Origin of the sequence: Agrobacterium sp. 22117 (assembly GCF_052045735.1) — a bacterium.
GTDB lineage: Bacteria > Pseudomonadota > Alphaproteobacteria > Rhizobiales > Rhizobiaceae > Agrobacterium > Agrobacterium cavarae.
Genome location: NZ_JBQEPP010000002.1, coordinates 445594 through 503264 on the forward strand (window position 1 = coordinate 445594; position 57671 = coordinate 503264).

Sequence of the window (57671 nt, forward strand, 5' to 3'; positions counted from 1 at the left end):
CCTCCGATTCCTACGCCGACGATCTGCCCTATTGGGTCAAGGGTTCGAAGAACGATCCGTTCCTGATCATCCCCTATACGCTTGAAACCAACGACATGCGCTTTGCCACGCCGCAGGGCTTCAATTCCGGCGATCAGTTCTACACCTATCTGAAGGATGCCTTTGACGTGCTCTATCAGGAGGGCGTGGAAGGCTCCGCCAAGATGATGAGCGTCGGGCTTCATTGCCGTCTGGTCGGTCGTCCGGGACGTGCGGCAGCGCTTCGCCGTTTCATCGAATATGTGCTCGGCCACGAGAAGGTCTGGATACCGCAGCGCATCGACATCGCGCGCCACTGGCATGAGCATCACAAGCCGGAGGCGCTTTGATGCTAGAGCGCGACGATTTCATCAGCCGTTTCGGCGGCGTCTTCGAGCATTCGCCCTTCATTGCCGAACGCGCCTATGGTGCAGGTCTGGTGGTGGAGCCGCTGACGGCGAAAGGTGTTCACGGGGCATTGTGCGTTCCGTTTCGTGCCGCCTCTTATGAGGAGCGTCTCGGCGTCTTGCGGGCGCATCCCGATCTTGCCGGTAAGCTCGCTATTGCCGGCGGGCTGACAGAGGACAGCAAAAAGGAGCAGGCCGGTGCCGGGCTCGATCGGCTGACGCCGGAAGAGCATGCGCGCTTCACCGCGCTCAATACGGCCTATGTCGAGAAGAACGGTTTTCCGTTCATCATCGCAGTGAAGGGGCTCAACAAGGACGATATTCTGCGTGCCTTCGAAGAGCGCATTCACAATGATGCCGAACAGGAGTTTGCCACGGCAACCGCACAGGTGGAGAAGATCGCTTACTTGCGCCTTTCCGCGCTGTTGCCTGAGGCTGCTGCCTGAGGCGGCGGCTTTCCATGCGGCCTTTTGCGCCCTATATTCCCCGCCAGCAAAGGATTTAGGCGATGAGACCGTCGGACGTGCTGGAGCAGAATCGAGAGGCGATCCGCGAAGCGACCAAGCGCTTCAATGCGGCCAACCCGCGCGTCTTCGGTTCGGTGGCGCGCGGCGAGGACCGGCCGGACAGCGATCTCGATATTCTAGTCGATGCCTTGCCAGGGACGACGCTCTTCGATCTCGGCGGGTTGCTGGAGGAGCTTTCGGACATGATGAGAGGGACTAATGTCCATCTTCTCACGGCGGGCGATCTTCCTGAGCGCATTCGCTTTCGGGTCGTAGAAGAAGCAAGGCCGATATGAGATCGGACAGCCTGCTTCAGCATATCGAGACGATCGAGACGATCGCGTCGAGAGTTCAGAGCTTCGTGCGGGATATGGACGAAGCGTCGTTCCGCTCCGACACGCGGACCCAGATGGCGGTGATGCTATGCTTGTTTCTCATCGGCGAAGCCATGATCAAGATTGACGGTGAGGCACCGGAATTCTTGCCGCAGCATCCCAATGTGCCTTGGGCACCGATCAGAGATATGCGAGACCTCATTCTGCTTGACTATGTCCAGGTCGAGCTGCCTGCCATCTGGCGGGCGGTCACTGAAATCATCCCCGATCTGCAAGAGGGTGTTGCCACCATCCGGAACTGGCGCGCGCAAGGTGAATAAGCATTGAGTGAATTTCTGGAAATCCGCCCTTTGGAGCGCGAAGCCTTTCGTGCCTTTGGCGATGTCATCGAAGCCGATCCGTCGACGATGCGCCTCATCAATGGCGGCAATACCGAGCGGTATCATGCGCTCGCTCAAGCCGATGTGGTCGGTGAGGGCGCGCGCGTGGTGATCAACCTCTTTCGCGGCACGCCCCGACACTTTCCCCATGCCATTGATATGATGGAGCGGCATCCGTTTGGCAGCCAGAGCTTTTCGCCGCTCTCAGCGCGACCGTTTCTGGTGGTGGTCGCGGAGGATGAGGGTGGCAAGCCCGGTCGGCCCCAGGCTTATCTCGCAGCGCCCGGCCAAGGAGTGAACTATCATCGCAATGTCTGGCACCATCCGCTGATGACAATTGGTGAGACGAGCGACTTTCTGGTGGTGGACCGCGATGGTCCAGGCATCAATCTGGAAGAGTATTTTTACGAGCAACCCTTTTTCATAGCGGAGCCACGTCCATGACCGGCCTGACGACCCATGTTCTCGATGCTGCCCACGGTACGCCTGCGCAAGGACTGAAAATCGATCTCTACCGGCTGGATGGTGAGCGTCGCGAGAAGCTGAAGAGCGTGGAAACCAATAGCGATGGCCGGGTGGATGGCGGGCCGCTGCTGGTGGGTGAGGATTTCCGCGCGGGGCAATATGAGCTGGTCTTCCATGCCGGCGATTATCTGCGCCAGAAAGGCCTTGTGCTGCCGGAACCGGCTTTCCTCGATATCATTCCGATCCGCTTCGGCATCGCCGATGAGGCCGGGCATTACCACGTGCCGCTGCTGCTTTCGCCCTTCAGCTACTCCACTTATCGCGGGAGCTGATCGTCATGATCTTTGCTGCGATTGCCGACGTCCACGGAAACCATGCAGCACTTGAAGCGGTGCTGGCCGATATTGAAAAGCTTGGCATCACCGACATCGTCAATCTCGGCGATTGTTTCAGCGGTCCGCTGGAAGCGGGGCGCACCGCGAGATTGCTGATCGATCGAGGCATTCCGACGGTGCGGGGCAATCATGACCGCGCCTTGATCGAGGAGCAGCCCGATGAGATGGGGTCGTGGGAAAAGACGATCTACCCGCAGCTTTCTCCATCGGATCTCGAATGGCTGAAAGCGCTGCCATTCGACATGGTGTTCAAGGACGTGGCCTATTGCTGCCATGGTTCACCGGCTGGCGATCTGGACTATTGGCTGGAGCGTATCCTGCCGGAAGGTGTGCTGCATCTGCGTGCCCGCGCCGAGATCGAAGCGCTCGCCCGCAGCATCGATCAGCCGATCATGCTTTGCGGCCACACCCATCTTGCCCGCACCTTGCAGCTTTCCGACGGTCGCCTGATCGTCAATCCGGGTAGTGTGGGTTGTCCCGGCTGGAAGGATGACGAGCCGGTCTATCATCAGGTCGATGTCGGCCATGGCCTGGCGTCATATGCGGTTCTCGAAGACACCGCACATGGCTTTCAGGTGACCCATCGCAATATCCGCTATGACGTAGCGCCCATGGCAGCATTGGCTCGCGAGAATGGCATGGACCGCGTCGGCAACGCGATCGAGAGCGGCTGGTTGGACTGAACTGGCCTGATCTGGGCGGAGCTCTGCTGTCAGAGCTCAGCCGTTGCTGGTCATGACCACGCAGGAATAGGAGCGTGCCTTCAGATCCTTGCAGGCCGAAAGCGCCTCTGCCTGAGTGTCGAAGCCGGTGAAGCGGGCGCGGTAGAGTGTTGCGCCGCCGGTTCTGACCGCTTCGGTATAGGGTGCTACACCGGCATGGCCGGAGGATAGCGAATCCTTGGCAGATTTCAGCATGGAGAGGGCGGCGGCTTCCGAGTCGGTTGCGGCGATCTGCACTTCCCAGCGGCTTCTGCCTGGAGGAACGGCGGATGGGGCTGCGACGGAAGTCTGCATTATATCGGCCATCATGCCATCTGCCGCCGCAATCTGATTGGCGATCGGGTCATGGCGCTCGGCAAACATCGGCAGAGGTACCACGGAGGGTGGCGTGTCGAAGGTGCGGCTGGTGCTGGCGCTGGCGACCAATTGTTCGGTGTCGCGCGAACGCGATGCTTTCGGAAGGGTACGGTCAAGCAGCGCGACGACCTGATTGTCGCGTCGTTGGGCGCTCTGTCCACCCAAGACCACGGCGACGACGCTGCGGCCATTGTGATTGACGGCGCTGACGATGTTGAAGCCGGAGGCGTTGGTGTAGCCGGTCTTGATGCCGTCGACGCCCTTGTAGCGCGTTAGCAGGCGGTTATGGCCACGGATCGTCTTGCCGCGAAAGGTGAAGGATGTGGAGCTGAACATCTTGTATTCGCGGGGGAAATCCCGCTGCAATGCGAGGCCGAGTTTCGCCATGTCGCGTGCGGTGGTGACTTGCGATTTGTTCGGCAGACCCGATGCATTGCGGAACACGGTTTTCGTCATGCCAAGCTGGCGCGCCTTGCGCGTCATCATGTCGGCAAAGCGGGCTTCGGAGCCGCCAAGATAATCGCCCATGCCTTCGGCGAGATCATTGGCGGATTTGACGATCATGCCATAGACGGCTTCGCGTACCGTGAAGGTCGTGCCGGCGCGGACATAAAGCTTGGAGGGAATGGTCGCCGCGCCATTCTTCGACATGGTGATGCGCTGATCCCAGGTGATGCGGCCCTTATGCAGCGCCTCGAACGTCAGATAGAGGGTCATCATCTTGGTTAGCGATGCGGGATATTTCAGCTGATCGGCATTCTGCGAATCCAGCACCTTTCCAGAATTCGCATCGATGACGATATGCGCATAGCGTGCCTGCGCTGGTGCTGCCCCGAAAGTGAGGATCGCGCAGAAAAATGCCAAAGCGAAAAGCCACGCTTCAGCCGTTCCCCGTCTGATCTTACCCGACATGAAATTCCCCTTACTGCCCATCGAATGTGGGTTCGTCCCGAAGCTGCCCGTTCCGCATAAGGTAACGCCGCTTTCGGGCAACAAAACCGTTCAAAGTTTAAAGACTGCCTTCATGCTTAATTAAGTATGAAAATCGACCCCCACTGGTGGCGGGTCAGATTTGGGGCTTGGCGGGTGGATGAAGGGTTTCTGCAGTGCTTCGGACGGCTGTGTCAGGGGGCTCGGCACGATAGCAATCACGCGGAAGGGCCATCTAGGAGTGCTGAGTTTCCGGGGTTTTTTAGGTGCTCACCACACAAGGCGGGTCGTCCACACGGCAGGTGGCAGAAGCGCTCGGCAGATCAACCGGCGTCCATCTTGAGAGCCGCCTACAGGCATGTCGCCCTCACGTCATTGTGAGGGCGCCGGAACGTCGGATCGGTGCGGTGGTGCGATGATCAGGCGTTCTGAACGAGGATGCTGCGATCGATATCGGTGATCAGACGCTTGCCGCAGAGCGCCATGGTGATGTCCATTTCCTTGCGGATGATCTCGAGCGCCGTCGTCACGCCAAGCTTTCCGTTTGCGCCGAGACCGTAGAGGAAGGGGCGGCCGATATAGGTGCCCTTGGCGCCGAGCGCGATGGCTTTCAGCACGTCCTGACCAGAACGGATGCCGCCATCCATATGGACTTCGATCCTGTCACCCACGGCATCGACGATCTTCGGCAGCATGGCGATGGAGGAGAGTGCGCCATCCAACTGACGACCGCCATGGTTGGAGACGATGATGGCATCCGCACCCGTGTCAGCCGCAGCACGGGCATCTTCCTCATCGAGAATGCCCTTGAGGATCAGCTTGCCGCCCCAGCGTTCCTTGATCCATTCCACATCCTTCCAGGAGAGGCGCGGGTCGAACTGCTCTGCCGTCCAGGAAGAGAGGGAGGAAAGATCGGACACATTCTTGGCATGGCCGACAATGTTGCCGAAGCTGCGACGCTTGGTCTGCAGCATGTCGAGGCACCATTTCGGCCGCGTCGCCATCTGCCAGATGTGCTTGGGCGTGAATTTCGGCGGGGCAGAGAGACCGTTGCGCAGATCCTTGTGGCGCTGGCCGAGGATCTGAAGGTCGAGCGTCAGCACCAGCGCCGAGCACTTGGCGGCCTTCGCCCGGTCGATCAGGTTGTTGATGAAATCGCGGTCCTTCATCACGTAAAGCTGGAACCAGAAGGGGCGCGAGGTGACGGAGGCGACATCCTCGATCGAGCAGATGCTCATGGTCGAGAGGGTGAAGGGAACGCCGAACTCTTCGGCGGCTTTGGCCGCCAGCATCTCACCATCGGCATGCTGCATGCCGGTGAGGCCCGTTGGAGAGAGTGCGACCGGCATCGAGACCTTCTCGCCAATCATCTCCGTTTCCAGCGAACGATTGGTCATGTCCACCAGCACGCGCTGACGCAGCTTTATCTTTTGAAAATCGTCCTCATTGGCGCGGTAAGTGCCTTCGGTCCACGCGCCGCTATCGGCATAGTCGAAGAACATTTTCGGCACGCGGCGTTGCGCCTGTTTCTTCAGGTCCGCGATGGTGAGGATTTTGCTCATGGATAAAGCCTTCAAATTTGAATGACAGTTGGCCATAGCACGGATTTCGGCACCATGTCACCGGAATCGTTGCGCAAGCGGGCAGGAAAGGGTGCTCACCTCGCGTGTTACGCCGCAAGGGCAAAGCAGCATTCATCCGTTCGCGGAATGAAGCTCCAGTTCGACTGCCTTGCCTGCCAGCCGCGCAATTTCCAGCAGGCGCGCGAGGCTCACTCCGTTGCGCGCCATGGCGGAAAGGCCGGCCATGCTTGAGCAGACGAAGTCGGCCAGCCGATCCGCCTTGTCGGGAAATTTCTGGGCGATGTGAGACCGGATGACCTGGCCTGCCGCCGCATAGAACGCCCTTGCGGCGTTTCGGGCTTCCTCATCGTCGCAGCGGGTGCTTTCGATGACCAAGCAGCCCCTGGCCTCAGGATCTGCCGCATATCGCCGCGCGGCATCCTCCATCACCGCCGTCAGGCTTTCGCTGATGGGCCTATCCGGCTGCAACAGATCTGGCAGCGGAATGGCGTCCGTCCTGTTGTACTGATCGAGGACCCGCCGGTAGAGACCGAGCTTGCTGCCAAAAGCGGCATAAAAGCTTGGCGGATTGATTCCGAGTGCCGCCGTAATCTCCGCGACCCCCAGCGCATCGAAGCCGCGCGCGTGGAAGAGATGCTTTGCCGTAGCAACGGCCTCGTCAGGATCGAAGCGGCGCGGGCGGCCTCGGGGCTTGGAGATTTTTGTATCGTTCATTACATAATGCCTTGACCAAGGTACTCTTTGGGTATTTATGTATCGATCATTACGTTAATCTTCAAGGAAGCACAGACCATGTTCGAAGGAAAATCCATTCTGGTGCTCGGCGCCAGCCGGGGCATCGGCGCTGCCATCGTGCGCCGTTTCGCAGCCGATGGCGCGAAGGTCACATTCACCTATGGCGCCTCGAAAGATGCGGCGGAGAGCCTGGCGAGCGAAACGGGAAGCACCGCGATCCAGGCCGATAGCGCTAACAGAGATGCGGTTATCAAGGTCGTGCGCGAGAGCGGCCCTCTTGATATCCTGGTCGTCAATTCCGGCATCGCCATCTTCGGGGATGCCCTCGAACAGGACCCGGATGCAATCGATCGTCTTTTCCAGATCAACATCCAGACGCCCTATCACGCATCGGTCGAGGCCGCGCGGCAGATGCCGGACGGCGGGCGCATCATCGTCATTGGCTCGGTAAATGGCGACCGGATGCCGGTGCCTGGCATGGCGTCCTATGCGGTCAGCAAGTCTGCGCTGCAGGGACTGGCAAGAGGACTTGCGCGTGACTTCGGACCCCGGGGCATCAACATCAATGTCGTGCAGCCTGGCCCGATCGATACCGACGCCAATCCTGAAAGCGGGCCGATGAAGGATCTGATGCACAGCTTCATGGCGATCAAGCGCCATGGCCGCCCGGAGGAAGTGGCCGGCATGGTGGTCTGGCTTTCCGGCCCGGAAGCGGGCTTCGTGACCGGTGCGATGCACACCATCGACGGCGCCTTTGGTGCCTGATGTGAACAGGGCGGAGGGAGCCGGTTGGCTTCCTTAGCCTTTCCAATAGATAGAGCTGGCATTCGGCTTATACGCTCGGCTGGAATTTCACCACGTCGATAAAGGCGCGCAGCGGTGGCGGAACCGATCGATGGCCGGGATAATAGAGCGCCATTCTCTCAGGCGGATGCATCCAGGAGGTCAACACCGGTTTCAATTGGCCGGCGGCGATCGCGGGTTCGGCAATCCAGCTGACGACATAGGCGATCCCCAGACCACTTGCGGCAGCCTCGATCATCAGATCCTCGTCATCCAGGACCACGGTTCCGCCAGTCTCGACGGTCAGTTCCTGCCCAGCGCGCTCGAACTCCCATTTGTAAAGCTTGCCGCTCGGCAGGCGGTGGCCGATGCAGCGATGTTGAGTGAGATCGTGCGGCGTGAACGGTTCTCCGGCGCGCTCGAGATAGGCGGGTGAGGCGACGCAGAGAAAGTGCACGGGCTTGCCGAAAGGGACGGCGACCATGTCCTTCGGGATTGCCTCCATCAGGCGAACACCGGCGTCGAAGCCGGCGGACACGATATCGATCAACCGGCCATCTGCCACGAGATCGACCTCGACATCCGGATACCGCTCCGTCATCAGCGGCAGGATTTCCCGCACAAGATAGGCAATGGTGACACGCGGCGCGTTGATCCTTACTCGCCCCGCCACATTGCCGCGAAAGGCAGCCGTGGCATCGAGCGCCTCATCCAATGAATTCATCACATTGTGCAGCCGATTGAGCAGTGAAAGTCCCGCTTCCGTGGGCGAGACGCTGCGGGTCGTCCGGTTCAGCAACCGCACGCCAAGGCGTTCCTCAAGCGCGCGCACAGTGTGGCTCAATGTGGACGGCGCCGTTCCAAGCTCGTCCGCCGCACGCCGGAAGCTGCGATGGGTGGCGACGGCCATGAAGGCGGTGAGTTCGGTCAAGGATGGGCGCATGATTGATGGGAATTTTGCATGAGCGCATCTCAACTTCAACGTCTAATCGCATCAATGCGTCATTGCTATCTCTCCACCAGCCGAGGTGAACGATCCCGGCCGATTAAAGAAGGAGAAGCACATGACAAAATCAGAAGCAATTTTCCCGGCCCGCCGTCAGGCACTTTACGACATGCACCGCTATTCCGCCGCCATCCGATCCGGCGATCTTTTGTTCATTTCCGGACAGGTTGGCGCGCGCGAGGATGGATCGCCCGAGCCGGATTTTGGACAGCAGGTTGAATTGGCCTTCGACAATCTGAAAGCGGTATTGGAGGCCGCTGGCGGCACGTTTGAGGACATCATTGACGTGACGACCTTTCATACCGATCCGGAGCAGCAGTTCGGTGCAGTGCTTGCGGTCAAGGACAAGATCTTTGCGGAGGCACCCTATCCGAACTGGACTGCGGTCGGCGTAAACTGGCTTGCCGGTTTCGACTTCGAAATCAAGGTGATCGCGCGTCTTCCTTGAGTCTCAGTTGGGCCTCAATAGCAGTCTTGTCGATCACGGACCAGACAGAGACGATCCGCATATCGCGGAACTCATAGAAGACGTTTTCGGCGAAGGAAATGCGCCGTCCGTCGATGGGAAGTCCGAGGAACATGGCTTTTGGCGCACAGTCGAATTCCAGCCTGGCCGCGATGAAGGGCGGATCGCAAGCGAGGAGTCCGATCTTGAAGGAAAGATCCGGAATCGTCTCGAAATCGTTGATCAGCATGCGCCTGTAGCCATCGAGCCCGAAGCTCCGGCCATTATGCGTCACGTCGGAGGCAACGAATGTCCCGAGATCATCCCAGCGTTGGTCGTTGAGGCAGGCAATGTAGGCGCGATAGTGATCGGCGAGCTGTGTCATTCAAATCGGTCCCTGCTGTTGAAACGGAAGTGTCCCCTCTTTTGAAGTCGGCTTCGCTACAGGAGTTCCGATTATCGCTAAATTAGAAATTCAAAATCGATAAACTCCGGACTTCAAGCGAAGGATATCCCCGATCCCGATAGAGCTGCCGTCAAGACGATCAAGGTGGCAAAAAGCAGAACAGGCGGCTCGAGGCCGCCTGTTCGCATGTGTTTCGCTGGAGAGTGCTTGTCTTAAAACTCTTCCCAGCTAGCGGAAGCGGCTGTTGCGGCTGCCGCAGCAGCACCACCGCCAAACGCGCTGGCGATCTTGCGACCAAGGGCATGGGCAGGCGAAGCGGCAGGCTTGGAGGCGCTTGTGGCGGCTTTCGGTGTGCCTGCAACGGGTGCTGCCGTATTGCGGCTCCGGCCATCCGTTTCGCCGAGATTGAAGCGAGACAGCAGCTGGTTCAGCGATGCCGCTTCCTTGGCAAGGCTGTGGCTGGCCGCGGTGGATTGCTCGACCATCGCCGCATTCTGCTGCGTTCCCTGGTCCATCGAGTTGACGGCCGTGTTGATCTCCTGGAGTCCGGTTGACTGTTCGCGCGAGGATTCGACGATCGCATTGACGTGACGATTGATCTCCTGCACCTCGCTCACAATGACTTCGAGCGCGCGGCCGGTTTCATCGACAAGTTCCACGCCTGAGCGAACATGCGTTCCGGAATTGGTGATGAGTTCCTTGATTTCCTTAGCGGCCTTTGCCGAGCGCTGCGCCAGTTCACGCACTTCCTGTGCAACGACCGCGAAGCCCTTGCCGGCTTCACCCGCGCGTGCCGCCTCGACGCCTGCATTCAGCGCCAGAAGGTTGGTCTGGAAGGCGATCTCGTCAATGACGGAGATGATGTTGGTAATCTCTCCCGACGAGCGTTCGATCTCCTGCATCGCGGTGACGGCCTTGCGGACGACATCGCCGGATCTTTCCGCGCCGTGACGCGCCTTATCCACCAGCTTGCCGACTTCTTCCGCACGTCTGCTGGAGTCTTTCACCGTTGTGGTGATTTCTTCCAAAGCGGCGGCGGTCTCTTCGACGGAAGCTGCCTGCTGTTCGGTACGCTTGGAAAGATCGTCTGCCGCGGCACGGATTTCATTGGCACCGGCATCAATGCCCCTGGCGTTTTGTCCGACGGCCCGCAGCGCATCGTTCAGGTTGCCGACAGAACTGTTGAAGTTGGTGCGCAGCGCATCGAGATGAGAGACGAACGGCGTATCGATCCGGTTGGCAACGTCGCCTGCTGCCAGCTTGTTCAGCGCGGTTGCCAGTTGATCGACGGCGAACTGAATGTCTGCCACGTCTTTGGCCTTCTGCGCCTCACGCTCTGCGCGTTCCTTTTCCGTCAGGCTGAGATTGGCTGCGGCTTCTTTCTCCATCCGCATCTTGTCGAGCGCGTTGTCGCGGAAGACGGAAACGGCCTTGGCCATCTGGCCGACTTCGTCGTGGCGCTCCTGGCCCTCCACCGGGGCTTGCGTTTCACCATCGGCCAGCGAAATCATGCGCTGGCGCAGATTTGCGATCGGGGTCGTGATGCCTCTAGAGGCAACAATCAGCGATGCGATGATGCCGATGGCGAATGCTAAGCCGGCAAGGGAAAGGGACCAGAAGATCGTGGCATCCGTCTCTGCGCTAAGAGCTTTGCTTCTCGTTGCTACCTCATTCAGTTCCTGTGTCAGGAATTTGGATGCCTCGTCAGCCAGCGGGATGAGCAAGTCATCAGCTTTCGCCAGCTCTGCTTTTGCTTGTGCATCTTGATCCGCGGCACCCAGTTTGACCGCCTGGTCGGTAATGGCAACGACGGCTTTCGCCTGCGCAGTGATTGCATCGATGGCAGCCTGCTCCCCTGGCAGCCCTTCGCGCGCGGCTGCGAGCCGGTCGAATATTTTCGCTTTGCTCTCATTGTAGAAAGCAATGGCCTTCTGCATGCCTGCACTATCCCGATCGTAAACGAGAATCTGGTAGGCGGCATAGGCAGTGGCCGTCAGGTTTCTGTTCGCACGGGCCATCGCGGTTGCCCCTGTGGTGTCCTTCGAAATAAAGGTTGAGTAGGTGTTGTCGGCGAGCTTGTAATTGTAGGACATGTAGAGCGTGGCGCTCAATCCAACAGCGCACAGAGGCAGCACAAGAGACAACACTTTTGTGCGAATGCTGGCATTCTTCAGAAATGACATAGATCTTCCGTTCCGATCAAAAATGCCTGTACGACGCAGGGGCAGCACTTTTGGAACCGGGAACCGGTGCCACTGCAGGGATTAAGGCAGATAGACTCTCCACATGACAAAGGGTCCTAGCCATCATGGCGACCATTCTTTGTCTGTTACAACGTAAGACAATATAGTTTAAATGAAGTGAATAATTATAAGCATTGATTAATATTAATGAATAATTATGCAACTATTAGTATTATGTCTGTTTTTTACTTACTGCGCAGCTTTTGACGCGCTGCCTGCCACATAGGTCTCAACCACAGTTCTGTCGTCACCCATCGTCAACATCAGGAACAGTTCTTCCGTCAGCGATGTGACCACTTCCATCTTCAGTGCCATGGCAGGTGTGGAGGAGGCGTTGAGGACGGTGATGTCGGCATCGGTCCCGGCATCAAGCGTGCCGATCTTGTCCACCATGGACAGGGCTTCGGCATTGCCGCGGGTCATCAGATACCAGCTTTCCAAAGGATTCAGCCGCTCACCGAGCAATTGCTGGATCTTGTAGGCCTCATCCATCGTGCGCAGCATGGAGTAGCTGGAGCCGCCGCCAATATCGGTCGCGACCGCGATGCGCACCGGCTTTTCACGCCGTTGCAGCTTCTTCATCGGGAAAAGACCGGAGCCGATAAAGAGGTTGGAGGTTGGGCAGTGGACGGCGACAGCGCCCGTCTCCGACAGAACGTCTGCTTCGCGATCGGACAGATGAATGGCGTGGCCAAGCAGCGTCTTGTTGCCCATCAGGCCGTAGCGCACGTAAATGTCAGTGTAGTCGATCGCTTCCGGGTAAAGCTCGCACGTATATTTGATCTCGTCGAGATTTTCCGAAAGATGCGTCTGGATGAAGAGATCCGGAAACTCCTGCGCCAAGGCCTGGGCAGCTTCCATCTGCTTCGGCGTGGAGGTGATGGCAAAGCGCGGGGTGATGGCGACATGGTTGCGGCCCTTGCCATGCCAGTCGGCAATCACCTGGCGCGTCTCGTCATAGCCGAGTTCCGGCGTATCCAGGAGCCCTTGCGGCGCGTTGCGGTCCATCATCACCTTGCCGCCGACCATCAGCATGTTGCGCTTGAGGGCTTCGGCAAAAAAGGCATCGGCAGACGTCTTGTGGACGGAACAATAGGCGACTGCCGTGGTGGTACCGTGGCGGATCAGCTCATCATAGAAATGGGTGGCGATACGCTGAGCATGCGCGCTTTCGACAAAACGGCACTCTTCCGGGAAGGTATAGGTGTTCAGCCATTCCAGAAGGTTTGCGGCATAGGAGCCGATCACCTGCATTTGCGGAAAGTGCAGATGCATGTCGATAAGGCCCGGAACGATCAAGTGAGGGCGGTGATCCTTTTCCGTCACGTCTTCGGGCGCCTGGGCACGAATATCGGTATACTCGCCGGTCGCTGCGATCTTTCCCTCGGAGACCAGCAATCCGCCATCTTCGATATAGAGATAGCTTGCGGTGTCGTCGATGGAGAGGGGGGCGCGCTTGAAGCTCAAAAGGCGTCCGCGCAGCAGCAGCATGCTCATTCAGTCTTTCCTTCAGAAACGGCGCTTTCATACCAAGCGGTCAGCACCTTGCGTTCCTGTGGCGTGATCGCCGTGATGTTGCCGGGGGGCATGGCATGGGAGCGGCCCGCCTGTAAATAGATTTCCCGCGCATGGGCGGCAATTTGGGCATCGGTCTCAAGCTTCACCGCCTTCGGCGTGAATGGAACGCCCTCCCACACCGGTTCGGCGGCATGGCACATGGAACAGCGGCCTTGGACCACGTCACGGGCGCTGGCGAAATGCGCGTCCGTGAGGAAGATTTGCTGAGCAGGCGATAGCTTCGCAGCAGCGGCCTCCTGCTCGCCCGTCAGTACTTTCGGGACGGTGGAGAGCCACATGATGAGGATGAAAATGATGGCGGTGACAAGCCAGGTCCATGTCGGCTTGCCCTTGCGGGCATGGGTGGTGTTGAACCAGTGACGGATCGTCACGCCCATGAGGAAGACCAGCGCTGCAATGACCCAGTTGAACTGCGTGGCGAAGGCCAGCGGATAGTGGTTCGACAGCATGAAGAAGATGACGGGCAGCGTCAGATAATTGTTGTGGAGCGAACGCTGCTTGGCGATGCGGCCATATTTCGGGTCGGGCGTGCGCCCCGCGATCAGGTCTGCGACAACAATCTTCTGGTTGGGGATGATGATGAAGAAGACGTTGGCCGACATGATGGTGGCGGTGAAAGCGCCAAGATGCAGGAAGGCGGCGCGGCCGGTAAAGACCTGCGTATAGCCCCAGGCCATCGCAACCAGCGCCACATAGAGCACGATCATCAGGCCCCAGGTGTTGTTGCCGAGCGGCGATTTGCAGAGGAAATCATAAAACAGCCAGCCGACGGCAAGCGAGGCGAGCGACAGGCCGATCGCCTGCAACTGCGTGAGCTCCAGCACCGAATGGTCGATGAGGAAGAGATCGGCGCCGCCGTAATAGACAATACAGAGCATGGCAAAGCCGGAGAGCCAGGTGGCGTAGCTTTCCCATTTGAACCAGGTGAGATGCTCCGGCATCTGCGCGGGCGCGACCAGATATTTCTGGATGTGATAGAAGCCGCCGCCATGCACCTGCCACTCCTCGCCATAGGCGCCCGGTGGCATGTTCGGGCGTTTGACCAGCCCGAGATCGAGCGCGATGAAGTAGAAGGAAGAGCCGATCCAGGCAATAGCGGTGATCACGTGCAGCCAGCGAACGGCAAAGGCCATCCATTCCCACGCAATGGCGTATTCGTACATTCTGTTCCCCTGTCTTTGTGTCGCACAATGCGAAAAATCGTTGTGCGATGGAAGAGGCAATGCGGTGTTTTGCGCAGGAATGTCGTGTGCGGTTTAGGCAGGTCGTCTCATCCGTCAAACAGCGTCTGCGAATTCCGACAGGATCCAATCCCTGAAGATCTTGATCTTCGGCACATTGCGGCGGCCTTCCGGATAGACTAGCCAGTAGTCGTGTCCATCGTTGCAGACGAGGTCGAAAGGCTGGATCAGTCGTCCGGCGGCCATATCCTCGGCAAAATGGGTGGGGTTGACGATGGCGACGCCATGTCCGGCCATGGCAGCCGCGGCTTCGAGATACTGAAAGCCGAAGCTGCTGCCGGTACGGCTGTCGAGATCGGTGTCCGGCACGCCGGCTTCGCGGAACCAGTGCTTCCACCACCGGTCCTGCGGGCTGATGATCGTCAGCTTCAGGAGGTCGGCTGGCTCTTTCAAGCCACCCATCTTTTCCACCAGCAGCGGACTAACGACGGGCGCAAAATCCAGGCGCATGATACGGTGACAGATCAGCCCCGGCCAGTCGCCTTTGCCCCAGCGAATGCCGACATCGATGTTTTCGCGCAAGAGATCGATGATCTCGTTGCTGAGCGCGAGGTGAACGGCCGTCTTGGGATTGGCCTCCTGAAAACTGCCGAGCCGCCGTGCAAGCCATTGCTGAGCAAAGGTGGGCGTCGCGGAGATCGTCAGCACATCGGAGACGCTCTTCCTCGTATCGGCAACGGCTGCTTCCAGCATGGTCAAGGCTTCGGATGTCTGTCGCGCCAGCTTCTCCGCCGCCGAGGTGAGCGTGACCTGCCTTGGCCGACGGACGAACAGAGTCGCCCCGACATAATCCTCCAAGAGCTTGATCTGGTAGCTGACCGCCGTCTGCGTCATGCCAAGCTCGTCACCCGCCTTGGTGAAGCTCAAATGCCGTGCCGCGCTTTCGAAGACGCGAAGCGCATTCAGAGGAAAGTTTCTCGACATCTTCATGGATAAGCTCTCTTTATTCATGCTGTCCAATGTTTCATTGGTTATCAGCGGCAAAATCAAGCAAATTCTCCTCACAGCATCAAACCACCTGAGGAGACAGAACGATGGGTGCCACGGCGTTAAACGTCTGGCTGCGCATATTCGCGTGGCTATGGAACACGGACTGGTTTGGGGAGGGTCACACGCCGTCGAACACGCTCCACGATGAGGAGTTGAGCGACCACCTGAAGCGCGATCTCGGCTTCAGCGAAGGGCGGAACCGGATTGGACCTGAGCCCGTGCAGCAAAGTGCTGAATTGCGTGAAGCACTTCGGATGTTACCAAGGCCGCTATGATGGCGGGGCGCTTGTCCTTGACGAGCGTGCCGCCGATGGGCAGCACGAGATTGTCGAGCGTGCCGACATGCCCCTCACGGGCGAGCCAGTTGGCGAAGGTGGCGCGCTTGGTCTTCGATCCGATCATGCCGACATAGGCAAGATCGCCCCGGCCAAGTGCTTCCTTGGCGATCAGGAAGTCCAGCGCATGATCATGGGTGACGATGATTGACGCGCCGCCTGCCGGGATGTCCTTCACCATCGCTTCGGGCATGGGTGTCAGATGCGTCGAGACGGTGCCGGGGAGGCCGATCAGTTCCTCACGGCGGGTCTCTATAACCGAGATGGACAGCGGCAGAAGCGACAGGCTGTTTGCAAGTGCCTTGCCCACATGGCCGGCACCGAAGATGAAGACGGCGGGTTGCTCATCCTCGGCCTTTCGCATGCGCGTAATCAGCGCGTCCGCGACCGCTTCCGTCACCTTGGTAAAGCGCAGAAGGGTTCGTCCGCCGCAGCATTGGCCAATTTCCGGGCCGAGCGGAATGTCCAGGACGTTTATCTCCGTCCTGCCATCCAGCATGGCACGGGCGTGATCGATCGCCATATATTCGAACTGCCCGCCACCGATCGTTTCCCAGATGCGGGCGGCCGACACCAGCATGAAGGTCCCAGCCTCGCGCGGCGACGAGCCCTTGACGGCCTCGATCTCCACGAGGATCGCAGGTCCTTCGGAGAGGAGAGTCTGGAAATCTGTCATTGGTGGCGCTCAAGCAGCATGTGTTGCGGTGAGGATCATATACCTGGAATTGACGGCATCAAAATCTTGACCTTGCCAGCCGCCGACAATGCTGCTCACCCGAAGGCCCGCGTCGCCCAAGCCACGGACAATTTCATCCTCGCTGTGAAAGCGGATCGCGCTTCGAGTCTTGAAGGTTTTGTCGCTAAACTCATAGTCAAACTCGAAATGCATGACGGGTCCGGCCATGCGGACGAAACGTCGTTTCTCTTTGACGATCGCGTCATCCACTCTCAACGTGATGTCGTATTCCCATTGCGATGACCAATCGATATTCGGGTTCCGAACCTCGAAGACGATGCTGCCCTCACGGTCGAGATGGTATCGCATCGTATCGAAACAAGCACGCATCGATGCCGAGTCCTTGAGAGCCATCATCGCGTTGCCGGTCATAACGATAAGGTCATAGCGCTCGTCGCTACGGAAACCTTCAGCGTCGGCTTCGACCCACTCAACCGATGCAGCGTTCGGCTTTTCTCGCGCGACATCTAACATCGCACCCGCCGGGTCAATCGCGGTGACGCGATGGCCGCGCGCTGCGTAGGCATCGGCTAAAAGGCCTGTGCCGCATCCGATATCCAGAATGCGGCATTGCTCTCTTGTGGGGAGACGAAGATAAAAATCACGATCCTCTGACCAGCCGCTATCCAGATCATACAACCGGGCCAGATCGCGGTCGAGGTAATGCTGATCGAGCGTCGAAACAGCCCTCTCCACGTTCCGTCACACCTTCTTCAACCGCTCCACCGCCATCAGAACGCGCTCCGGCGTTGCCGGGGCGTCGAGGCGTGGGCAGACCTTGTAGTCGGCGACAGAGGCAACCGCCATGGAGAGTGCTTCCAGCACCGAGTTGGCGAGCATGAAGGGCGGCTCTCCAACGGCCTTGGAGCGACCGATGGTGGGTTCGGCGTTTTCGGACCATTCCGCCAGCCTGACGTTGAAGATCCTCGGACGGTCCGAGGCGAGCGGGATCTTGTAGGTGGAGGGCGCGTGGGTGCGCAGCCGTCCCTTGCCATCCCACCACAGTTCTTCCGTCGTCAGCCAGCCCATGCCCTGGACGAAACCGCCTTCGATCTGTCCGATATCGATCGCCGGGTTCAGCGACTTGCCGACATCGTGGAGAATATCGGTGCGCTCCATCATATATTCGCCGGTCAGCGTATCGATGGTGACTTCCGAGCATGAAGCGCCGTAGGCGAAGTAGTAGAATGGCGTGCCGCGTCCGGCGGCGCGGTCCCAATGGATTTTCGGGGTCTTGTAGAACCCTGCGGCGGACAGCTGCACGCGGGCGAAATAGGCCTGGCGAACGAGATCGTTGAAGGCGATCTCTTCTGTGCCGATGCGGATGCGGTTCGGCAGGAAGGCAATATCCTGTTCCGTGACATTCCACTTCTCAGCGGCGAATTTGATCAGCCGCTCCTTGATCTGTCGGGCCGCATCAAGTGCTGCCATGCCGTTGAGATCGGTGCCGGAGGAGGCGGCAGTTGCCGAGGTGTTCGGCACCTTGCCGGTCGTGGTGGCGGTGATCTTCACCCGGCTGACATCGACCTGGAACGTATCGGCAATGACCTGCGCGACCTTGGTGTAAAGACCCTGGCCCATTTCCGTGCCGCCGTGGTTCAGGTGGATGGAGCCGTCATTATAGACATGCACCAGCGCACCCGCCTGGTTGAAGGCGGTCATGGTGAAGGAGATGCCGAATTTGACCGGCGTCAGTGCAATGCCCTTGCGAAGGATCGGGCTTGTGCGGTTGAACGCGACGATCGCCTCACGGCGCGCGCGGTAATCGCTGGAGGTCTCCAACTCCTCCACCACGCGGGCAATGATGTTGTCTTCCACTTCTTGGTGATAGGGCGTGGTGGTGCGGCCAGAACCGGTCTCGCCATAGAAGTTCAGCTTGCGGATATCGAGCGGGTCCTTGCCGACCGCATAGGCGATTTCCTCGATGAAGCGCTCGGCACCCAGCATGCCTTGCGGGCCGCCGAAGCCACGGAAGGCGGTGTTGGACACCGTGTGGGTTTTCAACGGCTTGGAGGCAAGCTTTACATGCGGATAGAAGTAGCTCGAATCCGCATGAAACAGCGCGCGATCGGTGACGGGGCCAGAAAGATCGGATGAGAAGCCGCAACGGGCGGCGTAGGTCGCATCGACTGCGTGAATGCGACCCTCGTCATCGAAGCCAAGTTCGTAATCGACGCGGAAATCGTGACGCTTGCCGGTGGCGACCATGTCTTCATCGCGGTCCGGGCGGATTTTGACAGCACGCTTCAGCTTCTTGGCGGCAATCGCGCAGAGTGCGGCAAACTGGTTGCCCTGCGTCTCCTTGCCGCCGAAGCCGCCGCCCATGCGCCGAACCTGCACGGTGACGGCGTTGGAGGGTACCTGCAGAATGTGGCTGACGATATGCTGGATTTCGCTTGGGTGCTGGGTGGAACTCCACACCGTCACCTCGTCATCCTCGCCTGGCACTGCCATGGCGATATGGCCTTCGAGGTAGAAATGCTCCTGTCCGCCGATGCGCATGGTACCGGTCAGGCGACGCGGTGCGACATCCATCTCCACATCCGCATCACCGCGTTGCAGCACCATGCCGGGGGTAACGAGCGGCTCGCCATTTTCAAGCGAGGCGTCGATATCGGTGAAGTGCGGCAGATCCTTGTAAGTGATCTTCGCCTTGCGCGCCGCATGGCGGGCAATCTCGCGGGTCTCGGCAAAGACGGCAAAGATCGGCTGGCCGTGGAATTGCACCAGCGTTTCCGCCAGCAAGGGCTCGTCATGGCGCCCGCCGGAGGAGACATCGTTTTCGCCCGGTACATCCTTGCCGGTCATCACCCAGATGACGCCGGGGGTGGCTTCGACCTCGGAAAGGTCCATGGCCAGGATTTCGGCATGGGCGCGGTCCGACAGGCCAAGCGCGCCGTGGATCAGGCCTGCGGGTTCTGGAATGTCGTCGATATATTCGGCACTTCCGGTGACATGCTTATGCGCTGAATCATGACGGAGCGATCCATGCATCTTGCCATCGACATCATTCTTGGCGCGTTCGAATGTGGTGGTGTCCATGTGTCAGACCTCTCTTCTCGCTGGAGAGGTAAAGGGTTTCCCTACGCCCTCATTCCTGTGCTCGTCACAGGAATCCAGCCAAGGCGCGTCTGCGCCGCATAAAACTCTCTCGCGCCCAAGGACTTGGGCGCACTGGATTCCTGTGACAAGCACAGGAATGAGGGAGGAATGATCCAGGCTTCCCATCACGCCATCTCCTCAAAACGCTGCAACTCCTGCTTCTTTCCCGATGTCTCCAGGAAGAAACGGGTCAGCAGGTTCTTCGCCGTCAGCTGACGATACTGCGCGGTGGCGCGCCAGTCGGTCAGCGGCTGGAAATCCGCGTCGATCGTATCGCGCGCGGCATCGATGGTTTCTTGCGTCCAGGCCTTGCCCTTCAGGGCCTCTTCGAGGGCCTTCGCCCGCTTCGGCGTGCCGGCCATGCCGCCAAAGGCGATGCGGATGTCCTGCACCGTGCCGTCTTCGCCAAGGGTCAGATGATAGGCGGCGCAGAGTGCCGAGATGTCCTCGTCACGACGCTTGGAAATCTTGTAGATGGCGAAGTGGCTGTCATGCGTCGGCAGCGGCACCTCGATCTTCTCGACGAATTCGCCTGGAAGCCTGTCCTGCTTGCCGTACTCGATGAAGAAGGTTTCGAGCGGCATCGAGCGGCTGCCGGAGGAAGAGCGCAGCGTCAGCACGGCACCGAGCGCAATAAGCGGCGGGGGCGTATCGCCGATGGGCGAGCCGTTGGCGATGTTGCCGCCGATCGTTCCCATGTTGCGCACCTGCTGTCCGCCGAGGCGATCGATCAGCCGTCCGAATGCCGGGATGTTGTCTGCAAGCGTGTCAAAGGCCTGGGCGTAGGTCACGCCTGCGCCGATCGAAATCCTACCGTCGGCAACCGAGATCGACTGCAGCTCGCTCAGGTGATTGATGAAGATGACGGTCTTAAGCTCCCGCATCTGCTTGGTGACCCAAAGGCCCACATCCGTCGAACCGGCAACGATGGTCGCCTTCGGCTCTGCGGCATAGGCATTGGCAAGCTCGGTGAGATTGCCGGGAATGATGGTGCGATGGCCGTCCTTGGTAACCGTGATCGTGTCGTTCTGCTGAATGCCCCAAAGGCGCGACATGATGGTGGCGCGGTCGCTTTCGATCGGGTCGAACAGCGTGCTTGGCCTGGCAGCGGTCACGCTTTCGGCGGCCTTGACGATGGGCTCATAGCCGGTGCACCGACAGAGATTGCCTTGCAGCGCCTTTTCGATATCGGCGCGCGAGGGCTTGCTGCTGGACAGCCAGAGACCGTAGAGCGACATGACGAAGCCTGGCGTGCAAAAGCCGCATTGCGAGCCGTGATAATCCACCATGGCCTGCTGAACCGGGTGGAGCGTACCGTCCTTGCCGGCCAGATGCTCCACCGTGACGATATGCGTGCCATGCAGCGAGCCGAGGAAACGGATGCAGGCATTGACGCTTTCATAGCGCAGCGAGCCTTCCAGGAGCCTGCCGATCAGCACGGTGCAGGCGCCACAGTCGCCCTCGGCACAGCCTTCCTTCGTGCCCGTCAGGCGTTTGCGCAGCCTCAGATAGTCGAGCAGGGTTTCCGTCGGCGCGAAGTCCGACAGAGTGATCGTCTCGTTATTGAGGATGAAGCTGATTGCGTCTTTCATGCACTGCCTTCGTCTTTGTTCCGGTTTCGGGTTCGGCCCGAATGAATTGCGGTGTTCGATCTACTGCGCGGTCCAGCCGCCGTCGATGGAAATATGCGTGCCGGTGATCTGCTTTGCCGCGTCGCTTGCGAGAAAGAGCGCCGTTGCCGCCACATCTTCCGCGGCCACGAATTCCTTGGTGGCCTGCAGGCGCAAGAGCACGTCGTTCTTAACCGCCTCTTCACTGATGCCGCGCGCCTTGGCCGTATCCGGTATCTGCTTTTCCACGAGCGATGTCAGCACATAGCCGGGGCAGATGGCATTCACGGTGATGCCGGTTTCGGCCAGTTCCAGTGCTGCGGATTTCGTCAGGCCCATGATACCATGTTTTGCCGCCACATAGGCGGATTTGAATGGCGAGGCGACAAGTCCGTGCGCGGAAGCAATGTTGATGATGCGGCCTTTGCCCGCAGTCTTCATCAGCGGGATGACGGCGCGCATGGTGTGAAAGGCGCTTGTCAGGTTGATGGCAATGATGCGGTCCCACTCTTCCGGCGGAAACTCGTCCACTGGCGCCACATGCTGAACGCCCGCATTGTTGACCAGCACATCCACCGAGCCGAGCTTCTCCTGCGTGGCCTTGACGAGATCGAAAATCTCGTCCGGCTTCGTCATGTCAGCGGGGTGATAGAGCACGCGCGTGCCGCTTTCCGCCTCCATCAACAGCCTGCTGCTTTCGATGTTGTCGGGATCGCCGAAGCCGTTCAGCATGACGTTGCAGCCATTATTGGCGAAGGCTTGCGCGATGCCCAAACCAATTCCGCTGGTCGAGCCCGTGACGATCACTGTCCTTAGCATGCGGTCCCCTTTTTTCGACGTCGATGCAAGACTTTAGACAACGTTATGCTCAAACCGGGGGAACTGGCAATTGGATTCGAAACCGACGCCGCTGTGGCTTGACTTTGTCTGTTGAGCATATTGTGGTGCGCGCGACTGATTTCAGGGAGGAATGAATGGGCGGCTACGTTATCGCCATTGACCAGGGCACCACGTCCACGCGCGCGATCATCTTCGACGGATCGATGAAGGTGGTTGGCACGGGGCAGAAGGAGTTTCGGCAGATCTTCCCGAATTCCGGCTGGGTTGAACACGATCCGGAGGAAATCTGGGAGACGGTGGTCTGGTCGATCAAGCAGGCGCTGGACAAAGCCAGTCTCAAGGGCTCCGACATCGCTGCCATCGGCATCACCAACCAGCGCGAAACGACGCTGATCTGGGATCGAGAAACCGGCAAGCCGCTGCACAATGCCATCGTCTGGCAGGACAGGCGCACGGCGAAAATTTGCGACAAGCTGAAGAAAGCCGGGCATGAGAAGGTCTTCGCCAAGCGCACCGGTCTGCTGCTCGACCCGTACTTCTCCGGCACCAAGCTGTCCTGGCTGCTCTCCAATGTGAAGGGCGCGCGCAAGAGGGCGGAGAAGGGCGAGCTTTGCTTCGGCACGGTCGATACCTTCCTCATCTGGCGGCTGACGGGCGGCAAGTCCTTCGTGACCGACGCCACCAATGCCTCGCGCACGCTGATGTTCAACATTGAGAAGAATGTCTGGGACAAGGAACTTCTCGACATTCTCGACGTGCCGAAATCCGTCCTGCCGGAAGTTCTGGATTGCGCCGCGGACTTCGGCATTGCCGATGCTGACCTGTTCGGCGCCGAAATCCCGATCCTGGGAGTCGCCGGAGATCAGCATGCCGCCGTCATAGGCCAGGCCTGCTTCTCGCCCGGCATGCTGAAATCCACCTATGGAACGGGCTGCTTTGCGCTTTTGAACACGGGCGAGGACATCGTTCGCTCCAAGAACCGGCTGCTGACGACGATCGCCTATCGTCTGGACGGCAAGTCCTATTACGCGCTGGAGGGCTCGATCTTCGTTGCCGGTGCTGCGGTTCAATGGCTGCGCGACGGGCTGAAGATGATCGGCGCCGCACCGGAAACCGGAGCGCTTGCGGACAAGGCAGACGATGCGCAGGAAGTTTATCTCGTGCCCGCCTTCGTCGGTCTCGGCGCGCCCTGGTGGGATGCCGAAGCCCGCGGCGCGATGTTCGGCCTGACGCGCGGCACCGGCCCGGCGGAATTTGCCCGCGCGGCACTGGAGGCCGTTTGCTACCAGACTGGTGACCTGCTGGATGCCATGCATAAGGACTGGAAGAACGACGATTGCGATATCGTCCTTCGCGTCGATGGTGGCATGGTTGCCTCCGACTGGACGATGCAGCGCCTCTCAGACCTGATCGATGCGCCTGTCGACCGTCCGGTGATCCTCGAAACCACCGCACTTGGTGCCGCATGGCTTGCGGGCAGCCGGGCAGGGGTGTGGCCGGACATGAAGGCCTTTGCCGAAACCTGGGCGCGCGACCGCCGCTTCGAGCCGAAGATGGATGACGAGGTGCGCACGCGGAAACTCAAAGGCTGGAAGAATGCGGTGCGCCGCACGCTCAGCAACGTTTGAGCACTGCTCCATCCATCGAGAAAATCGAAGTTTCCGGTTCAGATTTTGAATTTGCGCCGGGAACCTTCGATGTCTATCTGAGGGCATGAGCGTAGCCAGTTTTTGCAAGCGAGCGCTCCGGACAAAGCGAGGAGCGCACCCATGGAACTTGGTCTTTACACCTTTGCCGATGTCAATCCGAACCCGGCTGATGGTCGTGGCCCGGAAGGTGCGCGTCGCCTGAAGAACCTTTTGGAAGAGATCGAGCTTGCCGATCAGGTGGGGCTCGATGTCTTCGGCCTGGGGGAGCATCATCGGCCTGATTACGTCGTATCATCGCCTTCGACCGTGCTCGCGGCTGCAGCGGTCAAGACGAAGACCATCCGCCTTTCCAGTGCCGTTTCGGTTCTGAGCTCCGATGACCCGATCCGCGTGTTCCAGCAGTTCGCCACCGTCGATCTGTTGTCGAACGGGCGTGCCGAGATCATGGCGGGGCGCGGCTCCTTCATCGAGTCCTATCCGCTCTTCGGCTACAATCTCGAGGACTATGACGATCTCTTTGCCGAGAAGCTCGATTTGCTTCTGGCAGTGAGAGATCGCGAAATCGTCACCTGGTCGGGCGAAAAGCGTGCGCCGATCAACGGGCGCGGTGTCTATCCCCGTCCGTTGCAAGAGGCTCTACCCGTGTGGATCGCGGTTGGCGGCACACCGCAATCGGTGGCGCGGGCCGGCGCCATGGGTCTGCCGGTGGCGCTTGCCATCATCGGTGGCGAATATCGCCGCTTTGCGCCGCTCTTCGATCTCTACCGGGAAGCCGCGCGCCGAGCAGGTCAGCCGCTCGAAAAACAGAAGACCAGCATCAACGTCCACGGCTTCATCGCCGATACCACCGACAAGGCGGCCGATCAGTTCTACGGCCCGCAGGCGGAGGTGATGAACCGGATTGGCCGCGAGCGCGGCTGGGGTCCGACCAACCGGGCGCATTACGATATGGCACGAAGTGCGGAGGGCAATCTTTTCCTCGGCGAGCCGGAACTGGTGGCCGAAAAGATCATCAAGGCGCATGGCGTCTTCAAGAATGATCGCTTCCTGTTGCAGATGGCAATCGGTCTGATGCCGCATGATCAGATCATGCGCGGGATCGAGCTTTACGGCACGAAAGTCGCCCCAATCGTCAGAAAAGAATTGACTGGCAGTGCCGATAGGGCGAAAGCCACGGCATGATCGGGTGCCTTTTGGCGCCCTTTGCCGAAGACATTGCGCAGGATATGGACGCAGAATGGTTATCTCGACGGAAGAAGAGCTCGAAAAGCTGAAGGATGTTGGCCGGATTTGCGCCCTTGCGATGCAGACCATGGCCGACGCGCTTGAGCCGGGGATCACCACCGCCGAACTCGACGCCATCGGACGCAATATCCTGGAAAGCAATGGCGCGCAGTCGGCGCCGGAATTCTGCTACCAGTTTCCGGGCGCCACCTGCATCAGCGTCAACGAGGAAGTGGCCCACGGCATTCCAGGCCCGCGCATCATCAAGGCGGGTGACCTCGTCAATATCGATGTGTCGGCGGTGAAGGACGGCTTCTTTGGCGATACCGGCTCTTCCTACGCCGTGCCGCCGGTCAAGAAGGATATCGAACGCCTTTGCCGCGATGGCAAACGCGCCCTTTGGACCGGGCTGCAACAGGTGAAAGCGGGCAGGCCGCTTGCCGATATCGGCAATTCCATCGGCGCTTTTGCAAAGAAGAACCGCTACACGCTGATCACCAATCTCGCCAGTCACGGCATCGGCCGGTCGCTGCACGAGGAGCCGAAAGAGCTTGCCACCTGGCCGGACAAGGACGAAACCCGCATCATGACCGACGGGCTGGTCTTCACTGTCGAGCCATTTCTCTCCACGGGTGCCTATTGGGCCGAAGATGGCGATGACGACCCTTGGACGCTGTTCAGCGACCCGAGCGCGCCGACCGTGCAGTTCGAGCACACGGTGATCGCCACCAAAAACGGCCCGCTGATCCTGACGCTTGCCGAGTAAGACGGTCGCTCCTGCACGGCTTTGCTGTATTGCGGCTGTCATGTTGCAGCCGCCATCGCCGGTTTTGGCTTACATCTTCGTAACTTAGCGTTTGCTGCATTGCGTCGGCGAAGTGTCTGGCCTAATTTCTCCCAAAATCTGCTTCGCCAATAATGGCTGATCTCAAGCTCGCGAGAGTTCGAACGTGTTTCATTCCTTCTTTCCCAAACCCAAGCTGTTTTTTACCTCTGCCATTGTTTGGTCCTTGCTCATGATAGGCCTCTGGTACGCAGGCGGGAGAAACTGGGGTGCGGCACTCGGCATGCCTCCAGCAACACCAGGAGAGCCGCCGATCACGGGCGTATCGATTTTCTGGTCGCCGCCATTCCTCTGGTTTTATATCTATTACACCGCTGCAGTGCTCGTGTTCGCGGGCTTCTGGTTCACTTACAGCCCACATCGCTGGCAGATGTGGTCCGTTCTCGGCTCTGCCCTCATTGTCTTTGCGACCTATTTCTCCGTGCAAGTCAGCGTGGCGATGAACGCATGGTACGGCCCATATTATGACCTCATCCAGCAAGCGCTTGCCAAAACCGCGCCGGTGACTGCCGAGCAGCTTTATCTCGGCCTTGTCGGCGTTTCAGGCATTCTGTTTTTTGCGATCACTGTCGGCGTGCTCAATCTCTTCTTCGTCAGCCACTACATCTTCCGTTGGCGCACGGCGATGAATGACTTTTATATGGCAAACTGGGATAGGCTTCGTCACATCGAAGGCGCTTCTCAGCGTGTTCAGGAAGACACGATGCGCTTCTCCTCGACCGTCGAGGGGTTGGGCGTCGGTTTCGTCAGGGCCATCATGACCCTGATCGCGTTCCTCCCCGTCCTCTTCACCTTCTCCGAAACCATCAACGAGTTGCCGATTATCGGTTACGTCCCTCATGCTCTGGTGTGGGCGGCGATCTTGTGGTCGCTCTTCGGAACGGGCTTTCTTGCACTTGTGGGTATCAAGCTACCCGGCCTCGAATTCCGCAATCAGCGCGTGGAAGCGGCTTATCGTAAGGAGCTGGTTTATGGTGAAGACCATGCAGATCGTGCTCAGCCGCCGACCGTGCAGGAGCTGTTTTCGAACGTCCGGAAGAACTATTTCCGGCTCTATTTTCATTACATGTATTTCAACGTTGCCCGCATTTTCTATCTGCAGGCTGACAACATCTACAGCTTGATTGTTCTCATTCCATCAATCGCAGCAGGCAAGGTGACGCTTGGCGTGTTCACGCAGATCGGCAACGTGTTCGATCAGGTGCGCGGATCGTTCCAGTATCTCATCAATTCCTGGACGACGATCGTCGAACTGATGTCGATCTACAAACGTCTGAAAGCGTTTGAGGCTGCCATCTACGACCAACCGCTGCCGGAGATCGATCAGCGCTATTTGAAGCGTGAGGCGGAAGAGGGCGAGTTGGCGGCGGACAAGCCGTAAGGCTCGACGCGTTCAACTCTGACACCCACCCCCGGCATTGAGCCGGGGTCCAGCCGGAGGATTCGTGTTGGCCCGTTTCCTGCTCGGGGCCGGAATGATGGTCTATTGAAAGCCGGTGGCTGAAAAATGTGACGGCGCCGCTGTCTCTGCGCCTGCAGCACTTGCTCTCTCACCCTTGTGACTTTTCCTTACGCCGCGCGTCGATCATCGGCATCGCCTCTTCATAGCTGACGCAGGCGACATCGTCCTTCTTGCAGACTTCGCGCAGCAGGCGCTCATAGGCGTTCCAATAGGCGCCGCCATTCATCTTGACGAAATGGAAGCCGAGTTGGAGGGGGATGCGTTCGCCCTCATATTGCTTGTCGAAGGCGGCGCGGAAGGCCTTGTAGGCGCGCTCTTCGAATTCGGCGGACTTTGCGGGCGTCTCAATTGCCATGGAGTGGCGGACGAAGAGGTTGTAGTCCATGGCGATGATCGGCCGGTCGCCCGGTCCTTCAGGGATCAGCGGCAGGCCGAAATGTTCGATGCCATCCTTGCGCACGGGCCATGCCGGCCCTTTCGTGATGCTGGTGGCGTCGAAGACGAAGCCGTGCTTTTTCTGCGCGGCGGTGAGTGCATCGCCTTGCGACAGGTAGGGTGCGCGGAAGCCATTGATGCCGCGCACGAAATCGTGCCAGCCCTGTGGCTCCTCGTCCTTCTTGCCGATTGCCGCCCAGGCGTTTTCGAGCGTGCTGGTGAATGTGGTGAACTCTGCGTCCCATTGATCCGCCGTCCAGTTGCCGCCATCGAAGTGGCCGCAGGTGTGGTTGGCTATTTCGTGGCCTTCCTGGCGGGCGTCCCAGATGTGGTGCAGGCGCGTGGCAACCTCTTCCACCGACTGGCCGAAGCCGACATTGGAGCGGCCGAGTTTCTGGCCCGGCCCCTGATAGCTCTTGGCGCTGGTCTTGCGGTCCATCACCAGCGTGCAGGCAAGAAAGTAGGTGAAATGCGCGCCGACTTCCTTGGCGGTCGCTCGGCTTCTCGCCCACAGCGCATTGTCGCCTGCACCATCGAAGGACACCAGCACGAGCTGCTTTGGCTTTGCCGCACCTTCGACAGCCTGCGCATAGGCTTGCGGCGCGCAGGCGAGAGACAGGGTAATGAGGGCAAGCGAACGCAACATGAGGGAACCACGCGGAATTTTCAAAAGCGGCCTTTTGAGCTTGGAATAAGGCGAAGCTTTGATTTGACTGGCTTTTTCCAGGGGTTATACCAAAGATCACTGATGCTGATCCCTTCGATAGCCCGGAAATCGGCCGCCGGGGGCGTCGAAATCCTCGACCGATGAAAAAGCATCGCTCTGCGGTTTCTCCTACCCGGGCGACCGTTTCCAGGCTATCGAATGGGTCAGCATCAGTGATCTTTGGTATTCGCCATAACTCATTGTCAAAAGATTATCTTCCCCCGCGCAAGGACGCCACCATGCTTCTGCTCGTCGTCTCTCTCATCTTGTTCTTCGCCACCCATTCTCTCAGGCTTTTTGCGCCGGGGCTTCGTGCGCGTCTGATCGATAACATGGGCGAAAAGCCCTTCAAGGGCGTCTATTCGCTCGTCAGCATTCTCACCATCGTCTTCATTGCCTATGCCTTCAATGAAGCGCGACAGGTGACGGGCATGCTTTATTATCCGCCGGTCTGGATGGCCCATATCGCCGTCACGCTGATGCTCATTGCGATGATCTGTCTTGTGGCAAGTGCCCTGCCGGCCGGGCACATCGCAACCAAGACCAAGCATCCGCTGATCCTTGCGGTGAAGATCTGGGCTTTCTCGCACCTGCTTGCCAATGGCGAGACCTCCTCCGTCATCCTCTTCGCCTCCTTCCTCGCCTGGGGCGTGGTGATGCGGATTTTCCTCAAGCGCCGCGCACGCGCCGGCGAAAATCTCGCTCGTCCCTTCGTTTCGGCGCGTTACGATGCGATCGCCGTTCTCCTTGGCGTGGTGCTGTGGGCTGCATTCATCTGGAAGCTGCACGAATGGTTGATCGGCGTCCAACCGATTGCGATGTAGGAAACTGACGTTTCCCCCTTACATCTCAGGGAAAATAGGCTAGAAGGCCCACCAATAAATGTGGTTGGCCTTTTTGCGGCTTGCCGCAACCAGATTGCCTTGGCATGTCCGCAGACCGATCGGCTTTTGCCTTTCGGTGCGGGTAACGGAGAATTCGATGGCGAACGAGAATGACAGCTTCATCCGCGAAGTGAACGAGCAGATCCGCTCAGAAAAATTGAGCAACTTCTGGGGTCGTTACGGCGCGGTCGTGATTGGCGCTGCCGTTTTGATCGTGCTCGCTTCTGCGGGCGCAGGCATTTACGAATATTGGAGCAACAGCCGGGCTTCGGCGTCTGGCGACCAGTTCTCCAACGCGTTGAAGCTTGCCTCCGAGGGCAAGAATGACGAAGCGTTGAAGGCACTCACGGAACTGGAAAGCGCCGGCCACGGCGAGTACCCGATCCTCGCCAAGTTCCGCGCTGCAACGCTCCTCGCACAGAAGGGCAATGCCGCTGGCGCTATCGCAGCCTTTACTGCGATTGGCAACGATTCCAGCGCGCCGCAGATTTTCCGTGACATGGCAAAGGTGCGCGCGGCGTTCCTTCTGATTGACAATGGCACATATGAGCAGGTGTCGGCAGAGGTGGAAGCGCTGTCCAGCGATGGCCAGCCGCTGCGCAACTCCGCACGTGAGGCGCTTGGTCTTGCCGCTTACAAGGCCGGCAATCTTGCCCAGGCGAAGCAGTGGTTCGAACTCATTACCAGTGATTCCCAGGCGCCGCGCAATGTGGCGAACCGGGCGCAGGTCCTGCTCGATAATATTGCCGCATCCGGCAAGGCAGCGTAAATTCTCATTTCCTGCAGGGACGGGCGGTCATAAGGATCGCCGCGAACTGCATCGGTTTTCTGTTGAAGGCGTCGGACCGGAGCCCGTTGGGTTTCCGGTCCGACGCTATAGAAGTTAGGGCACTATCATGACCTTCACCGTCGCCATCGTCGGACGTCCGAATGTCGGCAAATCCACGCTTTTCAACCGTCTGGTTGGCAAGAAGCTGGCGCTTGTGGATGACACGCCAGGCGTGACCCGCGACCGTCGTCCGGGCGACGCAAAGCTTGTGGATCTGCGTTTCACCATCATCGATACCGCGGGTCTCGAGCAATCCGCACCGGAGACGCTGCAGGGTCGCATGTGGGCGCAGACGGAAGAGGCGATCGAGGAGGCCGATCTGACGCTTTTCGTCGTCGACGCCAAATACGGGCTGACACCGGCCGACCAGACGCTGGGCGAAATGCTGCGCCGTCGCGGCAAGCCGGTCGTGCTGGTTGCCAACAAATCCGAAGCCCGCGGCTCCGATGGCGGTTTCTATGATGCCTATACGCTCGGTCTTGGCGAGCCATGCCCGATTTCTGCCGAGCACGGGCAGGGCATGATCGATCTGCGCGACGCCATCGTTGCCGCGATCGGTGAAGATGTCGCCTTCCCGCCGGAAGACGATTTCGAAGAGGCTGAAACCGACGTCGTGCTTTCCGGTGAAGAGGAAGAAGACGAGGATTACGAGCCCGCCTATGACGATACCAAGCCGTTGCGCGTTGCGATCATCGGTCGGCCGAATGCCGGCAAGTCGACGCTGATCAACCGCTTTCTCGGTGAAGACCGTCTTCTGACCGGTCCGGAAGCCGGCATCACGCGCGACAGTATCTCGGTCGAGTGGGATTGGCGCGGCCGCACGATCAAGATGTTCGACACGGCTGGCATGCGTCGCAAGGCGAAGGTGACCGAGAAGCTGGAGAAGCTTTCGGTGGCGGATTCGTTGCGCTCCATCCGTTTCGCCGAAACCGTCGTCATCGTCTTCGATTCCACCATTCCTTTCGAGAAGCAGGATTTGCAGCTCGTCGATCTGGTCATCCGCGAAGGCCGCGCTGCGGTGCTCGCTTTCAACAAGTGGGATCTGGTCGAGGATGCACAGGCGTTTCTCGCTGATCTGCGCGAGAAGACCGAGCGCCTTCTGCCGCAGGCGCGCGGCATTCGCGCCGTGCCAATTTCCGGCCAGACGGGCTATGGCCTCGACCGGCTGATGCAGAGCATCATCGACACCGACAAGGTGTGGAACCGCCGTATCTCCACCGCCAAGCTCAATCGCTGGCTGGATATGCAGGTCACACAGCATCCGCCGCCGGCCGTGTCGGGCCGTCGTCTGCGGCTGAAATACATGACGCAGGTCAAAGCACGGCCACCGGCCTTCATGATCTCCTGCACACGGCCCGAGGCCATTCCGGAATCTTACACGCGCTATCTGGTGAACGGTCTGCGCAAGGATTTCGACATGCCGGGCGTGCCGATCCGGGTGCATTATCGTGGGTCCGACAATCCCTTCGAGCATAAGGCGAAGAAGCGCTAGTCAGGGGTTTGGCTCGCTGAGGGCCGCCTCACACTCCGTGATCATTGGGCTTAACCCGAGGATCATGTTTTCAAACGCTTACGGGTGGGGCTATGGATCCTCGGGTCGAGCCCGAGGATGACGGCAGAGGATTTGGGGACGTGGGAGAGGACATCTCTCCTCCCTGTGCCGAGATCATGGCGTGATGCTCGCGCTCGTCTTGTAAATTTCAAATGTCAGGTCAAACATCATGCTGATCAAGCAGAGCGATTATCATCGCATCTATCGCGTCATCAACAGCCTGCTTCTCAACGAGAACGCCGATCCCGCGACGGCATCGATGTATTTCAGCACATTTGGTGCCTTCATTCTGGAGCATCACTACAAGGTGAAGGCGAAGCCGAAGGGTGGGCTGTCGGCTTATAATCTTGGCGGCACGATGCTGCTGTTTGCCGATCATCGCGAGGACGGCCATGTGACAGGTGCTGGCGAGAACTTTCACTGCTGGGTGGAGGCAGATGGCTGGGCGATCGATTTCATGGCGCCGGCTTTTCCGCAAGCGGCAGACGGCCTCTCGGTTCCGCCGAAGATGTTCCAGAAGCCTTTGTCATCCATGGCCTCTTCCATCAACGACCTGGCCCAGTCGGGCGACTTCTTCTTCAAGCATGAGGCAGAGGCCATGGCGCAGCGCTTCGCCGATTGGCGCAAGCATGGAATGATCGGCGATCTCGCTTCGATTGCCGCCGGCTGGTTTCGCAAGTCTCCCAAGCAGATGCAAAGCGAGATTTCCGTCAACGACAGCAATGGCAAGAGCCGCACGATCCCGCTCGCAGGCAATATGCTGAACGGCGCTTGGTGAGCTAAAGCATGCGCGCAAAACTGTGCGGCGGTTTTGCGATAAGTGGACGGCCTGCGTAACCTCGCGGCAGCCGCCTGACGTCAATCAGCAGCCCGACCCCGTTCTAAAGATAACGGCAGTCGCGTCCTGACGCCTTCTGACAGCAATGGGCTCGTGCGTCCACTGAAAATGCAGGCAATTTGCCTGTAATCCGCTCACATCGCATGGGCGGCGCAGAAGCCTGGAAGGCGGCTTGCGGCAGCAGAGGTCACGTTGTCGAGAAACTGGCGGGACGCCTTTTCCCAGGAATAGTTGCGTGACACGGCAAGGGCTGCTTCCGGGGAGCAATCGAGTGCGGCAAGGCAGGCCTTGCGCAAATCCGAGCTAAGCGCACCGGCCTTCGGGTGGCCACCGAGAATATCAAGCGGGCCGGTCACCGGGAAGGCTGCGACCGGTACGCCGCTCGAGAGTGCTTCGAGAATGGTGTTTCCGAAGGTGTCTGTCTTGGACGGAAAGACAAAGACGTCGGCCTGCGCATAGGCTTTCGCCAGGTCCTCGCCGGTCTTCACGCCGGTGAAGAGCACATCGGGATGTTTCTGCTGAAGCTCGGCGCGGGCAGGGCCGTCACCGACAACGACCTTTGAGCCCGGCAGATCGAGATCGAGAAACTCCGGCAGGTTCTTTTCCACCGAAACGCGGCCAATGGTCATGAAGATCGGGCGAGGGAGGCCGAAGGGACGCTCCTCCTTCTGTCTGGGACGGAAGAGCTTGGCGTCGATGCCGCGGCTCCAGCGTTTGAGGTTCTTCACGCCTTTGGATTGGAGCTCCGTTTCGAGGCTCGGCGTTGCCACCATGCAGGCGCTACCGCCATTGTGGAACCAGCGCACGAAGCCGTAGAGCCAGCTTTCCGGCACGGGGAAGCGGGCCGCCACATATTCTGGAAAACGCGTGTGGTAGCTGGTGGAAAAGCCCATGCCGTGCTTGATGCACCAGCGGCGCGCCATGAAGCCGAGCGGACCTTCCGTCGCAATATGCACATAGGATGGCTGGCTCTTCTCGATTTCCTTCGAAACCCGGCGATAGCTCGCGACGGAAAGGCGAATTTCCGGATAGGTGGGGCAGGGAATGGAGTGGAAGCTCTGCGGCGTCACCATGCGAACCTCGACGCCCATGCGTTCAAGCTCGACATTGGTGTTCTCGATGGAGCGCACCACGCCGTTGACCTGGGGATGCCATGCATCCGTGACGATGGTAATTCTGGTCATGCCGTGCCGACCCTCGCCGCTTGCGACTCTCCGGTGATCCACCGGCCTTCGGGTATATGCGACAGGCGTGTTACAGCATCATGTCAGCGGATTCAAAGCGGATGGCGAAGTTTGATATTCGCTCATCACGCTTCAAATCCTGGTCTTTTCGGATGTCGTTATCGCAAAACCGCTGCATGCGTTTGCGCGACGTCCTTCAGGCTTTCGGCAGCAGGTCCGGGCTGATCAGCGCGCCGTGGTGGCCGATGACGGTGGCGGCAGCCTTGGCGGCGAAAGTGGCCGCTTCTTCGGGTGTGCTGCCGGTGACGAAGCGGGACAGGAAGGCGCCGTTGAAGCTGTCTCCGGCACTCGTCGTATCCACCACCTTTACGGCCTGCTCGGCAGGCGCGTGGCTGCGCTCACCGCCGAAATCGAGCGTTGCGCCCTTTGCGCCATCTTTCACCACAATGTTGGCGACGCCGAGCGCGCGATAGCGCGCGATGGTCGCCTCCACATCCGTGTCACCAAAGTTACCAGCCTCGTCGTCGAAGCTTGGCATGACGAGCGTGGCAGCGCGCGCACCATTGGTGATCGTCTCCAGCATGATCTCGCGGTTGGCCCAAAGCCGCGGGCGGATATTGGGATCGAACACGACCTGCTTGCCGGACGCCTTGGCGCGGCGCAGTTCGGAGAGGAATGTGTCGACCGCAATCGGTGTGGCGAGAATGGCAAGGGTAATGCCGGAGAAATAGACGATGTCGGCCGCGTCGATAGTCTCGCGCAGATGATCGGCATCAGCCGCCAGCTGGCGGGCGGCAGAGGTGCTGCGCCAATAGCTGAAGGTGCGCTCACCGTCTTTCAGGTTGATGAGGTAGAGGCCAGGCGTGCCGCCCGCAATTCGGGAGATATACTGCGTGCCGATGCCGGCACCCTCGATGAAGGACAGCATCTCCTGCGACAGGGGATCGTCACCCAGCGCGGTGAAATAATCCACCGACCAGTCCTGCTGCAGGCAGGCGCGTGCATACCAGGCGGTGTTCAGCGTGTCTCCGGCAAAGCCCTTGCGCAGCAGGCCGTCACCGGCTTGCGAAAGCTCCACCATGCATTCGCCGATCGAAAGAAACCGTCCACCCACTGCACTCTCCTCCTGTCGTGACGCTTCGCCATTACGACGCCGTGGGCCGGCTTGCAAGGGCGGCGAAAGCCGATTGCGGGTCTCTTCTCACATTCGACAAGCATTGGCCGTTTACGGATCAATCCGGGCTTTATATGGTTGGGCAGCTTCACTTTGGAGATCGTTCATGCCGCAAGCCACGTCTACCACCGGACACAGAGTTCACGATGCAGACTGGTGGAGGGGAGCGGTCATATATCAGGTCTACCCGCGCTCGTTTCAGGATACGACGGGGGATGGTTTCGGTGACCTGGCGGGGATTACCAAGCATCTGCCCTATATCCATGCGCTTGGTGTGGATGGCATCTGGCTCTCGCCCTTCTTTACTTCGCCCATGGCGGATATGGGCTACGACGTTTCCGATTACTGCAATGTCGATCCGCTGTTCGGGACGCTTGCGGATTTCGATGAACTGATCACCGAGGCGCACAAGCTTGGCCTGAAAGTCATCATCGACCAGGTGATCTCGCACACATCCGATCAGCATCCCTGGTTCAAGGAAAGCCGGACCAGCCGCACCAATGCGAAAGCGGACTGGTATGTCTGGGCAAACCCGAAGCCGGATGGAACGGCGCCCACCAATTGGCTCTCGGTCTTTGGCGGTCCGGCCTGGGAATGGGATGGCGTGCGCAAGCAATATTACATGCACAACTTCCTCGGCTCGCAACCGGATCTCAATTTTCACAATCCGGACGTTCAGGACGCGCTTCTGGACACCGTCAGGTTCTGGCTGGAGCGGGGTGTCGACGGCTTCCGGCTGGATACGGTCAACTACTACTTCCACGACAAGTTGTTGCGCGATAACCCGCCGCATGAGCCGGATAGCGACGATGCCGGTCTCGACGCGCCGGACGTCAATCCCTACGGCATGCAGAGCCATCTCTATGACAAGACGCAGGTGGAGAACCTCGCCTTCCTCAAGCGCTTCCGCGCTCTGCTGGACGAGTATGAGGGACGGATGACGGTCGGCGAGGTGGGCGATGGTGCGCGCTCACTCAAAACCGTCGCCGCCTATACGGCGGATAACGACAAGCTCAACATGTGCTACACGTTCGATCTGTTGGGGCCGGATTTCACCGCCAGCCATATTCGCGGTGCCGTCGATGGCTTCCAGAAAGCCGTAACCGATGGCTGGGTCTGCTGGGCTTTTTCCAACCACGACGTTGTCCGTCATCTCAGCCGCTTTGCCGAAAGTGTGGAAGAGCAGATCCGCGTGGCAAAGCTTTCCGTCTGCGTGCTGGCATCCCTGCGCGGCTCCATCTGCCTTTATCAGGGTGAAGAGCTGGCGCTAACGGAGGCGGATCTTGCCTTTGAGGATCTGCGCGATCCTTACGGCATTCGCTTCTGGCCGGCTTTCAAGGGCCGCGATGGGTGCCGCACGCCGATGGTGTGGGAGACGGGCAAGCCGCATGCCGGTTTCACTGCCGCCGAAAAGCCGTGGCTGCCGGTTCCTTACGCTCATGCCATGCTGGCGGCGGACGGGCAGGAGCGGAAATCGGACTCGGTTCTCAATCATTACAAGGCGATGCTGGCCTTCCGTCGCAGCCATGCGGGCCTTCGCGATGGCGACATGACGTTTCTCGATACGAATCAGGATCTGCTCGTGTTCACGCGTGAAAAAAACGGCGAGAGCCTGCTCTTCGTCTTCAACCTTACGCGTCAGCCGGTCGATTTTCGCCTTCCGCCGGAGTTTCGCGTCGTCGAGCATCTGGCAATGCCCGGGTTTGAGCCGGCCTTCGATGTCGATACGGTGAAGCTGGAGCCGCTGGATGCGTTCTGTGCGCGGATCGAGCGGTCGTAATTCGGTAGATCACGGACATGTGGCCTCAGAGGAGGCCCTTCGTCATTTCGGTGTCGAGGCTGAGGATAAAGCGACGCAGCAATGTCCTGTCGAACTGGCCCTCGCGATCCATCATCCAGGACAGAGCCTGCTGTGAGGACCAGCCCTTCTTATAGGAACGGGCGGATGTGAGGGCATCGAACACATCGCAGATCGTGCTCATGCGCACCTCCGGGCTGATCTGCGCGCCGGAGAGGCCTTGCGGATAGCCTCTGCCATCAATCCGCTCATGATGGAATCGACAGATATCCAGTACCAGTTCCGGCATATCCGACTGTTTTTGCAAGATTTTGTAGCCAAGCTCGGGATGTTGCTCGACATATAATCGCTCTTCGGCGGTGAGCGGCCCCTGCTTGTGCAGAACCTCCCGCGGGATGGAAAGCTTGCCGACGTCGTGCAGGATTCCGGCAACGCAGAGCCGCTGGACTACGGCTTCATCCATTTCCAGCGATCGGGCAAAATGCGTGAGCAACGCCGCGACGGACAGCGAATGGACGAAGGTTGCGGTATCGCGTGACCGAAGGCGTGAGATCCCGATGTAAAGACCGGGGTTCTCGTCCATTGCCCGGCCGATATCGTCCGCAAGCGGCGCAAATGCATCGATGGCGATATCGCGACCGTCAAACACACCCTCGATGAGGCTTTTCGCTTCATCGGCCTGCGCGCTTATCTTTTGTGCGACGCGGCTCTTGTCTTCCTTGCTGGCAGTCCTGATCGTTTTCGGCACCGCACCGTCAACACCAGAGTCCGGGGCATTCGTGCCGAGCGCGGTGTTGATAAAAACACCGCTGATCTCACCATTCACGATGGCGGAGAGTTGCTTGGCGTTCTTTACGGTGAAACGGCGGCCAACAGCAGGGTCATCCTGCCAGGGGCCTTCTATGCCCTCGACAAACATGCCGATCTTGACTTGCTTTTTGTCGATGCGTTTGATGACCAAAGATTTCCTCCAGGTCGCCGGTCATTGAACGATCATCATATATACTTCCTCAGGCCTTAATTTACTATGATTTTGGCGCCCGCGGGAAATAGAATTAGACTATTTACTTATGATTGTCTCCGCGAGCAGGCACGTGTTCATCCTTCAGCCGTGATGAGCTTGAAAAGATCGACATCCACCAGGCCCTTATCGGAAATCTTCAGGTGAGGTATGACGGGAAGAGGCAGGAACGCCACCTGAAGGAAGGGTTCTTCCAGTGTCGTGCCCAGCGCATAGGCTGCCTGTCGCAGGGTGTGCAGCGTGTCGCGTACGGTCTCATAGGGCTCCAGGCTCATCAGACCGGCAACGGGAAGGGCGATTTCACCGGTGATCTTTCCGTTTTCCGCCACGACGAAGCCGCCCTTGATCTCTCCGAGACGATTGGCAGCGAGCGCCATGTCATCTTCGCTGACGCCCACGACGCAGATATTGTGGCTGTCATGGCCGACGGTGGAGGCGATGGCGCCTTTCTTAAGGCCGAAGCCCTGAACGAAGCCGTTGGCGTGATTGCCGTTCTTGCCGTGCCGCTCGATGACGGCCACCTTGATGATGTCGTTGTCGAGATCGACGCTCGTCTGGTTGCCGTCGCTCGGTAGCTTGTAGCGGCGATGTTCGGTGATGATTTTGCCCGGCAATACGCCGAGAACGGACGTTTTGCCTTCCGTTACCGGCACGCCAAAATGGGCGGCGAGCACCCGCCTTGCCTTGACGCTGTCGAGGCCGACCGGAGCAACCGATTTGCGGGTGGCGAAAAGCGCGTCCGTGACGCGTCTGCCGGCGGAGAAGACCATGGAGGCCTTGCAGTTCTGCAGCGTATCGATCACCACCAAATCGGCTCGCCAGCCTGGCGCGACGAGGCCACGATCGCGCAAGCCGAAGGCTTTGGCTGCCGAAATCGATGCGGCGCGGTAGACGGCCAGCGGCTGAACGCCATTGGCGATGGCGGTGCGGATCATGTAGTCCAGATGACCCTGTTCGGCGATATCGAGGGGATTGCGGTCGTCGGTGCAGAGCGCCAGATAGGGCGACAGGCGCTCGGTGATGATCGGCATCAGCGCGTGCAGGTCTTTCGATACCGACCCTTCACGGACCAGAATATGCACGCCCTTGCGGATCTTTTCGAGCGCTTCCTTGGCGCTGGTGCATTCATGCTCGGTGCGGATGCCGGTCGACAGATAGCCGTTGAGCCCGGTGCCGGACAGAAGCGGCGCGTGGCCGTCGATATGCTGTCCCTGAAACGCCTCGAGTTTCGCCATGCAGATCGGATCCTTATGGATCACGCCGGGGAAATTCATGAATTCCGCAAGGCCGATGACCTGTGGATGATCGCGGAAGGGCAGGAGCTTTTCGATCGGCAGATCCGCGCCAGCGGTTTCCAGATGGGTGGCGGGCACGCAGGAGGAAAGCTGCACGCGGATATCCATGATGGTCTCGAGCGAGGAATCCAGGAAGAACTGGATACCCTCCGCGCCGAGCACATTGGCGATTTCATGCGGATCGCAGATCACGGTCGTCACACCATAGGGCAGAACACAGCGGTCGAATTCGTGCGGTGTGACCAGCGAAGATTCGATGTGAAGATGGGTGTCGATGAAGCCCGGCACGACGATCTGGCCGGAGATGTCGATCTCCTCGACGCCGTGATAGGTCTCGCAGGTGCCGACGATCGTATCGCCGCAGATCGCAATATCGGACGCGACGAGTTCACCGGTGACCAGATCGAAGAAGCGTCCGCCCTTCAGAACGATATCCGCCTTCTTACGTCCGGTTCCCTGGTCGATCTTGCGTTCGAGTTTCGATACCACGCGTCACCTCATTTCGATTCTGTGCTTTGCGACAATTAAGCCTGGAAAGCGCTTTTCATGCAAAAAGAAAACCGGGCGCGTTGAGCGCGCCCGGTCCGATCAGCTTGTCTTTCGGTTGCGGTCACCATCCTCGCGCTTAATCCGCGGAGGAGAGGCGGCACCTTATTCGGCCGAAACGATCTTGCCGCCCTGCCACTTGTAGAGCGAGAAGGCCTGCGAGGTCAGGTCGCCTGTTTCGCCATAGGTCAGCTTGCCGATGGCTGTCGGGATCGGCTCGCCGCCCTTCAGCGCTGCAGCAACCGCTTCGGAATCCTCGGCAGAGCCAGCCTTTTCGATACCGGCTTTGAGAACTTCCACGGCGGCATAGGCATTCAGGGTGAAGGCTTCGGCCGGAATGTTGGCGGCCTTCAACGCGTCAGCGGCGGCCTTGGAGTCCGCGCTCTTCGTTGCGTCGGAAGCATTGGTGAAGATGGTGCCATCTGCCGCGGTGCCGCCGATATTGGCGAATTCGGAGTTGGAAAGGCCGTCACCGGCGATCACGGTTGCCTTCGCGCCGATGTCGTGCAACTGGCGCACCAGAAGACCGGCTTCCGGATGGTAACCGCCGAAATAGACGACGTCCACGCCCTCGGACTTGAGACGGGCGGTGAGCGCGCTCAGATCCTTTTCGCCCGGTGTCAGCGCGTCATACATGACTTCCGTCACGCCGCCGGCATTCAAGGTCTTCTTGAAGGCGTCGGCAAGGCCCTTACCGTAAGCGCCCTTGTCGTGAATGATGGCGATCTGACGGTCCTTCAGCTGCGCCAGAACGAACTTCGCAGCCACTTCTGCCTGCTGGTCGTCACGACCGCAGGTGCGGAAGATGTTTGTTAGGCCGCGATTGGTGAGGTCCGGTGCCGTTGCTGTGGGTGTGACCATAACGACGCCGTTTTCAGCGAACACGTCGGAGGCCGGAATGGCAACGCCGGACGTGACTGGGCCGACGACAAATTTGATGCCGTCTGCAACCAGCTGGTTGGCGGCGGAAACGCCCTGCTTGGGTTCGCCGGCATCATCGGCAAGCTTCAGCACGATCTTCTCGCCGAGAATGCCGCCATTCTTGTTGATGACATCGACGGCAGTCTGCGCGCCGTTCTTCACCTGGTCGCCGTAAGCGGCAACCGGACCTGTGAGCGGCGCCACGAGACCGATGACGATCTCGGCATGCGCTGCGGGTGCAAAGGCCACGGAGGCGGCAAGCGCCAGGCCGGTCAAAATCTTGATTTTCATTCATTTCTCCTTGGGTTGGGCGCATCGCCCGATTCGGCCCGATACCGGCAACGTGCTCGCTGATACGAGGCGCCGTTCGTCAGGCAAAGGAGTGCCGTTTCACATTTGAATTCCGTACCCCAGTCTTGCTTTGTGACAAGGCGGTGGCGATTTAGCAAGTCGTGTTTGATCTGGAAGCGGCGCGTGGACGTAAAAGCCCTTGTAAAAGCTATGTGATCGCCGCCACAGTAGAGAGGCGAGGTTTGGTCTATGACAGCGCGATAAAGACTGGCTTTTCCATCTGGCGGGGAGGATATTATGACGATGCTATCGTCCGATGAAGAATTTCTGTCCCACCTGCCTGTCTTTCGACATTTCGAAGATGTCGCGGAGCCGGAACTCTATCGTCCGCTTCCCGATGGCTGGGCGCTGGCGCTTGCCGATATTGTCGATTCCACCGATGCCATTGCGCAAGGCCGGTACAAGTCCGTCAATATGGCGGGTGCTGGCGTCATCTCCGGCATCCTCAACGCCTTGGACCGCCATGATCTGCCCTTTGTTTTCGGCGGCGACGGTGCGGCTGTCGCCGTGCCGCCGCAGGCGATCGAAGCATCGCGCGCGGCGTTGTCAAAAGTCCGGCGGTGGGTGAGCGAGGATCTTGGCCTGACGCTGCGTGCAGCACTCGTGCCATTGACGGAGATCAGGGCCAATGGGCTGGATGTGCGCGTGGCGCGGTTTCAGGCGAGCGATGACGTGTCCTATGCGATGTTCTCCGGTGGCGGCAACAACTGGGCCGACATGCAGATGAAGGGCGGGCATTATCTTGTCGACGAGGCGGAGGCAGGCGACAGGCCTGATCTTTCCGGCCTGTCGTGCCGATGGAATCCCATACAGGCGCGCTATGGTGCGGTGGTGTCGATCATCGCCACCCCACGTCCGGGCGGAGACATGGCGGCCTTCCGTCGGCTGGTTGCCGATATCGTCACACTTGCGAATGAGGATGGTCGCGAAGGCCACCCCGTGCCTGTCGAGGGGCCGGCACTCGGTTTCATTCGTGAGGGGCTGGTGATGGAGGCCAAAGCGCTGTCCGGTCTCGGTGATCGTGTGTCGCAGTTTCGCAAAGGCTGTTGGGTGGCGTTCCAGACCGTTCTGATCACGGTGCTCTACTGGTTGCGAAAGCCGGTGGGGCGCTTCGACCCTGTTCAGTACAAGACGACTGTCGCGAGCAATACGGACTTTCGTAAGTTCGACGACGGGCTGAAGATGACGATCGATGTGGATGCAGACCGGCTTTCCCGCATCAAGGCACGGCTGGAAGGTGCGGAGCGTGACGGTGTCTGCTTTTATGGATTGCATGAGCAGGATGCGGCCCTGATGACCTGCGTCGTTCCGTCACCACTGTCACGCGATCACATGCATTTTGTCGATGGGGCTGCCGGTGGCTATGCACGTGCGGCGCAGATGCTGAAAGAGCGTTCGGCGTCATCAGTCTGAACGGTTGAGGTGCCTGCGTGGCTTGAGCACTAAAGACTCGTCTGGAGCGGCGCGCACCCCGTTTTCGGGCTTCTAAAGCGCGTCGAGATCTTTCAGATTCGCTCCTTGCGCTTTAGGTTTTGGTTTTGTCGCGGGTCGGTATCGCAAAACCGCTGAACAGTTTGCTTGGACCATGCTTCAAAGCGCCGCGCGGCCTATTGGGCGCACAAAGAACGCTTTACCTTTTTGATCGTGCTTTGCGAAGATCGAGCCCGATGTTCGGGCCGATGCTGTCGATCAGGCCGCGGACTTGCTGTCGTTCTGCGCGCAGTAGATCTCTTCAAGCGATGCCAGGATCTTCTTCACCGAGTCCGACGTGCTGGAATAGTAGATCGTCTGTGCATCGCGGCGCGTCTTGACGAGGCGTTGTGCACGAAGCTTGGAGAGATGCTGAGACAAAGCCGATTGGCTGAGGCCAACCTGGGTAGCCAGAACGCCGACCGGAACTTCACCCTCGACCAAGCTGCAAAGAATCATCAGCCTTTTGGGGTTAGCCATTGCCGACAGAAGCCCTGCCGCTGCATTAGCCTGTTCTGATAAGGTCTGCTCTGTCATTTCCAGTCTCCTAATTCGAAGCCGCCCCTAGGCTTTCTTGTCCGGCAACGAATTGCCCCATGCGTCAAGTTTTACCAACATGGTCGCGAGACTGTATATACCTAAATCTAAGGTAAAGGCCACGCTTTATTAGAAGTGTCGTAATTTAGATACTCATTATGCCGCTAGGCTGTTTCGGGGTATTATTTTCTTCTAAAAATCGTAAGTAACGCAAACGAAGAAATGATTAATGTCAAATTCGGTCAAAAATAATATTTTTTTATTCTTCGTAATTTTGACTGCTGCTGTCATATTTTGATCTCAAATCTCGGCATGTCCCAAATCTAGTAGTGCGTGCGTTGCGGGGTGAGGAAAAGAAAGCAGCGCAGGCCTGTCGGGCCTACGCTGCTTCGGATGCTGTGGTATTGAAAAGATCCCGTTCTTTGGAATCAGACCGCCCTCGGCTGGTTCTCCTCCAGCCAGGCAGAATCTAGACGTTGCGGTGACGCGTCAGTCCTCGGACGATGTCTTCCGAGGTGATGGTGCCAATGACCGCTCCCTGTTCGACGACGCCGATCGTACCGGGCTGTCTTGCCATGGCATCGAGAATGTCGATCAAGGGCAGGGAAGGGCGAGCAGTGGCCACGACCGGGCTGTTGCCGTTATCGACTGCCACGCCGCGCCGCATCACGTCGGCGGCGGTCAGCATGGAAATCGGGTTCATGTTCTGCACGAAATCCGCAACATACTGGGTGGCGGGGTTACGCACGATCTCCTGCGGCGTGCCGCACTGGATGATGCGTCCACCCTCCATCATGGCGATGCGATTGCCGATGCGGAAGGCCTCGTCCAGATCGTGGCTGACGAAGAGGATCGTTTTCTTCAGCCTGCTTTGAAACTCCAGCAGCTCTTCCTGAAGTCGGCTGCGGATCAGCGGGTCGAGGGCTGAGAACGGCTCGTCCATCAAAAGGATCGGCGCGCCGGTCGCAAAAGCGCGGGCAAGACCCACACGCTGCTGCATGCCGCCGGAAAGCTCGCCCACCTTGCGCTCGGCCCAGTCGGAGAGATTGACGAGTTCGAGCTGTTCGGCAACACGCTTCTTGCGCTCGGCCTCCGGCACGCCGGAAAGCTCCAGCCCGAAGCCGACATTATCGGCAACATTGCGCCAGGGCAGGAGTCCGAACTGCTGAAAGACCATGGAGACGGTGCGGGAGCGAAGGTCGCGCAGCACCTTGGACGATGCCCGATAGGGATCGACATAGCCCGTATCGGTCTTGACGCTGACACTGCCGCGCACCACCGGGGCAAGGCGGTTGACGGCGCGCAGCAGCGTGGATTTGCCGGAGCCCGACAGCCCCATGAGGACGAGGATTTCGCCTTCCTTGACCGAGAGCGAGGCATTGGCAACGCCAAGCACCAGACCGGTCTCTTTGTTGATTTCGCTGCGGGTCCGCTCCGCATCGATCAGCGGAAGCGCAAGATGAGGATTGTCGCCGAAGACGATATCGACGTTTCCGAAGATGATCGCGTCACTCATACTTCATCCTCCGAGCCTGGCAGGCGAAAGAGCCGGTCAAGAATGATCGCCACGATGACGATGCAAAGACCCGCTTCAAAGCCCATGGCGATGTTGACCGTATTCAGCGCGCGAACCACCGGCACGCCGAGGCCGTTCGCGCCGACAAGTGCGGAGATCACCACCATGGAAAGCGATAGCATGATGGTCTGTGTCAGTCCCGCCATGATCTGCGGCATGGCAAAGGGCAGTTCTACCTTGCGCAGCACCTGGGAGGGCGTGGCGCCGAAGGCGACGGCGGCTTCCACCAGCGCCGGCGGCGTGGAAATGATGCCAAGTCGAGTGAGACGGATGGGAGCGGGGACGGAGAAGATCACTGTTGCGATCAGGCCCGGTACCATGCCGAGACCGAAGAGCACCAGTGCCGGGATCAGATAGACGAAGGTCGGGATCGTCTGCATCAAATCCAGAACGGGACGCATGAAGCTGTAGACCCATTTGCGCCGTGCCGCGAGAATGCCGAGCGGGACGCCGATCAGCATACAGACGGAGCTTGCCGCGATCACGAGCGCCAGCGTTTCGGTGGTCGCTTTCCAATATCCGAGATTGATGATGAGAAGCAGGCCAAGGGCTGTGAAGAGCGGCATTCCGATGGAGCGTCGCATCCAGGCGGAGAGCGCGGTCAAAAGCGCCACGATGATAAGAGGGTGGGGCGCCTGTAGCAGGTAGAGGATAGCGTCGATAACGCTTCCGAAAATAAAGGCTAACCAATCAAAAAAGAAAGAAAGATTTGTGGTCAGCCAGTCGACTGCCTCTTTGGCGTAACGACCGACCGGTAAACGATTTTGGGGTGCACTGAGCCATTCCACGGTAAGATTATGCCTTTCGTGAACGGGTTCATCTGTTCGGCTTCCGACGCTTGAAAGGTCGGAAGCCGGGCGTAGCAGGCGGGTAACCGGCCTTTACAGGCCGATATTCTTCTTGGCTGCAGCCAGCGCGTCGCCGCTGCCGTCCTTGGTCTTGACGCCCGCGAGCCATGGCTCGATGGCGCTCGGGTTCGCCTTCAGCCATGCGGTGGCTGCGGCTTCGCCTTCCATGCCGTCATTCAAGATTTTGCCCATGATCTCGTTTTCCATGGGAAGCGAGAATTGCAGGTTCTTGATGAAGGTGCCGACATTCGGGCATTCGTCCAGATAGCCTTTGCGCACGTTCGTGTAGATTGTTGCGCCGCCAAGGTTCGGACCGAAGACGTCGTCGCCGCCTGTCAGATAGGTCAGCTTGAAATTGGAGTTCATCGGGTGGGGTTCCCAACCGAGAAACACGATGGGCTCGCCAGCCTTATCGGCACGCGCCACCTGCGCCAGCATGCCCTGTTCGGAGGATTCCACCACCTGGAAGTCCTTCAGGCCGAAGGTGTCCTTTTCGACCATGCCGAGAATCAGGCGGTTGCCGTCATTGCCAGGCTCGATGCCGTAAATCTTGCCGCCAAGCTGGTCGCTGTGGGCTGCAATATCCTTAAAGTCCTTGATGCCGAGTTCGGCACCTTTGGCATTGGTGGCAAGCGTATATTTTGCACCCGTCAGGTTTTCGCGCACCGTCTCGACCGACTTGTCTTCGCGGTAAGGTTTGATATCGCCTTCCATCGTCGGCATCCAGTTGCCGAGGAAGACGTCGATGTCCTTGTTTTTCAACGACGTATAGGTCACCGGAACGGAGAGGATTTTCACGTCGGTGTCGTAGCCGAGGCTTTTCAGAATGACGGACGCTGTGGCGGTCGTCGCGGTGATATCGGTCCAGCCGACATCGGAGAAGCGGACGGTTCCGCAGCTTGCCGGTTCGGCAGCCTGGGCGCTGGTGGAAAAGACCGCGATTGCAGAAATTGCCGCGGCAAGAGCCAGACAGCGACGTTGATGTGCAAGCATTGCTTACTCCCTTTTTTTGTTCCTTTATCATTATCAATATCCGCCAATCACAATCAACTCATGCGCATTTGCGTGAGCGGCGGTGTTGTTTGCGACATTGTACACTATCAGCCGCGACGAACAGAACTCCTATTCGAATCGGGTTTTGACCCTAAAGCTGTGACTTTCGTTCGGACACCCTTCCTTCTGCGGGTCCTGCGGGGCAAAAGAGCCTGAAACCTGATTCTTTTGTTGTCGTTTGTCTTTTCGGGATAACCGGTTTTCCACTTATCCCTGACAGACTTTAGAGGGCATGATGGCCAAGCTCTATTTCAATTACTCCGCAATGAATGCCGGAAAATCCACCATGCTCCTGCAGGCGTCCTACAATTATCAGGAGCGCGGAATGCGTACCCTGATCTTCACCGCCGCCTTCGACAACCGGGCCGGTGTGGGAAAGGTGGCCTCGCGCATCGGCCTGTCGTCGGATGCGATGATCTTTGAAGACAGCACGGATATTTTTGCCGAGGTGGCGCGCCTGCATGGCGAGGAGCCGGTCGCCTGCGTCTTCATCGACGAGGCGAATTTTCTCTCCGAACACCATGTCTGGCAGCTCGCCATGATTGCCGACAGGCTGAACATTCCGGTGATGACCTATGGTCTGCGGACGGATTTTCAGGGCAAGCTTTTTCCCGCTTCCAAGGAGCTTCTTGCGATTGCCGACGAACTTCGGGAAATCCGCACCATCTGCCATTGCGGCCGCAAGGCAACGATGGTGGCGCGCTTCGATGAAAGCGGCAAGGTGGTGAAGGAGGGCGCGCAGATCGATGTGGGGGGCAATGAGAAATACGTGTCCTTCTGCCGGCGCCACTGGGTGGAGGCCGTTCAAGACACCTGAGCCGCGCGTTCTGCTCCGTTTGATTTTGGTCAAAGAAGGATGGTGCGTGGGGGAGTAGGACCTGGCGTGGAAAGACCGCATCCGGCGGTTCCACTTCAGGAGTAAGCGCAATGCAAAGTCACGTTCTTCGTCTTCTTACAGCCGCCGCCATTGCCGGCTTCTTCACCTTTCCGGCCGCTGCCGCCGAAATCGAGATCAAGATGCTGAACAAGGGCGCAGATGGGCAGGCGATGGTGTTCGAGCCCGCAGCCGTGAAAGCAAATGTGGGCGACGTCATCACCTTCGTTCCGGTCGATAAGGGTCACGATGCCGCTTCGATCAAGGAACTGGTGCCGGAGGGTGTGGCGGAAGCCAAGGGCAAGATGAACGAGACGCTGAAGGTGACGGTCGACAGGCAAGGCGCTTACGTCTTCAAATGCACCCCGCATTTCGGCATGGGCATGGTGGCGCTTGTGGTCGTTGGCGATCAGCCTGCAAACCTTGATGCGGTGAAGGCCGGCAAGATGCCGAAGAAGGCGCGTGAGAGACTGGATGCGGAACTGGCAAAGCTCAATCTGTAAGCGTCCCTTCCTGCAAGCTCTTGCATTGAGATGAGGCCGTTCGTGGATATATGAAACGAGCGGCCTTATGCGTGTCGCGATCTTTCGGATTTCCTCCCCGCGTCGGCTCTTGTTTTGTCGCATGTCGTTATCGCAAAACCGCTGCACAGTTTTGCGCGACATGCTTTAGTGCCCACTCGATTCGGGAGAGAGAGAACCTGCCATGGCGAAGACGCCGCCCCTTGAGAGCGAGATTGAAAAGGCCAAGGCGGCAATCAGCGACACGCGCGCTGCCGAGGTAAGCCTGCTCCAACAGTTCTCGACACTTCTTGGCGCAGATGACGCGGATGAGAAGGCGCAGGTCAGTCATGAGCGCGAGCGCCAAGCGCTCGATTCCCTCCTTGCACGCTATGATGAGGTTGAGAAGACTCTCGCCAATCTCACGCTCTACCTTTCCGGCGAGATCGAAAAATGTTTCGAGCGTTTTGACGCCGCCAGCGAACGGACGCGCTACGAGAATTTCGTCGCCTTCTTCTCGCGCAACAGGGCGACGAAGCTTCAGGCCGAACGGGTGAAGACGTTTGCGATCGCCGGGACCGTGAAGCGGCTGCTGTTTCTTTCGGATGATGTTGCCGTGCTTCTGACGAACGAGAAAGCTGCCGCTTCGGAGCTTTACGAGAGATGCGAAGCGCCGTTGCTTGCGATGATGGAAAAGCGCCGCCAGTCGGCAGCCGAGATCGAGGCTGGGCGTCAGCGGCTGAAGGAGATCAACGCGTCGCTCGCAACGGTGCAATGGAAGCTTGGCAGTGTGACGGATGACAAGCGCCGCGCTTCACTGGAAGCCGAACGGGAAAGCCTGTCGCTTGAACTGGAAGAGCAGGAAAAATCCTATCATGTTTTGAGAACCCGCCACCAGCGTCTGGAAGACCAGATCCAGCTGCAGGAATCGCTGTCGCAAAGCGCGACCCAGCGGCTCTCGGCACATGCCATGCTCTACAACATGCTGTCGCTCGCGATGGAGCGCGCCATCCAACTCTACGGCGCCGTGACCATGACGCTTGACGGGCTGATGCGGGACATTGAAAAAGACGCGTCGCCACATCCCCATCTTCTCGATCTTCTCAGGATCCACGCGCACAACGCCATCACGCTCGATCATATCGACAAGCGCAAGGCCCCTGTCAGCGAGGCCTTTGTCCGTCGCTACAGAATAGAACGATCCCGTATCGTGGCGATTGAGGGTGCTGCGCGGTAAAAAGATACCTTTGCTGCGTTGTATCCATCGCGCGCGCACCTATCTGAGAACGAAGCTGTACTCGCAGAGGAGTGGGCCGTTGACTGACAATCGAGAGAGGTGAGTATGCTTGATTCCGTTTCGGCGTTCTTCAGACGTGTTTTCAGCGCGCTTGGACGAGGCCTGTCGGTTCTTGGCGCCGCGCTGATCTGGCCGTTCCGCGCGCGGCAAGGATCTGCCGGCCCGCTGGCATGGATGGTACAGGCACCGCTTGCTGTTGGCCTCGTGCTCATCTTCGGTCTCTATGGCTACTTCATCTGGCAAACGCAGGTCTGGACGAACTTCAACCCGGATTACGTCAACGACTACAAGCTTTCGACCCGCACGGTCGGAGCAGGGCAGGAACTGCCTGCCACGCCTGCGACAGTGCCTCAGGCGCAAACAGAGGCGCCGCCCGCGACTGAGGGAGCCGCAACCGCGCCGGCCGCAGTTGCCGCAGCTCAGGCTGCCCGCAGTTGCCAGCCATCCGCCACCGTCGATGTTGCAGCAGGGCTTATCGACTTCAATGTCGATCAGAATGCCTGGATTTCCTCCATGCTGCTCTACAAGCTCGGCCTCTTCGGCGTCGATTGGGACAGTACGCCGTTTCTGGACAACAAGGCCTCCTTCCAGCGCGGCGTGAACCAGGCCGTTCGCCGTACCGCGGTGGAGCTTGTCGATACGCTCGGTCGTGTGCGCGGCACGTCCGGCATCAACAACGACCTGCAGAATGCCCGTGGCAATCTGCAATATGACGAGTATTCCTGGTATTTCGGTCTGAGCCCCTTCGGCCCGAAGACGCCGACGCCAAGCTACTACCGCTCGGCCGCAGACAGTCTGCGCAAGTTCAACACCAGTCTTGCTCAATGCGCCTCTGTCTTCGATACGCGTGCGGACAACCTTATCCAGTTCATCGATCGCATCGCCAACGATATTGGCGGCACCTCCGCGATCCTTCGCGAGCGTTCCGAAAATTATAATGGCGGCTGGTTTGACACGCGTGCCGACGATCGCTTCTGGTTCGCTTATGGTCAGCTTTACGGCTATTACGGCATTCTCTCAGCCGCTGGTGCGGATTTCCAGCAGGTCATTCGCGAGCGCAATGTGACCAGCTTGTGGAACGATACATTGGCGCAGACGCGGGCAGCCCTTCGCATTCAGCCCTTCATCATCTCCAATGGCGATGAAAGCGGGTGGATCATGCCATCGCATCTGGCGACGATGGGCTTCTATGTGCTGCGCGTGCGCTCCAACCTTGTGGAGTTGCGTTCCGTGCTGGACCGCTGAGCGCAAGGGCCTAGCCGAGCGCTCCGACTGGATTACGGAGCGCTTGAGCCGGCCCTAAAACTATTGAGCGGTTGTGCGGCTGGCACGCTCCGTCAAGCGAAGACGTAAAGCGTCAGGAGCGAACCGCGACGTCGCGCGGCGCTTCGATCATGATCAACTGATCACTTTCAGTCGAATGGCCTTGGCGACGAGCTGGGTCCGGTTGACGCAATCCAGCTTTTTGATCGCATTGTTCAAATAGGCGTTGATCGTGTGGTCGGACAGCGAAAGGATTTGTCCGATCTCGGAGGAGGTCTTTCCGTGAGACGTCCAACGGATGACTTCGATCTCGCGCTTCGTCAGCGTTTTCGGCGCCACCAGTTCCGCCTTGCGAATACGATCGTAAACGTCGAAGGCATGGATGGCGACAATGCCCAGCTCATTGAGCACATTCTGACTGGGCTTTGGCGAATCTCCTTCGAAACGCAGAACGTATCGACGACCATTGAGACAGTTGATGGGTGCGATCACGCCACTGACGAGCCCGTATTGCACCATCAAATTCTTCAACTCCGCGCTATAGGGCGGCACGGGAATGTCGTCTTCGAAGCACCAATATTGCGGCATCGATGAATTGGCAATTTTTGCCAGGATAGGGCAATCCGGCAGTTTGCGATGCTGATCGACGCTACGAATGAAGTTGACCGGGACAGTCGTTTCCAGCACCACCGGAGCCAGAAGGTCGTCGCCTTGCGTCGGCACCTTCATCAAGGTGGTGTGGGTGAAGCCGAATGTTTTGGTGAGACGGGAGACGGTCTGCAGCCACTCAGGACGACTTTGGGAGGCCACTATCTCCTGACTGAATACAGACTGCCGTTCCAGTGTTGTCATGGTGATTACATTCGATAAGGTTTATATGTTAACATCAAGAAATATACGAACGGCAACAAATTTCCACCCCTAATTTCCAATAGTCCCAACTTTGGTTAGCACGGTGTTTTTCTAATCGTTTGAATATCTTGATTATTGGAGCGGTTGGGGTCACGACTTTCAAAGTCGCGGGATTTGCTTCGCGAGCGGGCCTCTCGCCTTGTGCCTGTCAAAGCGTGCCGCATGTCGCGCAAAACTGCTGCACGTTTTTGCGCGAGATGCTTTGGATCGACGAGATCAAAGATCGAGATCGGCCTTGCCGGACTTCGGCTTATTCATCAGCTTTTCCAGGAAACCCAACATCACGGCAGAGATGACGAAGGCGAGGTGGATGATGGTGAACCACATCAGCTTGCTGTCGGAATACTGGTTGGCGTTCAAGAAGATCTGCAACAAATGGATCGAGGAGATGGCCACGATTGAGGAGGCGACCTTGATCTTGAGACTGCCGGCGTCGAGCTTCCCGAGGAACGACACCTCATCGTCGGCTTCATCAAAGCGGCTGACGAAGTTCTCATAGCCGGAGATCATTACCATCACGATAAGGCTTGCCACCAGCGCCGCGTCAATCAAGGCCAGCATGGCGAGAATCATGTCCGCATCCGTGTAGACGAAGACGTTCTGGGCGATCTTCAGAAACTTCAGTGCGAAGGAAAAAGCGTAAACGGCCAGTGCTGCCACGAGTCCAAAATAGAAGACGACGAGGATCCAGCGGCTCGAGAGAATGATTCGTTCAATAATGAGTTCAAGTGCTTTCATGTCAGCGGGGCGCCCTTGGCTCGCGTTGAGATAATGTGCGTATTCGTAAAGCGGTGATTTAAGCGGAAAAGACCGATCTTCAAGACCATAGCATTCTGCACATTCTGTTTATCACGGGATGTTTTACGGTGGACCGAGCATGAGGCTGCTGCATGTTCGGCGTCACAATTTTGCAACAGTATGGTCCCCGCTAAATGATGACTGTTATAATCATATTTATTATGTTGACTCACATAATCATGTTTTCTAATTCTCCCCCAGCGGCTCAGCCGTCACATTTCAGCACATATCCGTCGAGCGAGCCTTGAGGCTGTAGCGCGCACCGTCGCGCTTGTCTCTTGCTGTTCGACATCAGGGGGTCATCATGCTTATCCGCGGTTCTCAATCCGCCTTGTTCGTCTGCACGGCGCTGGCGCTTGTGATCAATAGCGTTGGCGCAGAGGCGGAGACCGTGTCTCCGCAGGACGGACAAGGGCCCACTGTGCTGAAACGGATTACCATCAAGGGCGCGCGCGTTGCGTCGGGTAACCCGGCGGCGAACGCAGCGTCCGATACGCCGCTTGCCAGCGTGACGACGGCAGACGAAATCCGCAAAAAGGACATCAGCAACCTGCGCGATCTCGGCAATACGACGGAGCCTGGGGTGGATTTCACCGAGAGCAAGCCAGGCAAGGTGGGCGGGTTGTTCATCCGCGGTCTCGGTGGTCCACGCATCGTCACGCTGCTGGACGGAATCCCGGTTTCCTCCTTCGGCAACCTCGTGCGTGCGGGTGCGTCATCGCCAACGACGGGATTGAGTGACGGCGCAAACACGTTCGACTTTGCAGCGCTCTCGACTGTCGATGTTGTGCGCGGCGCGGATTCGAGCCGCATCGGTCCAGGTGCCATGGGCGGCGCGCTGGTGCTGAGAACGCTTGAACCGGAAGACCTGATAGACCCAGAAAAGGGCTGGGGCGGCGTGGCGAAGCTTGGCTATGACAGCTCCGACAAGAGCCTCGGTGGTTCGCTGGCGGTTGCGAAAAAGATCGAGAACACCTCGGTGTTGTTCCAAGGCGCTTACAAGAAAGGTCATGAGCGCGACAACCTCGGCAAGCAAGACATTGACGGCTTCCAGCGGACCGCGCCAAACCCTGCCGATTTCGATCAGAAGAATGTGATGGCCAAGGTCCGTCAGGATCTTGCTGGTGGGCATCGCATCGGTGTGACCGCAGAGCGCTATGATCTCGATACCGATTTCGACCTGAGAACAATGCAGAGCCCCACAGTCGTCATATCCGGCGGGCGTCCTGCTACGACCTATCTGCCCGGTCAGGGCTGGGGTGAGGAAAACACCCACCGCGACCGCGTATCTTTCGATTATAGCTACGAGGCGGAGAGCGAAGACTCCGTTATCGACGCGGCCAATGCAACGATCTTCTGGCAAAAGCTGACCAAAGAAGCTGGATCGGATGGCCTGCGCACCAGCGATTCCGCTCGGTACATGAGACACAACAGGGTGGAAGAAAACTCCTACGGTCTGACGGGCAACGCTATCTCGCGTTTCGATGCCGGCTCTCTCGACCACGAAATTCGCTTTGGCGGCACGCTGCAGTTTTTCCAGACCGAACAATATCTGGCAGGTCTGCCCGCAAGCGCTGCCGTCAACAAGCCAGATATGCCGGATGTGGATGGCAAGAAGCTTGGCATCTATCTCGATGATCGGATCGGTTTTGGCGATAGCGGTTTTGCTTTGACCCCTGGCGTACGCTTCGATTGGTATGATTATGATCCGCAGACGACGGCCGGTTACAACGGCGCATTGACACCGAAAAGCGGTACGCGCGTCTCGCCGAAAGTGTTGGCGACATATCAAGTCACGCCTGAAACCGAGCTTTTCGCGCAATGGTCGATGACATATCGGCCACCAACGATCGATGAGTATTACATCTATTTCCCCAATATCGGCTACGAGGTTCGCGGCAATCCGGACCTGAAACCAGAGACCGGGCAGGGGTTCGAGGTCGGCGCGAATTATGAGAGCGGCGATCTTTCTGGAAAAGTCACCGTATTCCATAACCGCTACTCGAACTTCATCGAGGATTACACCGTCTCACAGGCGCCGCTCGTCATGTCATGGCGCAATGTCGATAAAGCGCAGATTTCCGGTATCGAGCTAAAAACCCGCAAGGAGTTTGCAAACGGGCTTTTCCTCAACGGCTCTATTGCCTACGCCTATGGACGAAACAGCACTGATAAATCCTATCTACGATCCGTTGCGCCGTTCAAAGCGGTGGCAGGCGTCGGCTATGATCAGGATATTTGGGGCCTCGAATTGTCCGGCATCTTTTCAGCACCAATGCCCAACGATAACAATCCCAACACGTTCGACGCGCCGGGCTACGGCATCGCCAATCTGACTGGCTGGTGGGAGCCGGAACAGTTGAACGGCCTTCGTATCCAGGCTGGCGTCTACAATATTTTCGACAAGAAATATTGGAACGCCGTTGCCGTCCGCGAGGTCAACCCGACGTCACAATCCAGCGGCAACCAGCCGGTCGATTTCTACACCGAGGCAGGCAGGTCGTTTAAGGTCTCTCTGACCAAAACGTTCTGATCAGGGTCTTCTAGATCGATATGGTGGCGCGGAAGCGCCACCGTTTCAACTGAATTACGCCGCGGTTTTCACCGGCAATACAAATACCCACCCTTGCGCTCCAGCACATCCAGATGCAGATGGTCCTGATGGGTCGCGTCGCTTCCGGGCGACAGGACGGTGCGGAAGAACAGGCAGGCGGCGGTGGTGATGGTGCGTTGGAAGGCGCCTTCCATGGTGCCGTCCTCGGTGCGCGGTTTCATCACCAGGGGCTCGCCCTTGTCGAAGGTCATGGTCGCAATGTCGACGGCGTTGCCCTTGGCATGTTCCGACATCTTGCCTGTCGCCGCGCTGTTGCGATTGCGGCAGATATAGGTTGAGGCATTGCCAAAGGCCGTGACCTGACGGTTGGGCATGGCGATCTTGGCGGAGGGGATGACCACGTCCTTTGTCCAGCGGGAAAGCGCAAGCGCTGCCTCGCACCGCATCGTTCCCTTCGGCTCGAGTTTGATGCCGGGCAGAACCGCGGAGACCTCCAGCGGTGAGGCTATGCCGCAGCCGTCTTCTTCGCCCTTGATCGGCTCGATCTCCTGAAACTCGGCGCCGAGCTCTTTCAGTTGCGACAGGCAGGCTTTCAGCTCATCCGGGTTCTCTTGCATGACCGGTTCGGGCGCGGGCTCGTCGGCTTTCTTCTCTTCAGTGGACTTTTCCTCGGTCGGCTTTGCATCGCCTGGGTTGCCTTGCTCGGCTTTGTCGGCCTCCGGTTCTCCATCCTCGGACTTCTTGTCCTCCGGCTTCTTGCCATCTGCCGGCGCCGCCTCTTGAGGGGCTGGCGTCTGAGGTTTTTCCTGCGGCTTAGGCACCGTGTTCTCTGGTGGTGGCGAGACCTGCTCGGGAGCCTTCTCGTTCTTCTCCGGCGAGGTCGCCTTTTCAGGCGTTTCCTGCTGTGGCTTTGCCTCCGGAACCGGAACCTGTTTTGGCGGTTCGGATGCGGCAATCAGCAGCGATGCCGCTACCAGAATGAAGAAACGATGAAGCATGTCGGTCTGTCGCCCCCTGTCGCGCAGATGGTTGCGCGAAAGCGAGAACGCGCCAATGGGCGATCCGGTTCAGGAACGGCCCGCAAATCCGCTTGCCAAGCGGGTTTATTGCCGCTAACAATTTCGCCCATGAACACAACATCGAAGAACATTGCGATCTGGTGGTGGGGCAGCTGAGGCGGCCTTGACCAGTCATGTTCACACGACACGTCCAAGCCGCCCGAAATTTCAGGCGGCTTTTTTGTTATTCTGCCGCCGGTCATCATCGGGTCTAAAAAACGGGAACTGCAGGTAAAATGGTTACAATCACTCAGGATGACGGTTCGGAAATTTACGAGACCAAGGGCGGCATCAAGGTCTCGCGCAAGCGTCGCGAAGCCGATTATGCCAGCGCGATCGACAGCTATGTCGATGGTCTCGACTCCCGTCGCGGCGCGGTCTTCTCGTCCAATTATGAGTATCCTGGCCGCTACACGCGCTGGGATACCGCCATCATCGATCCGCCGCTCGGCATTTCCTCCTTCGGCCGCAAGATGTGGATCGAAGCCTATAACGGTCGCGGCGAGGTCCTGCTTTCCTTCATTGCAGAGAAGCTGAAAGCAACGCCGGATCTCACACTCGGTGCATTGACCGCCCGCCGTCTCGATCTGACGGTCAACGAGCCAGACCGCGTCTTTACCGAGGAAGAGCGCTCCAAGATTCCGACCGTTTTCACGCCGCTTCGTGCCATTGTCGACCTGTTCTATTCCAGCGCGGACTCGGCCATTGGGCTTTTCGGTGCCTTCGGTTACGATCTCGCCTTCCAGTTCGATGCCATCAAGCTCTCGCTGCAGCGCCCGGAAGACCAGCGCGACATGGTGCTCTTCCTGCCGGACGAAATTCTGGTGGTGGATCACTACTCCGCCAAGGCCTGGATCGACCGCTACGATTTTGAGAAGGCCGGGCTGACGACTGAGGGCAAGTCGGAAGAGACCACGGCCGAGCCTTTCAAGACCACCGATACGATCCCGCCGCGCGGCGATCATCATCCTGGCGAATATTCCGAACTGGTGATCAAGGCGAAGGAAAGCTTCCGTCGTGGCGACCTCTTTGAAGTGGTGCCCGGTCAGAAATTCATGGAGCGTTGCGACAGCAATCCATCGGCGATTTCCCGACGCTTGAAGGCGATCAACCCGTCGCCCTATTCCTTCTTCATCAATCTTGGACATCAGGAATATCTGGTCGGCGCATCGCCGGAAATGTTCGTGCGCGTCTCCGGTCGTCGTATCGAGACCTGCCCGATTTCGGGTACCATCAAGCGCGGTGACGATCCGATTGCCGATAGCGAGCAGATCCTCAAGCTGTTGAACTCGAAGAAGGACGAGTCCGAACTGACCATGTGCTCGGATGTCGACCGCAACGACAAGAGCCGTGTGTGCGAACCGGGTTCCGTCAAGGTCATCGGTCGTCGCCAGATCGAGATGTATTCGCGCCTCATCCACACGGTGGACCATATCGAGGGACGCCTGCGCGACGACATGGATGCATTCGACGGCTTCCTGAGCCACGCATGGGCCGTGACGGTGACGGGCGCGCCAAAGCTTTGGGCGATGCGCTTCATCGAAAACCACGAAAAGAGCCCGCGTGCATGGTATGGTGGCGCCATCGGCATGGTTGGCTTCAACGGCGACATGAATACGGGGCTGACACTGCGCACCATCCGCATCAAGGATGGCATTGCGGAAGTGCGGGCAGGGGCGACGCTGCTCAACGATTCCATTCCACAGGAAGAAGAAGCGGAAACCGAACTGAAGGCATCGGCCATGATTGCAGCCATTCGCGATGCAAAAGCCCAGAATTCGACCGTCGGCAAGCGCGATGCGGCCAAGGTCGGAACGGGCGTGAAGATCCTGCTGGTCGATCACGAAGACAGCTTCGTGCATACGCTGGCGAATTACTTCCGCCAGACCGGTGCAACGGTCTCGACCGTTCGCACACCGGTTCCGGCGGAAATCTTCGATCGCTTCCAGCCGGATCTCGTGGTCCTCTCTCCCGGACCGGGCAACCCCGGCGATTTCGATTGCAAGGCGACGATCAAGGCTGCGCGTGCGCGCGAGTTGCCGATCTTCGGCGTCTGCCTCGGGCTCCAGG

Annotated in this window: 52 protein-coding genes (2 of these 52 only partly in view); 25 read left to right on the forward strand and 27 right to left on the reverse strand. The window is 58.8% G+C overall.

What is annotated here, in order from left to right:
• From puuE to ACTJKV_RS06615, 7 genes are all read left to right on the forward strand, one after another.
• A protein-coding gene (puuE, locus tag ACTJKV_RS06585; RefSeq protein WP_274101940.1) for an allantoinase PuuE crosses the window boundary here: on the forward strand, positions 1–368 show its 3' portion. 556 nt of this gene lie to the left of the window's left edge; 368 of the gene's 924 nt are visible here — the last part of the coding sequence; its start codon lies beyond the left edge, outside the window; it ends in the stop codon at positions 366–368.
• On the forward strand, positions 368–871 hold the full coding sequence (gene uraD / locus ACTJKV_RS06590; protein WP_274101941.1) for a 2-oxo-4-hydroxy-4-carboxy-5-ureidoimidazoline decarboxylase: 504 nt from the start codon (positions 368–370) through the stop codon (positions 869–871). The genes puuE and uraD overlap by 1 nt, the downstream gene beginning before the upstream one ends.
• Before the next feature lie 62 nt (positions 872–933).
• Entirely contained in the window at positions 934–1227 is a 294-nt protein-coding gene (locus ACTJKV_RS06595; protein WP_274101942.1) for a nucleotidyltransferase family protein, read from the forward strand.
• Positions 1224–1586, forward strand: coding sequence for a HepT-like ribonuclease domain-containing protein (locus ACTJKV_RS06600; protein WP_274101943.1), 363 nt, complete (start codon positions 1224–1226; stop codon positions 1584–1586). Before ACTJKV_RS06595 ends, ACTJKV_RS06600 begins: the two co-directional genes overlap by 4 nt.
• Before the next feature lie 3 nt (positions 1587–1589).
• Entirely contained in the window at positions 1590–2090 is a 501-nt protein-coding gene (locus ACTJKV_RS06605) for an ureidoglycolate lyase (RefSeq protein ID WP_274101945.1), read from the forward strand.
• Complete coding sequence (gene uraH, locus ACTJKV_RS06610) at positions 2087–2443, forward strand: hydroxyisourate hydrolase (RefSeq protein WP_112359937.1); 357 nt, start codon at positions 2087–2089, stop codon at positions 2441–2443. The genes ACTJKV_RS06605 and uraH overlap by 4 nt, the downstream gene beginning before the upstream one ends.
• A gap of 5 nt (positions 2444–2448) precedes the next feature.
• Positions 2449–3189: a metallophosphoesterase family protein gene (locus tag ACTJKV_RS06615; protein WP_274101947.1), complete on the forward strand. Its 741-nt coding sequence runs from the start codon at positions 2449–2451 to the stop codon at positions 3187–3189.
• Positions 3190–3225: 36 nt separating this feature from the next.
• Here ACTJKV_RS06615 and ACTJKV_RS06620 read toward each other — a convergent pair whose 3' ends face one another.
• The 3 genes from ACTJKV_RS06620 to ACTJKV_RS06630 form a co-directional block, all read right to left on the reverse strand.
• Complete coding sequence (locus ACTJKV_RS06620) at positions 3226–4497, reverse strand: D-alanyl-D-alanine carboxypeptidase (RefSeq protein ID WP_274101949.1); 1272 nt, start codon at positions 4495–4497, stop codon at positions 3226–3228.
• Between the two features lie 437 nt (positions 4498–4934).
• A complete protein-coding gene (locus tag ACTJKV_RS06625) occupies positions 4935–6077 on the reverse strand; it encodes an alpha-hydroxy acid oxidase (RefSeq protein WP_062426306.1) in 1143 nt (380 codons plus the stop codon).
• Between the two features lie 132 nt (positions 6078–6209).
• Entirely contained in the window at positions 6210–6812 is a 603-nt protein-coding gene (locus tag ACTJKV_RS06630; protein WP_440598538.1) for a TetR/AcrR family transcriptional regulator, read from the reverse strand.
• Positions 6813–6890: 78 nt separating this feature from the next.
• Here ACTJKV_RS06630 and bdcA point away from each other — a divergent pair, with 78 nt between their 5' ends.
• Positions 6891–7598: an SDR family oxidoreductase gene (bdcA, locus tag ACTJKV_RS06635; RefSeq protein WP_440598539.1), complete on the forward strand. Its 708-nt coding sequence runs from the start codon at positions 6891–6893 to the stop codon at positions 7596–7598.
• Between the two features lie 67 nt (positions 7599–7665).
• Here the strand turns inward: bdcA and ACTJKV_RS06640 are convergent, their stop codons facing one another.
• On the reverse strand, positions 7666–8562 hold the full coding sequence (locus tag ACTJKV_RS06640) for a LysR family transcriptional regulator (protein ID WP_440598603.1): 897 nt from the start codon (positions 8560–8562) through the stop codon (positions 7666–7668).
• 118 nt (positions 8563–8680) lie between these two features.
• On the opposite strand from ACTJKV_RS06640, the gene ACTJKV_RS06645 reads away from it, so the two are divergent.
• Positions 8681–9070: a RidA family protein gene (locus ACTJKV_RS06645; protein WP_440598540.1), complete on the forward strand. Its 390-nt coding sequence runs from the start codon at positions 8681–8683 to the stop codon at positions 9068–9070.
• Here ACTJKV_RS06645 and ACTJKV_RS06650 read toward each other — a convergent pair.
• From ACTJKV_RS06650 to ACTJKV_RS06695, 10 genes are all read right to left on the reverse strand, one after another.
• Positions 9045–9452: an ester cyclase gene (locus ACTJKV_RS06650; RefSeq protein WP_440598541.1), complete on the reverse strand. Its 408-nt coding sequence runs from the start codon at positions 9450–9452 to the stop codon at positions 9045–9047. The genes ACTJKV_RS06645 and ACTJKV_RS06650 overlap by 26 nt on opposite strands.
• A gap of 233 nt (positions 9453–9685) precedes the next feature.
• Positions 9686–11656 carry a methyl-accepting chemotaxis protein gene (locus tag ACTJKV_RS06655; protein WP_440598542.1) on the reverse strand — a complete coding sequence of 657 codons (1971 nt, stop codon included), beginning with the start codon at positions 11654–11656 and terminating at the stop codon, positions 9686–9688.
• A 249-nt stretch (positions 11657–11905) separates the two neighbouring features.
• A complete protein-coding gene (gene guaD, locus ACTJKV_RS06660; protein ID WP_440598543.1) occupies positions 11906–13213 on the reverse strand; it encodes a guanine deaminase in 1308 nt (435 codons plus the stop codon).
• Positions 13210–14457 (reverse strand): urate hydroxylase PuuD, encoded by a 1248-nt coding sequence (puuD, locus tag ACTJKV_RS06665; protein ID WP_062440127.1) that lies wholly within the window; start codon positions 14455–14457, stop codon positions 13210–13212. The genes guaD and puuD overlap by 4 nt, the downstream gene beginning before the upstream one ends.
• A 114-nt stretch (positions 14458–14571) precedes the next feature.
• Positions 14572–15465 (reverse strand): LysR substrate-binding domain-containing protein, encoded by an 894-nt coding sequence (locus ACTJKV_RS06670; RefSeq protein WP_440598544.1) that lies wholly within the window; start codon positions 15463–15465, stop codon positions 14572–14574.
• A 243-nt stretch (positions 15466–15708) separates the two neighbouring features.
• On the reverse strand, positions 15709–16536 hold the full coding sequence (gene xdhC, locus ACTJKV_RS06675) for a xanthine dehydrogenase accessory protein XdhC (RefSeq protein ID WP_440598545.1): 828 nt from the start codon (positions 16534–16536) through the stop codon (positions 15709–15711).
• Between the two features lie 9 nt (positions 16537–16545).
• On the reverse strand, positions 16546–17292 hold the full coding sequence (locus ACTJKV_RS06680) for a class I SAM-dependent DNA methyltransferase (protein ID WP_440598546.1): 747 nt from the start codon (positions 17290–17292) through the stop codon (positions 16546–16548).
• Between the two features lie 6 nt (positions 17293–17298).
• On the reverse strand, positions 17299–19638 hold the full coding sequence (xdhB, locus tag ACTJKV_RS06685) for a xanthine dehydrogenase molybdopterin binding subunit (protein WP_440598547.1): 2340 nt from the start codon (positions 19636–19638) through the stop codon (positions 17299–17301).
• A 185-nt stretch (positions 19639–19823) separates the two neighbouring features.
• On the reverse strand, positions 19824–21290 hold the full coding sequence (xdhA, locus tag ACTJKV_RS06690) for a xanthine dehydrogenase small subunit (protein WP_440598548.1): 1467 nt from the start codon (positions 21288–21290) through the stop codon (positions 19824–19826).
• Positions 21291–21350: 60 nt separating this feature from the next.
• Positions 21351–22127 (reverse strand): 3-hydroxybutyrate dehydrogenase, encoded by a 777-nt coding sequence (locus ACTJKV_RS06695; protein ID WP_440598549.1) that lies wholly within the window; start codon positions 22125–22127, stop codon positions 21351–21353.
• A gap of 155 nt (positions 22128–22282) precedes the next feature.
• On the opposite strand from ACTJKV_RS06695, the gene glpK reads away from it, so the two are divergent.
• The 4 genes from glpK (at position 22283) to sbmA (ending at position 27246) form a co-directional block, all read left to right on the forward strand.
• Positions 22283–23776: a glycerol kinase GlpK gene (gene glpK / locus ACTJKV_RS06700; protein WP_274101965.1), complete on the forward strand. Its 1494-nt coding sequence runs from the start codon at positions 22283–22285 to the stop codon at positions 23774–23776.
• A gap of 141 nt (positions 23777–23917) precedes the next feature.
• Positions 23918–24979: an LLM class flavin-dependent oxidoreductase gene (locus ACTJKV_RS06705; protein ID WP_062426320.1), complete on the forward strand. Its 1062-nt coding sequence runs from the start codon at positions 23918–23920 to the stop codon at positions 24977–24979.
• Positions 24980–25034: 55 nt separating this feature from the next.
• Positions 25035–25787, forward strand: a complete 753-nt coding sequence (map, locus tag ACTJKV_RS06710; RefSeq protein ID WP_062426321.1) for a type I methionyl aminopeptidase — start codon at positions 25035–25037, stop codon at positions 25785–25787.
• A 184-nt stretch (positions 25788–25971) separates the two neighbouring features.
• Positions 25972–27246: a peptide antibiotic transporter SbmA gene (gene sbmA, locus ACTJKV_RS06715; RefSeq protein WP_062426322.1), complete on the forward strand. Its 1275-nt coding sequence runs from the start codon at positions 25972–25974 to the stop codon at positions 27244–27246.
• 169 nt (positions 27247–27415) lie between these two features.
• On the opposite strand, the gene ACTJKV_RS06720 is transcribed toward sbmA, so the two are convergent.
• A complete protein-coding gene (locus tag ACTJKV_RS06720; protein WP_274101966.1) occupies positions 27416–28408 on the reverse strand; it encodes a polysaccharide deacetylase family protein in 993 nt (330 codons plus the stop codon).
• Between the two features lie 299 nt (positions 28409–28707).
• On the opposite strand from ACTJKV_RS06720, the gene ACTJKV_RS06725 reads away from it, so the two are divergent.
• The 4 genes from ACTJKV_RS06725 (at position 28708) to ACTJKV_RS06740 (ending at position 32511) form a co-directional block, all read left to right on the forward strand.
• Complete coding sequence (locus ACTJKV_RS06725; protein ID WP_274101967.1) at positions 28708–29292, forward strand: NnrU family protein; 585 nt, start codon at positions 28708–28710, stop codon at positions 29290–29292.
• A 157-nt stretch (positions 29293–29449) separates the two neighbouring features.
• Positions 29450–30121, forward strand: coding sequence for a tetratricopeptide repeat protein (locus ACTJKV_RS06730; protein WP_274101968.1), 672 nt, complete (start codon positions 29450–29452; stop codon positions 30119–30121).
• A gap of 127 nt (positions 30122–30248) precedes the next feature.
• Positions 30249–31673 (forward strand): ribosome biogenesis GTPase Der, encoded by a 1425-nt coding sequence (gene der, locus ACTJKV_RS06735; protein WP_062426326.1) that lies wholly within the window; start codon positions 30249–30251, stop codon positions 31671–31673.
• 229 nt (positions 31674–31902) lie between these two features.
• Positions 31903–32511 (forward strand): DUF2026 family protein, encoded by a 609-nt coding sequence (locus ACTJKV_RS06740; protein WP_112521128.1) that lies wholly within the window; start codon positions 31903–31905, stop codon positions 32509–32511.
• Between the two features lie 194 nt (positions 32512–32705).
• Here the strand turns inward: ACTJKV_RS06740 and ACTJKV_RS06745 are convergent, their stop codons facing one another.
• Together ACTJKV_RS06745 and ACTJKV_RS06750 are read right to left on the reverse strand one after the other, a co-directional pair.
• Positions 32706–33755 carry a bifunctional monoglucosyl/glucuronosyl diacylglycerol synthase gene (locus ACTJKV_RS06745; RefSeq protein WP_062440160.1) on the reverse strand — a complete coding sequence of 350 codons (1050 nt, stop codon included), beginning with the start codon at positions 33753–33755 and terminating at the stop codon, positions 32706–32708.
• 196 nt (positions 33756–33951) lie between these two features.
• Positions 33952–34869 (reverse strand): sugar kinase, encoded by a 918-nt coding sequence (locus ACTJKV_RS06750; RefSeq protein ID WP_274101970.1) that lies wholly within the window; start codon positions 34867–34869, stop codon positions 33952–33954.
• A gap of 166 nt (positions 34870–35035) precedes the next feature.
• Here ACTJKV_RS06750 and bglA point away from each other — a divergent pair, with 166 nt between their 5' ends.
• Complete coding sequence (bglA, locus tag ACTJKV_RS06755) at positions 35036–36709, forward strand: beta-galactosidase BglA (protein ID WP_274101972.1); 1674 nt, start codon at positions 35036–35038, stop codon at positions 36707–36709.
• A 25-nt stretch (positions 36710–36734) separates the two neighbouring features.
• On the opposite strand, the gene ACTJKV_RS06760 is transcribed toward bglA, so the two are convergent.
• The 3 genes from ACTJKV_RS06760 to ACTJKV_RS06770 form a co-directional block, all read right to left on the reverse strand.
• Entirely contained in the window at positions 36735–37688 is a 954-nt protein-coding gene (locus tag ACTJKV_RS06760) for an HD-GYP domain-containing protein (protein WP_274101974.1), read from the reverse strand.
• A 137-nt stretch (positions 37689–37825) separates the two neighbouring features.
• Entirely contained in the window at positions 37826–39532 is a 1707-nt protein-coding gene (gene ade, locus ACTJKV_RS06765) for an adenine deaminase (RefSeq protein ID WP_274101975.1), read from the reverse strand.
• Positions 39533–39694: 162 nt separating this feature from the next.
• Positions 39695–40801 (reverse strand): branched-chain amino acid ABC transporter substrate-binding protein, encoded by a 1107-nt coding sequence (locus tag ACTJKV_RS06770; protein ID WP_274101976.1) that lies wholly within the window; start codon positions 40799–40801, stop codon positions 39695–39697.
• Positions 40802–41104: 303 nt separating this feature from the next.
• Here ACTJKV_RS06770 and ACTJKV_RS06775 point away from each other — a divergent pair, with 303 nt between their 5' ends.
• Positions 41105–42274 (forward strand): DUF3095 domain-containing protein, encoded by a 1170-nt coding sequence (locus ACTJKV_RS06775; RefSeq protein WP_112521234.1) that lies wholly within the window; start codon positions 41105–41107, stop codon positions 42272–42274.
• Between the two features lie 276 nt (positions 42275–42550).
• On the opposite strand, the gene ACTJKV_RS06780 is transcribed toward ACTJKV_RS06775, so the two are convergent.
• From ACTJKV_RS06780 to ACTJKV_RS06795, 4 genes are all read right to left on the reverse strand, one after another.
• Positions 42551–42868, reverse strand: coding sequence for an ArsR/SmtB family transcription factor (locus ACTJKV_RS06780; protein ID WP_062426334.1), 318 nt, complete (start codon positions 42866–42868; stop codon positions 42551–42553).
• Between the two features lie 469 nt (positions 42869–43337).
• Positions 43338–44384, reverse strand: coding sequence for a choline ABC transporter ATP-binding protein (gene choV, locus ACTJKV_RS06785; RefSeq protein ID WP_274101977.1), 1047 nt, complete (start codon positions 44382–44384; stop codon positions 43338–43340).
• Positions 44381–45232, reverse strand: a complete 852-nt coding sequence (gene choW, locus ACTJKV_RS06790; protein WP_062426336.1) for a choline ABC transporter permease subunit — start codon at positions 45230–45232, stop codon at positions 44381–44383. Before choW ends, choV begins: the two co-directional genes overlap by 4 nt.
• Before the next feature lie 93 nt (positions 45233–45325).
• Positions 45326–46285 carry a choline ABC transporter substrate-binding protein gene (locus ACTJKV_RS06795; protein WP_062426337.1) on the reverse strand — a complete coding sequence of 320 codons (960 nt, stop codon included), beginning with the start codon at positions 46283–46285 and terminating at the stop codon, positions 45326–45328.
• 295 nt (positions 46286–46580) lie between these two features.
• Between ACTJKV_RS06795 and ACTJKV_RS06800 the strand changes: the two genes are divergently transcribed.
• The 4 genes from ACTJKV_RS06800 (at position 46581) to ACTJKV_RS06815 (ending at position 50261) form a co-directional block, all read left to right on the forward strand.
• Complete coding sequence (locus ACTJKV_RS06800; RefSeq protein ID WP_111850454.1) at positions 46581–47162, forward strand: thymidine kinase; 582 nt, start codon at positions 46581–46583, stop codon at positions 47160–47162.
• Positions 47163–47272: 110 nt separating this feature from the next.
• Positions 47273–47722: a pseudoazurin gene (locus tag ACTJKV_RS06805; RefSeq protein ID WP_062426338.1), complete on the forward strand. Its 450-nt coding sequence runs from the start codon at positions 47273–47275 to the stop codon at positions 47720–47722.
• Positions 47723–47924: 202 nt separating this feature from the next.
• Positions 47925–48956: a hypothetical protein gene (locus tag ACTJKV_RS06810; RefSeq protein ID WP_274101979.1), complete on the forward strand. Its 1032-nt coding sequence runs from the start codon at positions 47925–47927 to the stop codon at positions 48954–48956.
• Positions 48957–49061: 105 nt separating this feature from the next.
• Positions 49062–50261, forward strand: coding sequence for a DUF2333 family protein (locus tag ACTJKV_RS06815; RefSeq protein WP_274101980.1), 1200 nt, complete (start codon positions 49062–49064; stop codon positions 50259–50261).
• A 153-nt stretch (positions 50262–50414) separates the two neighbouring features.
• Here the strand turns inward: ACTJKV_RS06815 and ACTJKV_RS06820 are convergent, their stop codons facing one another.
• Positions 50415–51131 carry a helix-turn-helix transcriptional regulator gene (locus tag ACTJKV_RS06820; protein ID WP_082447309.1) on the reverse strand — a complete coding sequence of 239 codons (717 nt, stop codon included), beginning with the start codon at positions 51129–51131 and terminating at the stop codon, positions 50415–50417.
• A gap of 276 nt (positions 51132–51407) precedes the next feature.
• Positions 51408–51929, reverse strand: a complete 522-nt coding sequence (locus ACTJKV_RS06825) for a TIGR00645 family protein (RefSeq protein WP_440598550.1) — start codon at positions 51927–51929, stop codon at positions 51408–51410.
• A 364-nt stretch (positions 51930–52293) separates the two neighbouring features.
• Here ACTJKV_RS06825 and ACTJKV_RS06830 point away from each other — a divergent pair, with 364 nt between their 5' ends.
• Complete coding sequence (locus ACTJKV_RS06830) at positions 52294–54522, forward strand: TonB-dependent hemoglobin/transferrin/lactoferrin family receptor (protein WP_440598551.1); 2229 nt, start codon at positions 52294–52296, stop codon at positions 54520–54522.
• A gap of 68 nt (positions 54523–54590) precedes the next feature.
• On the opposite strand, the gene ACTJKV_RS06835 is transcribed toward ACTJKV_RS06830, so the two are convergent.
• Positions 54591–55541, reverse strand: coding sequence for an extensin family protein (locus ACTJKV_RS06835; RefSeq protein WP_440598552.1), 951 nt, complete (start codon positions 55539–55541; stop codon positions 54591–54593).
• 296 nt (positions 55542–55837) lie between these two features.
• On the opposite strand from ACTJKV_RS06835, the gene ACTJKV_RS06840 reads away from it, so the two are divergent.
• Positions 55838–57671 carry the 5' portion of an anthranilate synthase gene (locus ACTJKV_RS06840; protein ID WP_112359908.1) on the forward strand. It continues 356 nt past the right edge of the window, so the window shows 1834 of its 2190 coding nt (coding positions 1–1834); it begins with the start codon at positions 55838–55840; its stop codon lies beyond the right edge, outside the window.

What these genes read in the sequence shown, in the direction of transcription:
- uraD (WP_274101941.1), top strand. Translation starts at nt 368, where the DNA reads ATGCTAGAGCGCGACGATTTCATCAGCCGTTTCGGCGGCGTCTTCGAG.
- ACTJKV_RS06595 (WP_274101942.1), top strand. Translation starts at nt 934, where the DNA reads ATGAGACCGTCGGACGTGCTGGAGCAGAATCGAGAGGCGATCCGCGAA.
- ACTJKV_RS06600 (WP_274101943.1), top strand. Translation starts at nt 1,224, where the DNA reads ATGAGATCGGACAGCCTGCTTCAGCATATCGAGACGATCGAGACGATC.
- uraH (WP_112359937.1), top strand. Translation starts at nt 2,087, where the DNA reads ATGACCGGCCTGACGACCCATGTTCTCGATGCTGCCCACGGTACGCCT.
- ACTJKV_RS06615 (WP_274101947.1), top strand. Translation starts at nt 2,449, where the DNA reads ATGATCTTTGCTGCGATTGCCGACGTCCACGGAAACCATGCAGCACTT.
- ACTJKV_RS06620 (WP_274101949.1), bottom strand. Translation starts at nt 4,497, where the DNA reads ATGTCGGGTAAGATCAGACGGGGAACGGCTGAAGCGTGGCTTTTCGCT.
- ACTJKV_RS06625 (WP_062426306.1), bottom strand. Translation starts at nt 6,077, where the DNA reads ATGAGCAAAATCCTCACCATCGCGGACCTGAAGAAACAGGCGCAACGC.
- ACTJKV_RS06630 (WP_440598538.1), bottom strand. Translation starts at nt 6,812, where the DNA reads ATGAACGATACAAAAATCTCCAAGCCCCGAGGCCGCCCGCGCCGCTTC.
- bdcA (WP_440598539.1), top strand. Translation starts at nt 6,891, where the DNA reads ATGTTCGAAGGAAAATCCATTCTGGTGCTCGGCGCCAGCCGGGGCATC.
- ACTJKV_RS06645 (WP_440598540.1), top strand. Translation starts at nt 8,681, where the DNA reads ATGACAAAATCAGAAGCAATTTTCCCGGCCCGCCGTCAGGCACTTTAC.
- ACTJKV_RS06650 (WP_440598541.1), bottom strand. Translation starts at nt 9,452, where the DNA reads ATGACACAGCTCGCCGATCACTATCGCGCCTACATTGCCTGCCTCAAC.
- ACTJKV_RS06655 (WP_440598542.1), bottom strand. Translation starts at nt 11,656, where the DNA reads ATGTCATTTCTGAAGAATGCCAGCATTCGCACAAAAGTGTTGTCTCTT.
- guaD (WP_440598543.1), bottom strand. Translation starts at nt 13,213, where the DNA reads ATGAGCATGCTGCTGCTGCGCGGACGCCTTTTGAGCTTCAAGCGCGCC.
- puuD (WP_062440127.1), bottom strand. Translation starts at nt 14,457, where the DNA reads ATGTACGAATACGCCATTGCGTGGGAATGGATGGCCTTTGCCGTTCGC.
- ACTJKV_RS06670 (WP_440598544.1), bottom strand. Translation starts at nt 15,465, where the DNA reads ATGAAGATGTCGAGAAACTTTCCTCTGAATGCGCTTCGCGTCTTCGAA.
- xdhC (WP_440598545.1), bottom strand. Translation starts at nt 16,536, where the DNA reads ATGACAGATTTCCAGACTCTCCTCTCCGAAGGACCTGCGATCCTCGTG.
- xdhB (WP_440598547.1), bottom strand. Translation starts at nt 19,638, where the DNA reads ATGGACACCACCACATTCGAACGCGCCAAGAATGATGTCGATGGCAAG.
- xdhA (WP_440598548.1), bottom strand. Translation starts at nt 21,290, where the DNA reads ATGAAAGACGCAATCAGCTTCATCCTCAATAACGAGACGATCACTCTG.
- ACTJKV_RS06695 (WP_440598549.1), bottom strand. Translation starts at nt 22,127, where the DNA reads ATGCTAAGGACAGTGATCGTCACGGGCTCGACCAGCGGAATTGGTTTG.
- glpK (WP_274101965.1), top strand. Translation starts at nt 22,283, where the DNA reads ATGGGCGGCTACGTTATCGCCATTGACCAGGGCACCACGTCCACGCGC.
- ACTJKV_RS06705 (WP_062426320.1), top strand. Translation starts at nt 23,918, where the DNA reads ATGGAACTTGGTCTTTACACCTTTGCCGATGTCAATCCGAACCCGGCT.
- map (WP_062426321.1), top strand. Translation starts at nt 25,035, where the DNA reads ATGGTTATCTCGACGGAAGAAGAGCTCGAAAAGCTGAAGGATGTTGGC.
- ACTJKV_RS06720 (WP_274101966.1), bottom strand. Translation starts at nt 28,408, where the DNA reads ATGTTGCGTTCGCTTGCCCTCATTACCCTGTCTCTCGCCTGCGCGCCG.
- ACTJKV_RS06725 (WP_274101967.1), top strand. Translation starts at nt 28,708, where the DNA reads ATGCTTCTGCTCGTCGTCTCTCTCATCTTGTTCTTCGCCACCCATTCT.
- ACTJKV_RS06730 (WP_274101968.1), top strand. Translation starts at nt 29,450, where the DNA reads ATGGCGAACGAGAATGACAGCTTCATCCGCGAAGTGAACGAGCAGATC.
- der (WP_062426326.1), top strand. Translation starts at nt 30,249, where the DNA reads ATGACCTTCACCGTCGCCATCGTCGGACGTCCGAATGTCGGCAAATCC.
- ACTJKV_RS06740 (WP_112521128.1), top strand. Translation starts at nt 31,903, where the DNA reads ATGCTGATCAAGCAGAGCGATTATCATCGCATCTATCGCGTCATCAAC.
- ACTJKV_RS06745 (WP_062440160.1), bottom strand. Translation starts at nt 33,755, where the DNA reads ATGACCAGAATTACCATCGTCACGGATGCATGGCATCCCCAGGTCAAC.
- bglA (WP_274101972.1), top strand. Translation starts at nt 35,036, where the DNA reads ATGCCGCAAGCCACGTCTACCACCGGACACAGAGTTCACGATGCAGAC.
- ACTJKV_RS06770 (WP_274101976.1), bottom strand. Translation starts at nt 40,801, where the DNA reads ATGAAAATCAAGATTTTGACCGGCCTGGCGCTTGCCGCCTCCGTGGCC.
- ACTJKV_RS06775 (WP_112521234.1), top strand. Translation starts at nt 41,105, where the DNA reads ATGCTATCGTCCGATGAAGAATTTCTGTCCCACCTGCCTGTCTTTCGA.
- ACTJKV_RS06780 (WP_062426334.1), bottom strand. Translation starts at nt 42,868, where the DNA reads ATGACAGAGCAGACCTTATCAGAACAGGCTAATGCAGCGGCAGGGCTT.
- choV (WP_274101977.1), bottom strand. Translation starts at nt 44,384, where the DNA reads ATGAGTGACGCGATCATCTTCGGAAACGTCGATATCGTCTTCGGCGAC.
- ACTJKV_RS06795 (WP_062426337.1), bottom strand. Translation starts at nt 46,285, where the DNA reads ATGCTTGCACATCAACGTCGCTGTCTGGCTCTTGCCGCGGCAATTTCT.
- ACTJKV_RS06800 (WP_111850454.1), top strand. Translation starts at nt 46,581, where the DNA reads ATGGCCAAGCTCTATTTCAATTACTCCGCAATGAATGCCGGAAAATCC.
- ACTJKV_RS06805 (WP_062426338.1), top strand. Translation starts at nt 47,273, where the DNA reads ATGCAAAGTCACGTTCTTCGTCTTCTTACAGCCGCCGCCATTGCCGGC.
- ACTJKV_RS06810 (WP_274101979.1), top strand. Translation starts at nt 47,925, where the DNA reads ATGGCGAAGACGCCGCCCCTTGAGAGCGAGATTGAAAAGGCCAAGGCG.
- ACTJKV_RS06815 (WP_274101980.1), top strand. Translation starts at nt 49,062, where the DNA reads ATGCTTGATTCCGTTTCGGCGTTCTTCAGACGTGTTTTCAGCGCGCTT.
- ACTJKV_RS06820 (WP_082447309.1), bottom strand. Translation starts at nt 51,131, where the DNA reads ATGACAACACTGGAACGGCAGTCTGTATTCAGTCAGGAGATAGTGGCC.
- ACTJKV_RS06825 (WP_440598550.1), bottom strand. Translation starts at nt 51,929, where the DNA reads ATGAAAGCACTTGAACTCATTATTGAACGAATCATTCTCTCGAGCCGC.
- ACTJKV_RS06830 (WP_440598551.1), top strand. Translation starts at nt 52,294, where the DNA reads ATGCTTATCCGCGGTTCTCAATCCGCCTTGTTCGTCTGCACGGCGCTG.
- ACTJKV_RS06835 (WP_440598552.1), bottom strand. Translation starts at nt 55,541, where the DNA reads ATGCTTCATCGTTTCTTCATTCTGGTAGCGGCATCGCTGCTGATTGCC.